Consider the following 57,553-nt stretch of genomic DNA (forward strand, 5'->3'; position numbering starts at 1 on the left):
ATTCTTGATGACCGTACGGCCAGCCAAATGATTCAGCGCTTGCTGCAACTGGAAGTCGTCGTCACCACCGAACTCAAACATCTTGAACTCTGGGCTCATGCCCAGGTCAGGCTGTTCTTCTTCCGTGTTTTCATCGACCTTGCTGTTAACCAGGTGACGCTTCAAGTCCACTTCGCGCGGCAGGCGGAACAAATTACCTTGGGCCGTATCATCCACCACCACATCAGGCTGTACACCCGTTACCTGGATGGAAGTGCCGCTAGGCGTGTAGTACAGCGCCGTCGTCAGTTTCAGGCCCGAGTCTTCAGACAGAGGCACCACGCTTTGAACCGAGCCTTTACCAAAGGTGCGGTTGCCGATAATGGTGGCGCGTTTGTGATCCTGCAAGGCACCGGCCACAATTTCCGAAGCCGAGGCCGAACCCACGTTCACCAGCACCACGATAGGCACCGTCTTGAGCCAATCCAGCTTCTTCAAGACGTCAGCGTCCGTATCCAGTTCGCCCAGAACGGACTGCATGGATTTGACGTAGTACTCGCGGTTGGACGAAGGAATACGGCCTTTGGTCGATACCACCAAAGCACCGGAATCCAGGAAGGCAGAAGACACACCAATCGCGCTTTCCAGCAAGCCACCGGGGTCATTACGCAGGTCAATCACCAAGCCTTTCGGTGCGCCTGGGCCTTTATTCACCTCGGACAATTGCTTGACCAGATCCGCAGCAGTGCGTTCCTGGAACTGAGCAATACGCACGTAGGCCACATTGTCGTTCAGCATCTTGGAGCGCACGCTGCGCACCTTGATGACATCGCGCACCAAGTTGAATTCCAATGGCTTGTCACGGCCTGCACGGCGGATAGTCAGCTTGATAGACGTTTTGGGCTCGCCACGCATTTGCTTGACGGCATCATTCAGGCTCAAATCCTTGGTCGGTTTGCCATTGATGTGCGTAATGATGTCGCCCGCCAGAATCCCGGCGCGCGCCGCAGGCGTATCTTCAATAGGCGAGATGACTTTGGGCATCCCGTCCTCGCTGCCGATTTCTATGCCCAGGCCACCGAAGCCACCTTGGGTCATGGCTTCCATTTCCTTGAAAGCGTCGGCATCCAGATAGGCGGAGTGCGGATCCAGATCGGTAAACAGACCTTTGATCGCGTTATTGACCAAAGCCTGATCGGTCAGGGGCTCCACATATGTGTTCTTGATGGCAGCGAACACATTGGCGAACTGTTGCAGTTCGCGCAAAGGCAATGGCTCGCCGCGTTGAGCGACCGCAGTAATGCCCAGGCTGATCAAAATACCGCCCACAGCACCTGCTGCCACTAGTCCTATGCTGCCAATCCTTCGAGTGCTCATGCACATTCCCATTATTTTCAGATTCAAGACGGGGCCACCTCCCGGAGCTGACCCGACCATGCATTATAAGAGTAGCGTAAAGCGTCGACCAGCGTGAACTGGGCTGGAGTCGCTACCCGGCGCTACAAATGCGAGCAAACGTAAGTGCGGGGTTCTGCACCTGGGGAAAAACGGGATCAGGAACCCAGCCAGACCTGCGGATTAATAGGCTTGCCCTGATGGCGCAGCTCGAAGTACAGACCCGGCTCAACCTGCCCACCGGTAGCACCCACCCGAGCAACGGCATCCCCGCGCCCTACAATATCGCCAACCTGCTTAAGCGTGCTCTGGTTATAGGCATAAACGCTTAAGTAATCGCGGCCATGATCAATGATCAGCAAGTTTCCAAACCCGGTCATCCAGCTTGCAAAGACCACACGACCTGGAGCTACGGCACGCACCGTTGTCCCCGCTTGCGCACGCAACACAATGCCGCGCCAAATACCGCCGTCGGGGCGCTCGGCACCAAATTTGCCTTGCACCTCGCCCCGTACCGGGTAAGGCAAGCCACGTTTCAGACCAGCAAATCCACCTTCTGGTTCCAAGGCTGGCCCGGAAGCCTGATCCACAGGCTCTTCAACCACCTGCACCTCACGTACCTTCGGTGCTATCGGTTTACTGATCGGCTCACTTGGTTCCGACGAGGCTTCCAAGCTGTCTGACAGCAAGCGCTCGTTGGAAGTTGGCGGCGTATACGTGAGCGGAGGACGCGGAATGAGTGGCTCTGGCTGCTGCGGGGCGGCAGGCTCCGGCTTGCTAGGTGGCAAGGCCGGTGGCAAAGGTGGCTGTGTAGCACGTGCCCGCTCCAGCAATTCCCGCTCGCGTTCCAGGCGCGCCTGTTCACGGGCAGCCTGCTCTTGCTTGGCTTTACGCTGCAATTCTTGCTGACGGGCCAATTCAGCTTTGCGCGCTTCTTCAGCACGGCGTGCGGCTTCGCGTCGGCGTTGTTCTTCGGCGCGACGGGCCAGCTCGGCCTGTCGGGCAATTTCAGTCTCCAGACCGGAGATCAAATCCCCCAGTCGTTTGTCATTGCTTTGCAGATTCGCAGCCTGACCGCGCTGTCGGTCCAGTTCAGCACTGATATCAGCCACCACCTTGCTTCGTTTTTCTTTTTGTTCTTCCAAGGCCACTTTTTGGGCGGCAGCGTCGGTGGCAAGCTGTTCCTGCTCTTTTTCACGCGCCGCGACCTGGGTCTGCAAACGGTCCAGCCGCTCGACAGTGCGGCGTACCTTATGAACCTGTTCGGTCTGCTGACGCGAGACATAGCCCAGATAATGCAGTTCACGGTTGATGGCGTTCGGGTCATCACCCGACAGCAAGGCGGACCATGGCGACACGCCATTGGCATATTGCGCCCGCAGTTGCTCGGCCAGCTCTTGCTGACGCTGCTCTTTGATGACTTGTTGTTCGCTGATCTGCTTGCCCAACGAACCCAACTGTTGGTGCAACTGCTCTTGCCGCTGCTCGATCTGAGCCAGCGTGCGATCTATATCGGAGATAGCCTGCTCGGATTCGCGCAAGGCATTGGCCGCATCCCGACGCGAGCCTTCACTGGTATCGATGGTTTTACGCAGCGATTCAATTTTCTGGCGCAGCTCTGCCTGCTGCTTTTGGGCCTGGGCCTGGCGTGCGGCCAAGTCAGGATCAGCAGCCAGGGCCGGAAAGGTCCAGGCTGCCAGCAACAGGCAAACGCTGTAGCGCCACATTTTTTACTGCGCCTTGCCCTGATTGGCGACGGCTTGCATCTGGGCCTCAATCGCTGCCTGGTCACCCAGGTAGTAATGGCGGATAGGACGCAGGTTTTCGTCCAGTTCGTACACCAGAGGCTGGCCGGTAGGAATGTTCAGGTGAACGATGTCCTCGTCGGAGATGCCATCCAGGTGCTTGATCAGTGCGCGCAGGCTGTTGCCGTGAGCAGTCACCAGCACACGACGGCCGGAGCGAATCGCAGGGGCGATAGACTCGTCCCAGAAAGGCACCACGCGGGCCACGGTGTCTTGCAGACACTCGGTGCGAGGCAGTTGATCGTCCGGCACGCGGGCGTAGCGGGCATCAAAGCGTGGGTTGCGTGGATCGTCCACGGCGACAGGATCGGGAGCGATCGCGTAGGCACGACGCCAGACCAGGACCTGGTCTTCACCATACTTTTGTGCGGTTTCGGCTTTATTTAAGCCTTGTAAAGCACCATAATGGCGTTCGTTCAGGCGCCAGCTCAAACCCACGGGGGTGTGCATGGCGTCCATCGAATCCAGGGCGATCCACAGAGTACGGATAGCGCGCTTGAGGACCGAGGCGAAAGCCAGGTCGAACTCAAAACCGTTTTCTTTCAGCAAGTCACCGGCTTGCTTTGCCTGTTGACGCCCGGTTTCGGTAAGATCGACATCGGTCCAGCCAGTAAACCGGTTCTCCAGGTTCCACTGGCTTTCGCCGTGCCGCATCAGTACAAGTTTATACATGGTAAAAACAGCCTCGAGGTTGAAAAATTGGCGCCACTCTATAATCGTGTGATCTTGCCCTTTTTTCTTGCTTTTCTTGGTAATCAACAGGATTTAACGTGGACTTCATCTTAAGTCAGAACAATCTTCTAATTTTAGCAATTGCGGTGCTTGCCGGCATTATGCTGTTAATACCCAGCTTTTTCAAAGGCCGTGCCGGGCGCGCAGTTTCAAGCGCTGAAGCGGTACAGATGGTAAACCAGAAAGACGCCATTTTGATTGATCTGCGCAGCGCCGATCAGTTCAAAGCCGGGGCAATTGCACAATCTCGCAACATTCCTGCTGCCGACCTTGACGCCAAGGCCAGCGCGCTGCCCAAAGACAAGCCTGTCATTCTGGTGTGTGACACCGGCCGCAGCGCCCCGCGCAGCGTGGCCGTTCTGCGCAAGCACGGCATCAACGAAGCCTACACACTGCAAGGCGGTATTCAGGGTTGGCTGCAATCGAGCCTGCCCGTCAAAAAATCGTAAGCTCCCCTTCTACGAGGCTCTCATGGCAAAAGTCACGATGTACTCCACAATGGTGTGCCCCTATTGTGTGCGCGCTGAAATGCTGCTCAAGCAACGCGGCGTAACTGAAATCAATAAAATCATGATTGATCGCGAACCCGAACAGCGCGCCCTCATGATGGAGCGCACCGGTCGGCGTACCGTTCCCCAAATCTACATTGGCGACACCCATGTAGGTGGCTACGATGATCTGGCCGCTTTGGACCGCGAAGGTGGCTTGCTGCCTCTGCTGGCCGCCTGATTTTTTTTCTAACAATTTTTTTATCCCATAGGATCACCCATGGCCGACCAGAACACCCCAGCCGCTGAACAAGAAGCTCAACAACCCAGCTTCAGCCTGCAGCGCACCTACATCAAAGACCTGTCCATCGAAATGCCCCACGCTCCCCAGATCTTTCTGGAGCAAGAGGCCCCTTCCGTGGAAGTGTCCATCAATGTGGGCGGCCAACGCCTGGCTGACACGGTCTACGAAAGCACCGTAACCGCCACTGTGACCACTCGCATTGGCGACAAGGTCATGTACCTGGTGGAAGCCACCCAGGCCGGTATTTTTGAAGCCGCCAACATCCCTGAAGAGCAACTTGAGCCTCTGCTGGGCATTGTGTGCCCCACCATGCTGTACCCCTACTTGCGTGCTGCCGTGGCTGATGCCATCAACCGCACATCCTTGCCTGCCTTGCACCTGACTGAAGTGAACTTCCAGTCTCTGTACGAGCAGCGCATGGCGCAGCAACAAGGTGCCGCACAAGCGGACGGCCAGCCTTTGCAGGCTTAATGATGTCAAACGCGCACACTCCCGTTCGTGTTGCAGTTCTGGGCGCTGGAAGCTGGGGCACGGCACTGGCCGCCCTGACCAGCACCCAGGCTCCCACGATGGTCTGGGCGCGCAAAGCATCAACGGCGCAAGCCATCGGGCAGGATCATCGCAACCCTGCGTACTTGCCCGATGTCTTGCTGCCCGAATCGCTACAGGCCAGCGACAGCCTGCAGCAAGTCATGGATTTCGCCCTGGGCGACGACACCGGCCCTGCCCTGCTGATTCTGGGTGTACCTGTGCGTGGTCTGGCGCAAACCTGTCTGGACCTGGCGCAGCATTTGCCTGCGACACGTCGTCATCCCGTCCTTCTGGTGTGGACCTGCAAAGGTTTTCATCAGGAAACCGGTTTATTGCCCCACCAGATTGTGCGTGAAAGCCTGCCCGACCATCCCTGGTTAGGCCGTGCCGTGCTCTCTGGCCCCTCGTTCGCCCTGGAAGTCGCCAAAGGCCTGCCTGTTGCGCTGACTCTGGCTTGCGAGCCTGCTGATATGGCCGGCATTGCCCTGGAGGCTCTGCATGGCAAACAAGCCCGTCTTTACACCAGCACCGACATGATCGGTGTGGAAGTGGGCGGTGCTGTCAAAAACATTATGGCTATTGCCTGTGGCATTGCCGATGCACTGGGCCTGGGCCACAACGCCCGTGCCGCCCTGATTACCCGAGGTTTGGCTGAAATGCAGCGCCTGGGCGTCGCATTAGGTGGTCAGGCAGAAACCTTCTCTGGTCTGGCAGGTTTGGGTGATCTGGTGCTGACAGCCACGGGCGAATTGTCCCGCAACCGCCAAGTGGGCCTGGCGCTGGGTGCAGGCGAAAGCCTGGACAGCATCCTGGCCACCGGCATTACCGCCGAAGGTGTGCGCTGTGCCCGTTCGGTTCTGGAAATGGGCCGGGCGCACCAGATTGAACTACCGATTACCGCAGCGGTCTGCCAGATCCTGTTTGAACAACTGGCCCCGCGCGAAGCTGTCCACGCCTTGTTAACCCGCGAGGCCAAGCAGGAAGGCCACTAATACCTTCGTCTGCCCGATCTGGCACCTGACCCGCGCTGCCAGACCTGCGGTCAACCGTCTCTTACTCAGAATCAAAACAATGTCATTGCTTGCTCGTTCTCGTGATCTTCTGATCCGCTCCGTTCTGGGGCTGGCCTGCACCGGTTTGCTGGCGCACTCGGCTCAAGCCCAATCCAGTTGGCCCGAGCGTCCCATTCAAATGGTGGTGCCCTTCCCGGCAGGCTCCTCGCCTGACGCCTTGGCCCGTGCCATTTCCGAGCCTCTGTCCCAAGCTCTGGGCCAGACCGTCATTGTTGATAACCGTCCCGGTGCTGGTGGCAATATCGGCACCCGCTTTGTGGCCCACGCCAAACCCGACGGCTACACCCTGCTGCTGACCATCAATGGCCCCATGGTGACTGCCCCTACCCTGTACAAGACTTCGCTGGGTTACGACCCGCTGAAGGACTTGCAGGCCATCTCCATGATTGGCACCAGCCCCAACGTACTGGTGGTACCGGCGAACTCGCCCGCCAACACCGTGGAAGAATTCATTGCCCTGGCCAAGTCTCGCCCCGGCGAATTGAACTACGGTTCGGTCGGCCCCGGCAGCTCGGCCCACCTGGCCATGGCCATGCTGGAGCACGCTGTCGATATCAAGCTGGAACAAATCCCTTACTCGGGCTTCCCGCAAATCCTGACCGCCATTATTGGTGGCGACATTGACGCGGCCTTTATGGTTCCCGGCATTGCCATGCCCCAGGTCGAAGCAGGCAAGGTTAAAGCCCTGGCGGTGACTTCCTTGCAGCCCAGCGAACTGCTTCCCGGCCTGAACACCATGGCCCAAGCTGGCCTGGAAAACTTCGAGGCAATTTCCTGGGACGCTTTCTTTGTGCCGCACAACACCTCGGATGATGTGGTCAAACGTCTGAACCAGGAAGTCACCACCATCCTGCAACGCGACGATATCAAGGCCAAGCTCAACGCTTTTTACTTCTCGGCCGAGCCATCAACGCCGCAAGAAATGACGGACAAGATCATTGCCGACAAAGCTCGTTGGGATGAGGTGATTGAACGATTGAACCTGTCGCTGGAATAAAACCAACAACTGGATTCCACAAGAACGGCCCTGCAAACTCTTCGTTTGTAGGGCCGTTTTCTTTGAGACTATCAACAGAAAATAAACACGTGTAAGTCAGCGTGTCCCGTAACAAGCTTCCGCTTCTTGAGTCTTGTTCCTGTGGTGTCAAAGCACAAAAAAGCTCTAACACAAGATTTCCCAGCCCTCATCACTTCAACAGAATTCGTCATACACGCTGCTAAATGACAAGTTTGACGTAGTGCCTCGATCCAAGACCCAAGCTTGCTACTTACCTCTGCCCGAGCTTAAACACCACCTTCGTAACCCGCTTGCCGCCAGGCATCAAACACACAAATCGCCACAGCGTTAGACAGGTTCAAGCTGCGTTGCCCCGTCAACATGGGCAGGCGAATCCGCTGCTCGTTGGGAAACAGCGCAAGTTGCTCAGCAGACAAACCGGCAGTTTCGCGGCCAAACACAAATACATCACCTGGCTGAAAACTTTGCTCAGCCAGCAAATGGCTGCCACGTGTAGTCAGGGCAAACGCGCGATCAGGCGCAGAGCCCGTAGCCTGCAAGGCTTCTTCCAGGCTGTCATGTACCTTCACCTGCGCCCACTCGTGATAATCCAGCCCGGCACGGCGCAGCTTGCTGTCTTCCAGCTCAAAGCCCAAGGGCCGCACCAAGTGCAGGACACACCCTGTATTAGCCGCCAGTCGAATGACGTTACCCGTGTTGGGAGGGATCTCGGGCGAAACCAGGACGATATGAAACATGAAGAACCTAAAAAATGCAGAAAAAATGCAAAGAAAAGCCGCGCGTCAGCGGCGAAGTATACAAGGCTAGCGTGCCTTCAATTTCCAGGGCGCCCGGGCAGCAACCAGGGCATACACAGCGCCCGCGCCCGCCGAACGGCAAGCCCGCGCCAAAGAGTCCAACGTGGCCCCTGTGGTCAACACATCATCAACCAGCAGTACAGACCGCCCCTCTAGTGGCTCCAGCACTGTAAAAGCCCCCCGCATAGCCTGTCTGCGCGCCTGACGTCCCAAAGACTTCTGGGCCTGATCATGCCGAGACTGCGACGCAACCAGATGCAAATGAGCCGACAAACCCAATAAGCGTGCCACACGCTTGGCCAGTACCGCTGCCGGATTAAAACCCCGACGATGCAAAGCGCGGCGGTGGGACGGCACCGGTATTACCCAGGTATCTGAATGCAAGGGTGGACCCTGACAGCGCCATTGCTGCACCATCAGCTCAGCCAGTACCGCCGCCATTTCCAGCCGACGTGAAATTTTAAACGCATGGATCAACATATCGCCAGGATGTTCATAATCGAATCCTGTGACCGTGACGTGCAAGCTTATCTGCCCCGCACCGCAATCCGGGCAAGCCAATAAAGCCAGCGGCGGCAAGGCCAAGGCACAACGCAGACAACGCAAACCTTGAGCCGCTGCGCCCAGCGCGTCCCGGCACAGAACGCACAGCGCGCCAGTTTGCGAGCGCAGACCACACAGTACACAGGGTCGCGCCAGCAGAGGAATCCCTACAAGACGGTTGGGCGACTCGCGCCGGAACAGGGGATGCGCCATAATAGATCATTACCTTTCAGAGCCAGGCTGACCTGATCACAGCACACGCCACTGATCCAGGCCAGCAACGTCCGCGCAACTATGTCCCAGTTACCTTCTTTGCCAATCAACTCCGCCCACGTCGAGCAGCAATTCAATCGCCGCGCTCCCCTGGATCATGCTCAGTTTCTTTATGGTGAAGTCGCACAGCGGATGTTGTCCCGACTGGCCCTGGTGCGTTTGCAGCCCACTCATATTCTGGACGCAGGTTGTGGTGCCAGCCACGCGCTGGAACCCTTGCGTTCCCGCTACCCGGACATGATTTACACCGGGCTGGATCGCAGTGAAAAACTGCTGGAAGTCGCTCGCGAGCGCTACCAGGCCAAGCCCAGTCTGTGGCAGAAACTACGCAATCAACCCACCCCGGCAGCCAGTTGGGTTCATGCCGATATGGCCGAAAGCGGCTTGCCTGCCGAAAGCCAGGAACTGGTCTGGTCAAATATGGCCCTGCACTGGCACCCTGAACCTCATCGGGTGCTGGCGGAATGGAACCGCTTGCTCAAACCCGAAACGCTGGTCATGTTCTCTTGCCTGGGCCCGGGCTCTTTGGCTGAACTGCGCAGCGCCATGGAGCAGGCCGATCTGGGCACCCAGACACTGGAATTCGTGGATATGCACGACTTTGGGGACTTGCTGCTGGAAAACGGCTTTGCAGACCCCGTCATGGACCAGGAAGTCGTAACCCTGACCTATCGTAGCGCTGAAAAACTGCTGGATGATTTACGTCTGCTGGGTGGCAACCCGCATCCCCAACGCAAAGCCAGTCTCAGTACCCTGCCGTGGCGTCAACGCCTGCTCAATGCTTTGGAAAAACAGCGCCATATGGATGGCACTTTGCATCTGAGCCTGGAAATTGCCTACGGACACGCCTGGCGTGCCCGTAGCCGTCGCAGCACCCTGGGTGAGGTCAGCGTGCCTATTTCCACCATCAGCCGCCGCCCCAAACCCCAGGAATAACACTCCCGCCTAGAAGCGGTACTCCCCCTGCAACCAGAAGCGTCGGCCATCTTCCGCGTAGGAGTAAGCGCCGTTTGTACCTGAATCACGACGACGGTCTGTCAGGTTATAGATGGCGGCACTCAAGCTCAGGGCTTTTCTGGCGCGCCAGCTTGCACCCAGATCAATGGTTGCAATCGTTCCCATGCTGTCGCTGACCGCCCCACCCTGCCCCCAGGAAATATTGGTTTCACGACCACGTACATTCAGGGTCGAGAAGGCGGACACGGCTTCATTCGGCGTCCAGTCCACCGTCAGGCTACCCATGCGAGGGGTCGCAACCAGGGGCTGACCTTCAGATTGTGGGTACCCGAAGCCCAGAATAGTGGCGCTTCCGTTACGCACTTTGGAGTCCGTGAAGGTATAGCTACCGCGCAATTTCCACTGATCGTTGAAGCGGTAGGCCAAACCCAGCTCCAGACCCTGCACACGCGCTTCAGTAATGTTGAAGTAGGTGCTGTACATGCTGTTGGTGTATGGGTCCGGTGGCACGGGACGGCCATCGGGGTAATACAACTGACGCGAACCCGTATTGGCAATCTTGTTCTTGTAACGCGTGTGGAACAAGGTCGCATTGCCGCTCAGTGGCCCGCCGTCATCAAAGTACAAGCCCAGCTCCACGTTGGTGCTGACTTCAGGTTCCAGATCCGGATTACCCCAGGTGTAGGCACCACCACGCTGCGGCAAACCGATCTGCGGATTGCTTTGCATAATCGTGGGCGACTTGAAGCCTTTGGCAATCCCGCCTTTCAGCGTCCAGGCATCCGTGGCACTCCACACGCCATATAGGCGTGGAGTCCAGTGGCGGCCATAGAACTCGTTATCATCCATGCGCACACCTGCCGTCAGCGCAAAGGACGGGGACAGACTCCATTCATCTTCCAGGAACAAGGAGTACTCACGCACCGAGGTATCCACGCCTGCGCCATTCGGATTGGCGTAATAGCCATCGGCCTTCAGCTCGCTTTTACGCCACTGAAACCCGCCGACCAGCATGTGATCAGCCAGAGGCATAGTGAGCTTGCCATCAATCACGGTGTTGCGTATATCGGGGCGTGCGCTCTGGGTGGGGCCATCGCGGTAAGCCTGCTCCCGGTTGATGCTCAATTCGGTATCAAAAGCGTCCCAACGCCCTGTGTGCGCCAGTGTGTAGGTGTCGCGCACATATTCATTTTCATTTGCCTTGCCGGTCAATGCCAAGGACTTGCCAGGAGTAGTCCAGAAGTGCTGAGTCGTACGCCCCGCTTCAAACATGAATTCGTGATTGGCATTCGGGGTGGCCCACAAACGCACGGTGCCGTTTTGGCGTTTAGCACGCGCAAAACCATTCAGAACCTGATCTTCCTGACGCTGCTTGTGATAACCCCAGAATTGCAAACCCAGGCGACCCGGCACGATAGGGCCGGACAGATACAAATCAGCCGAGCCACTATTTCCTGCCGAGCCACTGTCTTGCAAGGTATAGCCACCCGTCACCGAACCGTGCCATTTATCAGCCACTTTGCGCGTGACGATATTGATCACCCCGCCCAAGGCCTCCGAGCCGTACAGCGTGGACATGGGGCCACGCACCACTTCGATACGCTCAATGGCTTCCAGCGGGGGAATCCAGTTCATATCCAGTGCTTCAGACACCCCGCCCTTCATGGTGATCTGGCGCATATCCTGACGACGGCCATCAATCAGAACCAGCACGTGCTCGGACTCCATGCCACGGATCGAGATAGCTCCTTTGTCGCCCCCCAAAACGCTGACGCCCGGCACCTGCCGCAAGGCATCGGCCAAGGACTCGAAGCGCTTGCCCTCCAGCTCCTCACGCGGGATGACCGTGATGGAAGCCGGTGCCGTCACCACTTCCTGCGCAAACCCCGAGGCAGTCACAGAGATAGTACTTAACTGCTCGACTTCATTACGTTCCTGCGCCCAGGCAGACATGCATGCCAGGGACAAGGCAGCCAAGGGCCAGCAAAGGCCCGTTTTCATTTTCATCACGGCTTCTTCCATTATTTATAATACGAACCAAACTCATTTCTATTTGCTACTATCATGAGCCCGGTTTCTGACCGTAGTCTGATGAAAAACATTCTGATCATTGAAGACCACAGGCCTTTGCTGAGCCTGCTGGCGACCCATTTGCAAGGGCAGGGATACGCTATCCGCACGGCTACCACCGGCCGGATTGGCTTGGCCCTGCTCCAAGAGCACAGCTTTGACGCCCTGATTCTGGATCTGGGGCTGCCCGATATGGATGGCATGGAAATTCTGGCTCAGTTGCATCATCCAGACCGCAGCCAACGCCTGCCCTGCCTGATCCTGAGCGCCCGTGACGCGGTCCACAATCGCATTCAAGGACTACGTGGCGGTGCGGATGACTACCTGCTCAAACCATTTGATCTGGTTGAACTGGAAGCACGCCTTAGTGCGATCTTGCGGCGGGCTGCCCCCCATCGCTATCAGCAACTGATCATCGCCAATCTGCGATTCGAACCCGAAGTCCGACAAGCCTGGGTGAATGACCAGGCCTTGATGCTGCCGCGTCGGGAAAGTGTGCTGTTGCTGGAACTGATGCAGGCCAGCCCACGTTTGCTGGTCAAGGATTACTTGCTGGAGCAGCTCTACAACAGTCAGACCGAGATCAGCCTGAATGCCATCGAAGCCTTGATCTCCAAACTGCGCCGCAAGCTGCGTGATCACAATGCACTTGTGTGCATCGACACGGTTCGAGGTGTTGGCTACCGTTTGCGTGCCCTGTGAGCAAGCGCGCTTTCAGCCTGCGCAGGCGGCTCCTGATCAGCCTGCTACTGATGCTGGCCTTGGGTTTTTGTGCTTTGGCCGTCTCCCTGTTCGATACCCGGGACGAGCTGCGCCGCATCAGTCTTTTTCTGCAAGCCGAAGAAATTGCCCGGGACTTCAGGCCAGAAGAATCGCTGGATAGCTTGCCACGGCAGTACGCCGGTGGAGAAATGTCCTACTCGCTCTACAGTGCCCAGGGAGCCCTACTCCAGGCCTCCTCCAATCTGGAAATCCCACGACGCCTGCGCCCTGCCCAGCCCGAGGACGAACTGGCTCTATTCAAGCTGAAACACCGTAGCGGCTATGTCGTATCCGTTTCGGTGACGCTGCCCACTGGCGAGATCCTGATGGTCGCCAAACAGGATCAACGCGAGCGTGAACTGATCGGGGCTTTGCTGCAAACCCGCATGTGGCGCTCTCTGCTCTTATGGCTGCCAGTCTGTGCGGTGGGCCTGTTGCTGATTGCCTGGCTCATACACTGGACCTTGCGCCCGGTACGGCAAGCGGCAAGCCTGGCCGCTACACTGGGACCCGCACAACCCGAGCTGCGCTTGCCAGTCACGGAACTGCCCAAAGAAATCCGCCCTTTGGCGCAGGCGGTCAATCAAAGCTTGGACCGTCTGATGCAGGCCTATCGCCATGAACAACAATTGGTTGCAGATGCCGCTCATCAATTGCGTACGCCCTTGGCGGTCATGTCTTTACGGCTGCAAACGGCTCAACATCACGACGACAAAGACTGGGATTTACTGCGCGAAGACATTGCCCATTTGCAGCGTTTGGTCAGCCAATGGCTAAGCCTTGCGCGCAAACAGGAACAGCCCACAGAACTGGTCGATAAAACCGCATTAGCCCCGCTATGCCGACGTGTCATGGGAGAGCTATGGCCCCTGTTTGAGCAAGCCGGACGTGAACTTCAATTTCAGGATGACAGCCCACAAGACCTGGTGCTGGCCTGCGAGGCTGATTTGGCTGAGGCAATCGCCAATGCGCTGGACAATGCGCTGACCCACGGTAAAGACACTGTCACGCTACGCCTGCATCAGCCACAGGCGGATAGCTGCGCCATCGACATCAGTGATCAGGGCAGCGCCCTGGATGCGCAAACCGCCCACTTGGCTTTTGAACGCTTTCACAAGCAAGACAGTGCCAGCAAAGGGGCGGGATTGGGGCTGACGATTGTGCGCCAGATTCTGCTGCGTCATGGCGGCCAAGCCCAGTTTCTGCCTGGCCCCCACTGCACCCTTCGCTTGCTGCTGCCACTGGCAACCCAAGCTCCGGCCAGCTCTGACAAAAAAATGGTTTAGCGGTACACTCGCTCAGTTGGCCTCTCCGGCCAACTACGTTCTCAGGGCGGGGTGCAAGTCCCCACCGGCGGTAATGGCACTAGCCTAGCCCGCGAGCGCCTGACCTTAGGTCAGGGACAGCAGACCCGGTGTGATTCCGGGGCCGACGGTATAGTCCGGATAAAGAGAGAACGGGATATCCTCAACACCCTCGCCGGGAGTGATCCCGCTATGGGCTTGAGCTATCCTGCTTCCTGCATGCCCTGTTTTTGTTGTCATAAAACAGGAAATCAAGATGAACAGTATTACTCCAGCCAATCTTCTGGCTCCCCGCATCGCCTTTATTCAAGCTTGCTGGCACAAAGACATTGTTGATCAGGCCCGCCAGGGTTTTGTCGACGAGGTCAAAGCAATGGGCCACGACAGCAGCCTGATCGACTTCTTTGAAGTAGGCGGCGCATTTGAAATTCCACTGCATGCACAGCGTCTGGCCCAGTCCGGGCAATACGCCGCTATCGTCGCTGCGGGTCTGGTTGTTGATGGCGGTATCTATCGCCACGACTTTGTGGCTACCGCAGTGATTCAGGGCTTGATGCAAGTACAACTCAGCACCAACGTGCCTGTGTTCTCGGTCGTACTGACTCCGCACCATTTCCATGATGGCAAAGAGCACCACGACTACTTCCACCGTCACTTTGTGCTCAAGGGCCAGGAAGCGGCCCGTACCTGCCTGGATACCGTGACCAAGCTGCAGGCATTGCCTGTTGCGGCATCCGTGGCCGCTCTCTAAGCAGCCAGGCGGCCTGAAATGGCCGCCTCAATCCAAACATCCCTAAGGCTGCATTCACCCGCAGCGTTGGGGCAGGCCAGACTCCTTCCGGCCACGTATTTGGTAACTACTGTATCAGGACTGGTTACGCTTGCGCGAGGAGTCGATACCCAACTGCTTGAGCTTGCGGTACAAGTGGGTGCGCTCCAGTCCGGTGCGTTCCGAGACTCGCGTCATGCTGTGATTTTCGCGGCGCAGATGATATTCAAAATAAATGCGCTCGAACTCGTCACGCGCTTCACGCAAAGGCAGATCCAAAGAAATGCTGCCTAGCTGGGACTCATCCTGTTCGACCTCAGCCACCGCCATGGCAGGCGCCATGCCAGGAACCATTGTCGCGGCTTCAGGGCGACGATCACCACCTTGAACCACTGGGCGAGCAGCCGCTGCCAAAGCCTTGGGCGCAACCGTGCGCTCCAGACCTGAGGCCACTGTTTTCAGCAAACGCTGCATGGTGATGGGTTTTTCCAGGAAGTCCACCGCACCAATACGGGTTGCTTCCACCGCGGTGTCCACCGTGGCGTGGCCGCTCATCATGACCACAGGCATATCCAGCAAGCCTTGGGAGGCCCACTCTTTGAGCAGGCTGACACCGTCAGTGTCTGGCATCCAGATATCCAGCAAGACCAGATCGGGGCGGCCCCGCAAGCGTGCCTCGCGAGCCTGGGCGGCATTTTCTGCCAATTGCACGGTGTGCCCTTCGTCGTAAAGAATTTCCGACAAAAGTTCCCGAATGCCGATTTCGTCATCAACTACCAGAATTCTGGCCATAAAACGTCACCTACGCGATTTTTACGCATTATCGTTTGCTCGCCGCCCAGAGTCCAGACGAATATGCTGGCCAGCAAGCCGGGTAAAGAGGATGGAAATGCGAGCCCCCCCCTCACGACGATTGGAAACATCGATTCTGCCGCCGTGCTCCTCGATGATTTTCTTAACTATAGCAAGTCCCAGACCCGTGCCGGTGGGCTTGGTGGTGACATAAGGTTCAAAAACGCGCACCAACATCTGGGGATCAAAACCAGGCCCGTTATCTGACACCACAAAACTGACGGCACAAGAGTCGGAACCTTCTACGCCCGCAATCATGGTTTTAACAAATACATGCGCCTGGTCAAGTGATTGATCCTGGGCAGCCGCTTCACGAGCATTGGCCAGCAGATTATGAATAACCTGGCGTAACTGTGTGGGGTCCCCTTGCACCATGGGTAAATCGGGGTCCAGTTCCACATCAATCGCCACACTATACCCATCGTCCCGGACCATGCCCTCTTCCGGGTCCCAACCATATAACGTCAGTACTTCAGTGATCAGCTCGTTCAGATTCAGGGCTTGCATCTGCGTAGCGGGTTTACGGGCATATTCGCGGAAATCTTCCACCATCTTTTTCAGGGAGCTGACCTGATTGACGATGGTATTGGTATAGCGCAGCAGCATGGCCGCATGGACCTCGTCCAACTGCGACTCCAGTTTCATGGCCAGACGTTCAGCAGACAACTGAATCGGGGTAAGCGGGTTCTTGATCTCGTGTGCCAAGCGTCGGGCTACCTCGCTCCAGGCCACCAGACGGCTGGCGGAAATCACGTCGGTAATATCGTCAAACACCACCAGATAACCGGTTGGCTGACCATCCACACGCAGCAAAGTACCACGGGCTAAAACGGTGACGATAGTATCACGCGCTTCATTACCTTCTTTCATTTCCAATTCAAATTGCTGCTGCCAATATGGATGGTCCGAACCCATGGCCTGATGCGTGGAAAAAGCCTCACGAATCACGGACGCAAACGTCAGCGCCCCCTCCAGCGTTTCCAGCGGACGACCTTTAATAGAGCGCAAGTCCACCTGCAAGATACGCTGCGCCCCCTGGTTGAACATGGTGACGCGGAACATCTCGTCAAAGGCCAACACACCGCTGGACAAGTTACTGAGCACCGACTCCAGGTACATATTGGAGCGTTCCAGTTGCAGGCGGTTTTTCTCGACCATGCGCCGCGCTTCATCCAGTTGCCGGGTCATGGCATTGAAAGAGCGGGTCAGTTGGCCGACCTCATCCTTGGCGGGAGGCTCTGGCAAGGCACGATAATCCCCTACCCCCACGGCTTGCGTCCCCGCCGCCAGCGTCAGCAAAGGACGAGTCAGACGACGTGACAGCGCCAGCGCCGCCGCCACAGCAGTAAACACCGCCAGGATCAAAGCCAGTGTCAGCGTAATACCGTAGAGCTTGCGCAAACCCTGACGGGAGAGCGCCAGCTCCTGATAGTCCCGAAAGCCTTGCTGCACCTGATTAGCATTGCGGGCGATCTTGTCAGGCACAGGCTGAATCACCTGCAGCCAACGCGAATCTGCCGTACCGCTCAAGGTTGCCGTAAAGCGATTGGGGTCAGCCAAGGGCAAGACCGTACGCAAACGCAAACCCGTGGACTCAGTAGGCACGCCGCCCTCGTCCAGACCGTTATCGTGCACAGGGGCGTCATCATCCACTTCGGCTGCCGAAAAACGACCGGCGATACGCAACTGGTTCATTACGCTGGATGGCGGCATATCTGGCAGCAAGGTGTCGTAGCGTGCTGACGAGAAGGCAATCAAACGGCCATTGCCCGAAAACACCATGGCCTCGGTGACACCACTGTTTTCGCGCAAGGAAATCAACAGACTGCTGTACTGCGAGCTATCGGCCTTATTAAGCGCCGTCACCATTTCACTGGCGCGCCCTTCCAATTCATTGAGCTGCGAATCCAGCGCAGCGCGGCCCAAGGCCAAGCCCGATTCCAGCGCGGAATCCACCCGCACGTTGAACCAGGACTCGATCGAGCGCGACATGAACTGAACCGACAGCACATAAATCAGTGCGCCCGGAATAATGCCGATCAAAGTGAAATAAAAAGCGAAACGCGCTGTCATGCGAGCGCCAAACTGACGCCTGCGTATCTGCCTGAACAGACGAATGGTCAGCAACAGCACCCAGGAAATCAGCGTGGCCGCCAGCACCCCGTTAAGTACCAGCAGCAAGTCATATTGCTGCGCGTAGCGCGAGGCATTGCCAGTTGACCAGACAAGAAGCGAAAACAGCGCCAACGCGCTGACGCCCGCCCCGAACAGAGCGGTGCGCAAGATCCAACGGATCAAGGTTGGGGCTCGTCGACGGAGACGGAAAAGGAAAAGGTTTTCCATGGAGTAGCCAGTGTCCAGGCAGAACTATTGATGGCGTCCACTTGGAACGGACGGGCCAGCAAAGAGGTATCCAGGCGCAGACGCACACGACCTTGGTATTCCTGGTCGCGGTCCAGATCAGCCACATAAGCCACGGGCCAGCCGCGAATATGTCGCAGCATGGCCAATGCGTCATTCATGGAGGATTCGGGCAAAGACAGATCCCCGGTGCCCACGCGCCACTGACGAGTCAGCGCGTTGTACACGACCCGCCAAGTCTGTTGTTCCTTAACAACATTCTTGTCGAACCAGTACCAACGCGGCTGAGCCAATTCCACTTCAACCGTGAAATACAGTGGCACGCCTTTCTCGGCAGCGGTGCGTAATTCGGGACTGAGCTCGAACTCGACGTCGGCATCAATGTACAGTTTGTCGTCTCGAATACGGGGCTCGACCTTGACGACCCGCTCTCCCGACGTAGCGACCGGCACAATCGTATTAGCCGAGCTTAGCGCGCAGTTGAAAATCAGCAGAAAAGACAGAAAAACGCGCCACATCGTGATTAACCGCAAAAAGGACAAAGTCAGAGCCCTAATTGTGACAAGTCAAACCGGGCGCGTAAATAAGGCGTAGAAAAAACCGTCGCCATCTGCCAGCGATCGTCCGGCAACACCGGGCAAAATCTGGCCAGGAGAATCCAGAAGCTGGGCTTCCGGGTGACGGGCCAAAAACGCCTCGACCTGTTCCTGCCCTTCTGCAGGGAAAATCGAGCAGGTCGAATACAGGAAGTGCCCGCCGGGTCGCAATGTGGACCACAAGGCATCCAGTATAGAGCTTTGCAAACGCGCGGTATCGGCAATGTCCGACTCGCGGCGCAGCCAGCGAATATCAGGGTGGCGACGCACAATCCCCGAGGCGGTGCAAGGCACATCAGCCAGGATCGCATCGAAAGGCTGACCATCCCACCACTGCGCAGGACGAGCAGCATCACCACGCTTGAGCTGAACCTTATCGCTTTCCAGGCCTAGACGACGCAGGTTGTGGCCAACACGCTCCAGACGCTCAGCGTCCGAATCCAGCGCCAGCACAGACAAATCTGCCTGTTCCAGCAGATGAGCCGTCTTGCCACCCGGAGCGGCACACGCATCCAGAACGCGCATGCCATCTTTAACGGGCAACAGCAGCCCCGCTTGTTGAGCCGACCAATCCTGCACCGACCACCAACCCAGATCAAAGCCAGGAATCGCCTGCACAGGCATCGCTTTGTCCAAAGTGACCGCACCGGCTCCCGGGCTGCTGGACGCGATACCGGCCTCCGTCAGCACCGCCTGCAGACGCTCCACCGAGCAACGACGCTGGTTAACACGCAAGGTCAAAGGACCGGGGCGATTCGCAGCTTGCAGCAGCGCTTCCCAATCACGCGGGTACGCACGGCGCAATTCCTTGACCCACCAACCTGGGTGGTTCCAACGCGCTTCTGGGCGGCTTTCCACTTGGGACAAAATCATCTTGCGTTCGCGGGTAAAGCGACGCAGCACCCCGTTGACCAGGCCCTTGGACAAACGCAAGGCTGCCTGGCTATCTGCCGCCCGCACTGCCTGATCCACCACAGTATGCACGGCGTACACCGGCACATCCGGGCGATCCTCAAAGGCCTTGGCATCCTCTTGCACACGCATGGCGGTATCCAGCAAGGCCAGCGACACCATCAGCAAGGCATCCAGCCAGGTATTGCTGGGCTGACGGGGCACCAGCGTGATACGGATCTGACGAGCATGGCCCAGACGGCGCAAAACATGGAAGCTGATCGATTGCACCGCCCCACGGGCAGAGGCTGGCGTTGCCGCCAAACTTTCAGTCAGGGATTTGCCTGCCAACACGCCTTCAATATTGCGCGCGCTCAACAGCATGACTTCGGACAGGGGCAAGGAGGGGGAAAGATGTGTGTCGGACACAGGACAACCGCTAGAAAAGAAAAATATGACTGCGACTGTAGCACTATTTACCGCATAAACCGGGCCCAAACGCACAAGATCCGTACGCATCCGGGCATGGGACGGTAAAATCAAGCCTATTTCCCAATTTCGAGCCCTCAAGCTCCAGAAGGACCCTCTATGAGCGCCCCCAAAGTCGGATTCGTGAGCCTGGGTTGTCCCAAGGCCCTGGTCGATTCCGAACGAATTCTTACCCAACTGCGTACTGACGGCTATCAAATCACCCCCAGCTACGACAATGCTGACGTGGTCGTGGTCAATACCTGTGGTTTTATCGACAGCGCCAAGGCTGAATCGCTGGAAGCGATTGGCGAAGCGCTGGCTGAAAACGGCCGCGTTATCGTCACCGGCTGTATGGGTGTGGACGAAGGCCTGATCCGTGAGGTTCACCCTTCGGTGCTGTCCGTCAGTGGCCCCCAACAATACGAGCAAGTGCTGCGTGCGGTGCGCGAAGCCGCCCCGCCCTCGCTGGATCACAATCCTTATATTGATCTGGTGCCCCCACAAGGCATCAAGCTGACTCCGCGCCACTACGCTTACCTGAAGATTTCCGAAGGCTGTAACCACAGTTGCAGCTTCTGTATTATCCCGTCCATGCGCGGCAAGCTCGTCAGCCGCCCTGTAGGCGACGTTCTGGGCGAGGCCGAGCGTCTGGTCAAGGCCGGTGTCAAAGAGCTGCTGGTGATCTCTCAGGACACCAGCGCCTACGGCGTGGACATCCGCCAGCGTACCGGCTTCTGGAATGGCCGCCCCGTCAAGAGCAGCATGCTGGACTTGAGTGCTGCCCTATCCGAACTAGGTGCCTGGGTGCGTCTGCATTACGTCTACCCTTACCCTCACGTGGACAACATCATTCCGCTGATGGCCGAAGGCAAAGTGCTGCCTTACCTGGATATTCCGTTCCAGCACGCCAGCCCTTCCGTGCTGCGCGCCATGAAGCGCCCAGCCTTTGAAGACCGCACCCTGTCACGCGTTAAACAATGGCGCGAGGATTGCCCCGATCTGACCATCCGCTCTACCTTTATCGTCGGTTTCCCCGGCGAAACTGAAGACGACTTCAAATACCTGCTGGACTGGATGAGCGAAGCCCAACTGGATCGCGTCGGTTGCTTCCAGTACTCCCCCGTGGAAGGCGCCCCCGCCAACAAACTGGATGGCATCGTCCCCGACGAAGTCAAACAAGAGCGTTGGGAACGCTTCATGGAACATCAGCAAGCCATTTCCTCTGCCCGTCTGGCCGCCAAAGTAGGCCGGGAAGTCGACGTGCTGATTGATGAAATCGACGAAGACGGCGATGCCGTTGGCCGCTCCGCCGCCGATGCCCCGGAAATTGACGGCAACGTCTTCATCACCAGCGAACAAAAACTGGAACCCGGCCAAATGGTGCGTGTGCGCATTACAGATTCAAGTGAATATGACTTGTTCGGGGAAACAAGCTAAGCTCGAACCTTCCTGAATTTATTTAACAACAGCCCGGCTTTCAAGCCGGGCTGTTTGCTTACTACATGATAAGAACACGACTCATCGATTTGGCTGTTGTTATCGCGCTGGGATATTTCCAGTACTACCTTTTGCAATACCATCTGGATTTTCTATTTCTGGATTTCATGGAGAAACACCGCTGGCTAGCTGTGACCCTCTCCATAACCCCTCTTTTTGCACTCTATTTCTTTTCGAGAGTTTTACTGCCAAGCGTAGCGGCTGGCACACTCACGGCTGGTGCCACATTCCTACTCACGAAAGTCAGCAATACAAAACAAGCTCTGACAACTGCGCCGCTTTCATGGACGGACCTTTCCCAGACCGACAATTGGTCGATTATTCCTCACTACATCAGCTATCACCATGTCCTCTATGTTCTGCTGGCTATTGGAGTGATTTTCGTTTTAACTCGCATCGACCCGAGCAAACGCCTAAAAAAAAGCGGAATTATCCTGGGGGCCTTGTTTAGCGTCATTTCCTTGCACCCTTACCTGGACAAGCTCGACAATCACGTCAGTCGTGTTGCGCGCTTTGAGCTCATCCGCCAAGATGTTCAATACTACATGTGGGACTGGCCGCTCAATATCCGTAAAAATGGTTTACTAACTCACCTTATTCAAACCAGTCAACGTCGTATACCTTCGCCTCCCTCAGCCGAAGAGCGATCTGAGTTTGACCTCTTAACATCCTCGAAAACAACAACTGTTGAACAACCTGCAAACATCATCCTCATCCTATGTGAGGCCTGTTGGCACGACGAGCAACACTTCAAATCAGCCTTTACACCGTTAACAGATATAGGTTTTCAACCTTTCCGGGCGATTTCCCCTGTTTATGGTGGAGGCACTGTCAATTCCGCCTTTGAACTCTTAACGGGCCTTCCTGCCAATGGAGCTCTAAATGGTGTGATTTACCAGGAATACACCCAGCTACTATCATCCAAAGCATGGGCCTGGCCTCGTAACCTTCAGCTAGCTGGCTACACCACCACCTCGCTCCACAACTTCTCTCGCAACTTCTGGAATCGTCATATCATTAATCCAAAGCTGGGATTCCAACAGTTCATTTCTATTGAAGATATGAACTACGACGGTCCAACTTTGGCCAGAGACTACATTCTATTTGATGCGGCAGTAGAAGATTTTCAAAATAAAAATGGGTCACATTTTCAGTTTATGACGACCCTTTACACCCATGGGGGATATGAATCTCATGAAGGGGACGACGGGGAGCACGTTTACGGTGAAAGATTGACACAAAGCCTGCAGGAAACAGCCAATTTCGCCAGCAAGCTGATTGCAAGCCACCCGGATACTTTAATTCTTCTGGTCGGCGACCATAAGCCAGCCTTGACTCGTTTTTTTCATCAGGCCAATGTATTTCCGGACGATTTTTTTATTCGAACAGGGCTAACTGCTAACGACTACATGTTCGCCCCCTCTGCTCCCAAAGAGGTCTTAGGCGACGTCCCAGGCTATATCTACTATCGCAACCAAGATTTAACGGATCGCTTGAATCAGCAACCGTTTTTCTGCCTGACCCAAATTATCAACGATGCAACAGTAGGAACGGTACTACCTTCGTTTCAGTACTCTCAGCACCACTCGCTTTGCTCAAAAAACACCACGTTGCCCTATACCCAACTTAGCGAGTCCTATCCAAGCTGGTTGTACTCTGCATCCCTTTTCCAACCCTGATCTGAAGATAATCCCCATGCCTATTTATCAACTCGACAATCACTTTCCCCAGATCGACGACAACAGCTTTGTTGCCACAGAGGCCACCCTGATTGGCAAAGTCGTACTGAAAGAACAAAGCAGCGTCTGGCCCGGTGCAGTCATCCGTGGTGATAACGAAACCATCACCGTGGGCGTGGGCTCAAACGTCCAGGAAGGAGCAGTCCTGCATACCGACCCGGGCTACCCACTGAATATTGGCGACCACGTCACCATCGGCCATCAGGCCATGCTGCACGGCTGTACTGTGGGTGAGGGCTCCCTGATCGGCATTCAGGCTGTGGTCCTGAATGGCGCTGTCATCGGCCGCGACAGCCTGGTCGGTGCAGGTGCCCTGGTCACTGAAGGCAAGGTCTTCCCGGAGCGCAGTTTGATCATCGGCTCGCCAGCCAAAGCTGTACGCACGTTAAGCGACGAAGACATTGCCAAGCTGCGCCAAAACGCCAGTGTCTACGCAGAACGCGGTAGTCACTACAAAACAGCGTTGAAGCGCATCGACTAAAAACCAACCTGCATCAGTCCCCCTTTGAAAGGTGCCATGCAGCCAACAGCCGCTGATAAAAAGGCATCCAGGAAATGTGCGACGACGCCTGGCGCTGGCAATCCGGGCGCTCCTGATCACCCTGCTCTTGCCATCGCCGTTGGCGATGGCACGTTGACAGATGATTGATTTGCAAGGAAGAAAACGGGTCCTAGAATGAAGGCGTCAATCTAAAAACCACCTTCAGAGACAGATACTTATGAAAACCTACCGCATCGGTCAGATCGTTCCTAGTTCCAACACCACCATGGAAACCGAGATTCCTGCCATGTTGCAGGCTCGTTACGCTGAGTTTCCTGAAGAGCGCTTCACTTTCCACTCCTCGCGCATGCGCATGATGCACGTGAACCCCGAAGAGTTGAAAGCCATGGACATCGCCAGCGACCGCTGCGCGGTTGAACTGAGCGACGCCCGCATGAGCGTGATGGCCTACGCTTGCCTGGTCGCCATCATGGCCCAAGGCGACGGTTACCACCGCGTCTCGCAAGCCCGTCTGCAAAACACCGTTAAAGAAAACGGCGTGGAAATTCCTGTGTTGAGCTCGGCCGGTGCCCTGGTCGATACGCTGAAAGAATTCGGCTACAAGAAAGTCTCCATCATCACCCCTTACATGAAGCCGCTGACCAAGCGCGTGGCTGACTACATCGAAGCCGAAGGCATCGAAGTTCAAGACTCCATCAGCCTGGAAGTGTCGGACAACCTGGAAGTGGGTCTGCTAAACCCGGAAAATCTGCTGGAACACGTCAAGCGCCTGAACCACGACGGCGTGGACGCTGTCATCCTGTCCGCTTGCGTACAGATGCCTTCCCTGCCCGCTATCCAGCGCGCTCAAGATCAGATCGGCAAGCCCGTTCTGTCCGCCGCTGTTTGCACCGTGTACCAAATGCTCAAGACCCTGGGTCTGGAAACCCGCGTACCTAACGCTGGCCACATCCTGTCGGGTGCCAAGCCACAAGCCTAATCAAACAGGCTTAGCAGTACACAGCCCTGCCGACCCTATGTCGGCAGGGCTTTTTTTATGCCTGGGCCTCATCAAAGCTTAGGGTAAAAAATGCAGTTGTACCGGCTTATAAACAAATACCAAACCACGGATGGCTGTTCGTTCTCGATACAGGCTGATGACACCTTTTGCCATTACATCCATATGGGCATAAGAGTAGACGCGACACGAAGTAGCCATATAGCTTAGGACGACGACGCTCTTAGCTGTCACAGGCACCCCATGTGCAGATAAGCAAAAAAAAGCGATATGATGCCTGCATGAAATTGGACCTTCTGACCCTCAAACTGTTTGTCCGCATCCTGGAAGAAGGCACGATCAGCCAGGCGGCTGAGCGTGAGCACATTGCTGCCGCGGCAGTCAGCCGCCGGATTGCGGATCTGGAACAGTCTTTGAATACCACCTTGCTGCTACGTACGAACAAAGGTGTCAGCCCGACTGCAGCAGGCCTGGAACTGCTGTACCGCTCTCGTGCATTGCTCAATAGCGCGCAAGAGATCGAAACGCGCCTTCAAGCGTTCTCACAAGGTCAGCAAGGCCTGGTGCATATCCTGGCCAACACATCGGCTATTTCTCAGTTTCTGGCCGAGCCGCTGGGTGAGTTTGGGCGTTTGCACCCAGCCATTCCCCTGCAACTGGAAGAACAGACTAGCCTGGACATTATTCGTGCCCTGGCCGAGGGCAAAGCCGACCTGGGTGTCTTTACTCGCCTGCCCTATGCAGCGGACATCGAAGCCTACCCGTTTCGCAGTGACAAGCTGGTTGTGCTGGTGCCTCTCAATCATCCCTTGGCTCAACACGAGAAAGTCCATTTTGAGCAAACCCTGGAGCATGAGCAGATCACGCTACTCACAGGCACTCAGTTGCATTACCAGATCACCAAAATCGCCATGGAAGCCAACCGCTCCGTGCGCATCCGCACCGAAGTATCAGGCTACGACGCCATGTGTTTGTTGATTAATGCAGGCATGGGTATTGGCATCTTGCCGCGCAAGAGCGCCAGCATTTATCAGATTCCGAATACCCGCGTGATTGAGCTGGACGAAGAATGGAGCCAGCGAGAAATTCTGATCGGTGTGCGCCGCCGCAGCGACCTTCAACCGAGCGCAGAAAGCTTGCTGAGCTTTCTGCTCGATAGCGGCGCTTGAGAAAGCGGACCTTGGCCGTAGCACCGGCCAAGGTCATATCGTCTTATAAACAGGCCCGATCTTTACAAGACAGCAGAGGCAGAACAGCTACTCACAAAATGCCAAGCGATCAAACAAGCTTTAGTAAGCTGCGCCGGGCTGAGCAATTGGCACCTCAACCTCGTCCTTGAACTGACCCAGCAAAGCCGTTGCCGCCTGCCGCAACAACACTGCATCTACGCCTACGGCCACAAACAAGGCGCCTAAGGACTGATAGTGATGCGCTGCCTCGACATTCGACTGCAGGATTCCAGGGGCTTTACCCGCCTTGCTGATACGCACAATCGCATCCTCGATGGCTGACAAGACATCTGGATGCCCTGGTTCGGTCAAATACCCCATGCTGGCCGCCAAATCCGCCGGGCCAATGAAAACACCATCCACACCCTCCACCGCCAGAATTTCGTCCAGGTTATCCAGCGCCTCACGAGTTTCCACCTGGCAAATCACGCACATTTCCTGGTTAGCTCGCGCCACATAATCCGTGGTCGCTCCCCAACGAGCAGCACGAGCCAGAGCTGCACCTACCCCTCGAATACCCTGCGGAGGATAACGTGTCGCAGCAACAGCCGCTTTAGCCTGTTCAGCGTTTTGCACCATAGGAATCAACAGATTCTGAGCCCCCATATCCAGCAGCAGCTTGATCTGCACAGGGTCGTTCCAGCTAGGACGCACAATCGGCGCGATGGGATGAGCGGATACGGCCTGCAACTGCGCCAGCAAGGTCTGTACCGTATTGGGAACATGCTCGCCATCCAGCAAGATCCAGTCATAGCCCAGACCGGCACATAAATCAGCCACGTATGGGCTGGCCAAACCGTGCCACAAACCAATCTGAGACTTGCCCTGCCGCAAAGCCTGCTTGAACGCATTGACTGGATGATTCATGTCTTCCCCTCTTATGTGCTTAGGCGTCAAATGAACAGTGTAAAGCGATCCTGCTACTACACAAGGTGAACAGGGAACGCTTTACACTGGACGGCAAGCCTAAGCCACCCTCTTGCGCTGATGAAAGAGGAGAACGGCACTTAAGGAGAAGCCCGAGACCAAGAGGGCGGCCACAGGCAGCAAAGTCAATGACTGCGGCGGGAACACATAGGCAAGCAAAGGAAATGCATACACGGCGGGCATGCGCATCTTGAACACACGTAATAAGCCCCACATCAGCAGCATGTCGATTACGACTACCCAGATCCAATTCGAGATCAACAAAAATAACGTCACGCCGATTGCTGCAGACAAAGTCAGCACGACAGTTTGCTTAAGGACCATCCGCCAGGAATACATCTTCATATGCAAAGACTCGTACACCACTACGGCGACCGGTGGCAACACCGCCAACTGGATATAACCCAGGGCCGCAGCAATCCCCATACTGGCTAAAACAATCGCCCCATACACCCACAAGATCGACGTTTGAACGACACTGGTGCGATCCGCTGTACGGCGCAACTTTCCCAACACCACGGCCAGCATCAGCAAGAACGTGCTGAGCAGGATAGCAGCCACAAACGAGTACTCTATCGCATTGGTGACCACGGGCAAAAAACCCGTCGCCAGAGCCGGGGCCAGGCTGTAGCGAAACAAGGCAAAGAACAACAGCATCGCCACCAACACAAATGCCAACTTGAGCGCAAAGGGAATAGCCAGCAAGTTGATCCCAAAGCCCAGCAGGGCCGTGACCGTAGGCCAAAGAAAAATCTTCTCCGGGTGACGCATCCAGTTTTGCTCGCGATACGCCAACAAAGCTACGGCCATCGCCGCAATTTCTGGCAAGACTATTTCACGGTCATCCCAAAAGCTCGCCGCTGCCACCATCGTCACAATGAAGACAAACGCAACAAGGTACGAACCGCTTTCCTGGCGAGGCGTCAATTTCTCTGACTGCATGATTGAACCCTTTCAAAGCAACGAACTGCACGCTCGTTGCCAGACTGAAAACGCCAGTCTCAGGCTTCCCCTTACAGGAAGGTCAAGCAGTCTATTTTTTGTGCGCAAGACCCGGCCCCTGAGGCGCTCAGGCCAGAGGCAGCATATTTTTCTAAAGGGCTCTAAGGTCTGAGCTTGAAAAGAAGTCGCCAACGAGAGTGCTCAGGATCGAATCCACTCTCGATCAGGCTGAAATTACAAGGCTTGGCCGAGCTCTTTGACCAAGTCCCCGAAACGGGCAGTATTACGATCTCTGGGGCGTGGCAAATCGATCTCGATCCGGGCACTGACGCCAGCCGGACTCCCCCCTAATACGATGACGGTATCAGCCAAAAACACCGCTTCATCAATATCGTGTGTCACGAACAGCACTGCGGCCGAACTACGCTGCCAAACCTGAACCAGCTCATCCTGCAAGGCCTGACGTGTCAAAGCATCCACGGCAGAAAAGGGCTCGTCCATCAAAAGCAAATCCGGCTGCACGGCTAAGGCCCGGGCAATACCGACTCGCTGCACCTGACCACCCGACAACTGATGTGGCCAACGATCTTTCAAGTGCGCCAGGCCTACCTGATTCAGGGCCGCATCAACACGCTGATCCAGTTCCTGACGCGACAGACCCAAACCTTCCAGGCCATACGCCACGTTGGAGGCAATACGACGCCAGGGCAACAAGCGACTGTCCTGAAACACAAAGGCATTCGCCCGACGGCCAGGGCTATCTTGCAGGTTGGATCGCAAATGGCCGAAGCTGGGCTGGCTCAAACCGGCTGCCGCACGCAACAAGGTGCTCTTGCCTACCCCCGAGCCGCCCACAATGGCCACAAAATGCCCTGCCTGAACATCCAGATTCACATCACGGATCACAGGTGCAGGTGCACCGGGGTATTGAAAACCAAACCCCTGAAACTGAATCAAGGCTGCCACTGAAGTACCCATTTATTGAAAGTCAGAAAAAGCATGTCGCACACGGTATAAACCACCGAGATGATCAACATATAGACCACGACCGCGTCATAGGCGCCAACCCCGGCAGCCGCATTCATTTCCTGACCCATGCCAGGCACCCCCAAGAGCTCGGCGGCAATCAGGGTCATCCAGGCCTGCCCAATACCCGCACGTACGCCACTCAGCAAACCGGGGCTGATCGCAGGCAGAACCACAGTCCAGGCACGTGAGAAGTACGAGTTATGCCCAAAGGCTGCGGCCAACTCGTAATAACGTGGATCCACCGAACGCACAGCGCTATACGTTGCAAAGTAGTTCAACCAGAACACACCAATTGCAATCACAAAGGCCGCGCCGGTATGGCTAACCTTGAACCAGGCAATGGCAAACACCACCCACGCCAAAGGCGGGATAGGACGCAGCAAACGCACCAAATAGGCTTGCAGCAAATCAAAACGATGAATGGTTGCCGCGGCAAGACCAAAGACAATGCCCAGAATCGTCCCGATACCCAGGCCCCAGAAATAATGCACCAGACTGGATTGAGCGGCAGGCCAGAGACGACCAGCCTCGATTTCCTGAAACAAGGCAGACGGCAGACTTAAAGGATCTGGCAAGGTACCGCGCGGAGCCCAGCCATAGACATAAGCCAGTCGCCACACCAGGATAAACAAGGCCAGACCAGCCACACCATAAACAATCCGCTCCAGACCACGACGCCATAAGGCATCAACCAAGGCACCCGCAGGTGCAGGTGCTGCGGCGGGCAAACTTGCTTGTTTCGCAACGCTCATTACGGTGCTGCCTTCTCATAAAAGCGAACGTCAAACAGGCTTTGAACATCATCCAGCTTGGTCGCCAGCGTGCCTAAAGAAACCTGAAAGTCCTGCAACTGAACCGTGCCATCAATAATCTTGCGGGGGTCAGGCTGGAACTGATCACGTGAACGCTCGATAGCAGCCTGCACAATATCCTTGGGCAAGCGACCACCGCCTACGTACTTCTGTACATACGGCGTAGCCTTGGCAGGCTCATCGCGCAGCATAGCAGTGGCACGCAGGTGAGCATTCACCAAATGCTGAACCAGATCAGGATTGGATTTGATCAGACCTTCACGTACCAGCAGCACCGAGCCAGGCTCATTAGGAAACAGCTCACCACCATGCGCCACGATTTTGGCATCAGGCTGGCGTTGCAGAATCTGGCTAACCGTAGGTTCCAGAATAGCTGCAGCATCCACAGCATGGTTGCTCAAGGCCTGCTGAATCTGAGCCTCGCCCTGATAAATCACTTCGACCACGCCTGGGTCGACCTTCAACATATTGCGCAACCAGTATTGCAAGGCAGCCTCAGGCACCGCTCCTTTGGGGTAGCTGGCAACCTTGGGTTTATGCCCTTTTTCCTGAGTGAATTTAGCGACAGCAGCAGCGAAATCCGGCTTGTCTGCATCCAGGTAGCTGGACAGATCACCAATTGCCACCACGCTGACCTGCTCCACAATATTGGAGGCCACCACCTTGACGTCTGCTTCCTTGGCCTTGGCCACCAGAGCGGGGCCAATACCAACGTAAGCCACATCCAACTGACCAGCAATCAAGGCCTGGGTCAGCGCTGGGCCGCTTTGAAACTGAACCAGCTTGGGATCCGGCTGCCCTTCAGGCAGTAAGTCACCCGATCCTAAGCCCACGAACAATTGAGCAGCAGGCATGATGGGCAAATAGCCGATCTCCAGCGCTTGCTCGGCAGCCTGTGCGGAGAAGGAAACAGAGAGGGCAAGAAGGCTGGGGGCTAAATAACGGGAAAACATAAAGATCTCGTGAAACAGGCGAAAACTGAAGCTTAAACCTGTTGGAGAGACGCATCTTTATTTGCTTATAACTAAAAATAATAAAAATGGGATTCTTTAGAGCGTGGTGGTTAGCGCCTTGTACGCATACCTATACGCATTTCCCCTGTAGCTCTAGTAAATGGCAAGTACTTTTATTAGCGAGTAATAAAGTAGGTGCCAACCATCAAGAAGAGCACGCCCACCAGCTTATTAAAGGTAAGAAGTTCGCCGAAAAACAGCCAGGCCAATATCAAACCAACTAAATATCCTAGTGACAACAATGGATAGGCAACACCGACCTCTAGCTTGGAGAGCACAACAACCCATACCCCAAAGCTTAGAACATACAAAACCAACCCTCCAGTTATGAAGGGATTGAATATTGCCCGGAAAATAGAATAAACAACCCCTTTTTCAGGGAGAAATAAAATATGAAGAGAATTGGTCCCAGCCTTCAAAAGCATCTGCGCGAAGGTATTCAATAAAACAGCGGACAAAACCAAACCAATCTGAGCAACGCCCATTCTAAATTCCTAAAAGGTGTACTACCAAAGCCACTCCCGCACCAACCAGGCAGCCAGCCATAATCTCCGTTTTGCTATGACCAATTCTTTCTCTAAGGTTAAGTCCCCCTAGTTTGTTTAAAGCTATTGCATGTTTTTCGATCTGCTTGCGCAGACTATTAGCATCAAGCAAAACAATAAACATTAAGGCTATTGAAACACCTAGAGCTGGGCTTGAAAGCCCTTCTTTTAAATAAACAAGAACAGCCATGCTACTAACAATAGAGCTATGATTGCTAGGCATGCCACCATAACCAACCAAATCAAAAGCAAGACGCCTAGCTCGCAAACTATTTATAAGGAACTTTAAAACCCCTGCAACTAGCCATGCTAAAAATGGAGTTGATATATATGCGTAGGTCATAATTAAAAATAAAGCTGATAAACAACAACGGAAAGCCAAGAAATAACAATCATTAAAATAGGCTTATCATTTATAACAGCGTCGGTTGGCGACTCTCCTTGATCAGAAGAATCAATAATGTACCAATATCTGAAAATACCGAACAAGATAATTGGAACAGTTAAAACCAAATCAGGCTTAGACTCAAGAACAAACATACTATAAAAAACGATAGTACAAGTAGCCGCTGTTTCTACGTACTTACGCACCAAATCACTTGAATATTTTTTTAATGCCTCTCTGGTTACTCCGCCAGAATTCTTGAGCTCCTGCTCCCTCTTTACAGCAGCCAAATAAAGGGATAATGACAATACGGTAATCAACATCCAGTTTGAAACTGGAACCTGTATCGCCAGTGCACCAGCATACACTCTAAGAACAAATCCCAACGCAACGGTAAAAATATCAACAACGGGAATATGCTTTAGATATTTCGTATACGCGACATTAACAACAATGTAAAAAGAAAGAATAAAAAAAACCTGGTAATTCAGGAGCAAAGAAAAAGCGACTACAACATAGCAAAACAACAGCAAAAAAACAGACTGTAAAACAGAAACTTCACCACTGGCCAAGGGACGAAAACGTTTTTTTGGATGCAAGCGATCTTTCTCTACATCGCCGATATCATTAACAATATAAACGGACGAAGCAGCAAAAGAAAAAAAACAGAAAGCCAATAATGATTTTATTATTGAATCAGAAGATAGCATCATGCCGGAAAAAACCAACGGAGCAAAAACAAAAAAGTTCTTGACCCATTGCTTTGGCCGCATAAGGCGTAGAAGAGATAAACTATTCATCCGACCTCCAGCTCAATAAAATAGCTGAGACAGCAAACAACATAAATGGCATGATAGACAAAGCATATCTGGATTGAACTTCAAAAACAAAATAGAAGACAATCATTTGAAAAACATAAGCACAGGCAGAAAAATATAAAAATTCTCTTATATTATTTTTATTCCTTTTTTTGAAAAAATAAATCACTAAAGAAATAAAAAACAAAATAAGAAGAATGTAATATAAATGCGAATTTATTTTCTCGGACAAAGAAGCATATTCCTGACCAACCTTATGCTCTGGGTTATTATTGGCCCAAAAGAACACCCCGCCCGAAGGAACCCATAAAGTTTTAATTTTCTGCTTATATGAAAACTTTACGAATCCTGGAAAATCATCAAAAATCCGAGAATAAATCTCTTTCTTCACTGCCTCGCCAACCTTACCTTCATCCCCTAGCGAAGTCCGCAAGTCCTGCACAAACCCGACATCATCAGTGTTATATAGCCCGTTATGATTCTTATTAGTCCCGAACAAAAGCACATAACCACCCATGCCGTGATTTGAGTTGACACTAAAAAACCCCTGGTACGCACTATTCAAAAGAGCATGCGAAGAAAATACCAAGAACAAAGGGATCAAAAAACAAATAACGGACTTAATAGCCCTATCGGAATATAAAAAGACACCAACAAGAAAAGGGAAAATCAAAAAAACAGAGGTAGGCCTGGAGTAATAAGCAAAACCAATAAAAAAAGCACTAAAAACCAAGAAAAACAAGCTTTTTGTTTTTACAAATCGAAGAAAAACAAAAAGGGAAATGAATATATAAAGAAGATAGGTCGCCTCGCTGGAAACCACCGCTGTATAAACAAAAATCGACGGAAAAAGCGCATATAAAAAAGCTATAAAAGTAGATATTTTTCCACTTTGCCCCAGCTCCAGCATAATCGCTCTTACTACAACTGCCTGCAACGCCCAACACGCCGCCGCTGTTATAGAAGCAGCCAGATAACTGACACCCAACAACTTCATTCCAAATGCATAAACAATAGAACTCGACGGGTACTTAGAGCTTGTCCATACCTGAAAAAAATTTCCGTCTAAAAACCTGACAGCATCATTGTAATAAATTAAATAGTCGCTTTCTGGAATAGTTTGAACACTGAAAGCCCAGGCAACATAAGGGATAAATACAGAAAAAAACAATAAAACAGGCGAGAGATCAAAGAATCTCCGCGCCAAAAAAAAACCGATTAAAGAAACAGAGACAATAGAAAAAAAAGAAAAGTAATATTCACTCGTCAGATGGATAGTTCGAGAAAAATAAAATATCAAATACAAAAAAAACGGCAAAAAAACAAGTCGAAGAAAATTAAAACCTGAACCTAGATTAAAGAAAGACCTGACCATGTATTCCACCGCAAATTAATAAAAAATAAAAGCCAGCTTGCTTAAGACCTGTTTCCATTGGGAAACAAGGGAACCAACGTCTCGATTCTCGCCTTCCAATCATTCTCATCTGCCATCTGGCGTAACCTAGCTTGATAAGCTGGATCATCTTTCACATCAAAAGCCTGCTGGATTCTCTCAACATACTCATCAACGGAGCTGGCTGAAAAAACCTCTGGATAAATAGTGCACTCATCCATTGCTGAGGTCACAACCACTGGAACCTCCATCGCAAAATATTCAAATAGCTTTAGAGGGGAGGTAGTACGAGCTATCTCACCTGGCTCGAAAGGGATAATTGCCACATCAAAATGTTGTGAATAGGCAGGCAGGATAGAGTAATTAATCGGTCCTAGCCAAATAACATTATCCGTTTTCGGCAGCTTCTCACTTCCACCAAAATAATCCGGGCCTAAGTAAACAAAGCCACACGCTGGCATGCGAGTAGCAAGCTCTGCTAAAACCTCATACCACAACCAAGGAGCCAAGGCACCAAAATAGCCAACAATACGTTTATAACGTTTCAAAAATTTTGTATATTCATCAGGCAAAGCAATATGTGTCCAATCCTGCCGATAATGCTGACAGTCAACTCCATTGGCCACAAATAGAACCTTATCTTTCCCAACTGCAGTTATAGACTCATCGACCAAAGCCTTAGATGAGGCAACGATATAATCTGCATCGCCAGAAAAAGCATAGTTTTTAAGCTTCAATAAACTCTCAACTGTATTGCCAGATATAGCTGGGTCTATATGATCAATATACTCATAAATCATAGTATTTCCCTCCAATAGATGAGGGCCATACTCAGGCACAACAGCATAGGCTGTGCTATAGATTGATCGCAGCACACCTTTCAAATTTGCTGATTCAGGAGCATTCACCAACCATACGTTGTCTCCCATATAACGCACGCCCCGCAAATTATCCCGATCCAGGCTGCGCGTCTCATAGATAACCAGATAACCAGAACGCCCCATCGCCGAAGCAATATGTTGAGGTCGTTGAAATAATGGGACAGTCCAGTCAATAGCTACTGATTGTACAAAAACGCCTTTATATTTATCCCTATGCACGAGGACATTCGCCTCAAACTGATCCCAGCTTAAATCAGTCGCTCCAGGCACGGATGTTACCGCTGCCAAACCACCGAGAGAAACTGGCTCAGCACTTTGAATCAGACGACGTTTCCACGCTACGTAGTTACGAGCATCACCCCAGAACCTCAAAGGGTTCCGAACAAGGCGAGCGAGCACTCGCAAAGGACGGGTCAGTTTCCAGGAAGTCGACAGTCTAATGGCGTTGACCGCCTCGTCTTTCTGCCGCATTACATTCTGTAGATCTGCATTCCGCTCCTGCAAACGCTGATTCTTTGTTACCTGCTCCTGCAGTTCGGCCTTTGAGATACTAAGCTTCTTCAAACTCTCCGAAACCTGCTCCAGAGAATCCTTTAACACACGGGAAAACTCGTTCTCCATATGTGCGAGTACAACACCATGTCGAGATAAGGAATCACTTTCATAGCCTGATTCAATATGCATATTTCCCAAGGTCAAATTCATCTGATCAAACCATTTTTTATTGGCATAAACCAAAATAATCTGATCACCATCCCACATACTAGATGGCAAAATACTGCAATCTACCACCTTCGACCAAACCAGGTCGAATCCATTAACTGCAACCGGAACATTCTTATCTGTAAAAGTAAAAAAATGCTCATCAATGCGATCAAGCTCCCTATAAGGAAGAGCAAGAATCAAACCTAATTCAGCTTTCTCAGAAATACGAATCAAAACATCAAAAGGATTATGAAAATGCTCTAAAGTATTAGATGAAAAAATAAAATCATACGATTTAATATCATCTAAACCCTGATCATCCAGCCAGTTTTGATCTAGAAACTCCAATTCTGGATATTTGGACTTTGCCGTGGCGATAGATTCACTAGAAAAATCAATGCCTGTTAACTTTTTTGGGTTAAAAAAATTAGTTAGAACATTTAAACCATCGCCTTGAGCACATCCCCAGTCTGCAACAGCCAATCCATCCGACCGTATTACCTGAATAAGCCAGGACGGTAAATTATCCATAGCCACCGTTGCAAAAAACTTCGACTGCTCGGGCCCCAAATTATCCGCCCAATCTGTGGCAAACCTATTTTCCCAGTATTTTTTCGTATTAATATCGCTGTTCATTACAAGCTCACAGAATTAACTTCCACATCAGGACAAAAAACACCAAACATAGTTTCATCGCTGATACTTACAAAATAATGCGCACCTTCATAATATTCATAATAATGAACATCGCTGCCATTCCTCTTCTCTACAGTAGCAACCAGCAAATACTTACCCGGTGAAAGATAGTTCTTTAGAGAAAAATCGACACGGCGCTCAGAATACTCGCTACCATCATCAATAACCTGTTTCGAAACCGCAACTACAATATCATTACCTTTCAAGTCTTTTATAGAAAAAGCGACCGTTAAATTATCGTTCGCTATTTCCTCATTCAACTTGTATCTTATCGATATTTTTATATCCATTCCCCAGGAAATAAGGTCTGCTTTCTTTCCCTGTATATTCTGTACGGCAGCATATTTGATAGTCCCAGTATGAGAACCCCAATGCGAAGAAGGCCTTGTGTCCAACGACTCGACAAGGTCTATCTGCTCAGGCTCAGTCGACGGGTGATCTGAACTAGTCTGTAATCCATCACTATCCTTGAACATGTACTCCATGTATCGGCTTGTGATTGGAAACACGTCACCTACATCTATTTCTTTTCCACGGTCCAACCACAACACACGGTCGCAAAGAGTCCGAATACTAGAAATATCATGACTTACGAAAATGATAGTAGCACCTGACTCTTTAATATCATTGATACGGCGCATACACTTGGCCACAAACCGCGCATCTCCCACAGCAAGAGCCTCATCCACAATGAGTATTTCTGGCTCAACATGAATGGCTACTGAAAATGCCAGCCGTGCATACATCCCACTGGAATAAGTTTTAACTGGCTGATCTATAAACCCTTCGAGCTCAGAAAACTGGATAATCTCATCTATTTTTTTTTCGATCTTATTTTTTGGATAACCTAATATAGCGGCATTAAGAAATATATTCTCTCGCCCTGTAAACTCAGGGTTAAATCCAGCCCCTAATTCCAGCAGTGCTGCAATACGGCCGTGAACTTGAATACTCCCTGTTGTTGGCATTACAGTCCCGCATATCATTTGCAGCAATGTCGATTTCCCACTCCCATTCCTGCCCACAATACCAAAGGTCTCCCCGCGACGAACTCTCAAGCTCATCTTGTGCAGAGCCGAAAATTCTCTATAGTATTTTTTATTCTTGCTAAAATACTGCTTCAACCTATCGGAAGGCTTTTCATATATTTTATATATTTTAGAAACGTCTTCTACCACAATAAGATCAGAGCACATCCGCAAAACCCTTTTTCATTTTTTTAAAAAAAACAAATGAAAAAAATGCAAATAAAGAAGAACAAACAAAAGAGAGGAAAACAAATAAACCGCCAGGAACTCGACCCCAATAAACGATATCCCTAAAAGCCTCAATAAAGTAAGCCAAGGGATTTATATAAATAAAATTTCTAAAATCAGCGGGAAGAGCCTCGACAGGATAAAATATTGGGGACAAAAACATCATAACGGTTGTCAATATCCCAACAAACTGATTTATATCCCTCAAATAAACACCAAGCGCCGAAAGAAACCAAACACATCCAAGCACAAAAAAACACAATGGAATCAAGTAAACCGGAATAAGAACAATTGTCCATTTTGGCAACCCATAAAAAATAGAGTAAACCAAAACCCAGACTAGAAAACTAATAAAAAAATTAAAAAGGGCGGCACCAACAGTAACAACACCCAAGACCTCAACAGGAAAAACAACTTTCTTGACATAATTCACATTACTGAGAATTATAGTTGGCGCACGATTGATACACTCAGAAAAAAAATTAAAAACAATTAATCCGGAAAAAAGTATTAGCGCAAACTCTAATTTCCCACCATCAGAATGCCCCCAGCGCGCTTGAAAAATAACGCTAAAGACAAATGTATAAACAACCAGAAGCACCATAGGAACCAACAAGGACCAAAGCAGCCCAAGAACAGATCCTTTATATTTTGTTTGAATATCTCTATATATCAATATTCTTATTAGATATCGATTTTCAATCAAATCGGAAATTATCATATATTTAAGAATCAAATATTACTGATTAGCTTTAAAAAAAACTTGCCGAAAAAATGGACTCTCAACGATTCATAGGTAGCATAAAATTCTTTTTTGGAAACAGAGACTCCATACTTTTTGCTCTAGCCATCCAATCATTCTCATCGGCTAACTCACGCATACGCATCCTATAACGCTCATCATCTTTCACGGCAAATGCGCGTTCAATTTGCACAATAAACTCGGATAACGAGCCAGCCGAAAACACTTCTTCGTAGCATGTGCACTCATCCATTGCAGAACTAACCACCACAGGGATCTCTAGCGCAAAATATTCAAACAATTTCAAAGGAGAGGTTGTTTTAGCTATTTCACCAGGAGAAAAAGGTATTGTTGCTATGTCGAAGTGCTGAGCATACGCTGGCAATACAGCGTAATCTATTGGCCCAAGCCACAATACATTATCTAGCTCTGGGAGCCTTAGGCTTCCCCCAAAGTAATCAGGCCCAATATAAACGAACCCATAATCTGGAAGCTCCTGCGCCAGCTCTGCGATGACCTCGTACCATAGCCAAGGGGCTAACGCGCCAAAGTAGCCAATAATCCTGTCATATCGCCCCAAAAAACTGGAGTACTGTTCTGGCAAAACTACTTCGCTCCAGTCCTGACGATAGTGACGGGCATCTACCCCATTAGCTACAAACCTAACCTTTGACTCCCCGACTTCTGCAACCGACTCCTGAACCAGGGCCTTTGACGAGGCAACGATGTAATCAGCATCGCCCCCGAACGCCAGATTTTTTAGCTGATTCAGAACCTCGACATTGTCACCGGAAATGGCAGGGTCAATATGGTCAATGTATTCATATATAACCACATTACCCTCCAGCATGTGCAGGCCGTACTCCCTCAACACTCCATAAGCGGTGCTGTAAAAGGAGCGTAGAACCCCTTTCAGATGACGGGATTCTCTGGCATGCACCAACCAGACGTTGTCGCCCAAACACCGAGCGCCTGTCACATCATCACAGGCCCAACAATGGGTTTCATAGAGCACCAGATAACCAAGACGGCCAAAAGCTTTAGCCATATGCTGTGGGCGCTGGTACAACGGAACATTCCAATCGATAACAGCGGACTGAACAAAAACACCCTTGTACTGATCCCGGAACGCCAACACATTCGCTTCAAACTGCGACCAGCTCAGATCATTTTTGCCGTTACGGCGCTCCTCGTTACTACGACGGACCTGCTGCCCCAGAATTCTGCGCTTCAAAGGCAGTAATTTTTGTTGTACTCGCCACGGTAACCTGCGGTATATAGCCCCTAAAAAAGGTTTCAATTTACTAAGCATATTTCCCCAATCCATTGTCTCTTACAGAGTTAGACGTCATTTAAAGGCGCTTACACAGATAATCGACAATGCGCTTACAGGCAGCACCGTCACCATAAGGATTATGGGCGTAGCTCATGGCCTTATAAGCAGCAGAATCATTCAGCAAAACTGCCAGCTCATGGCAAATTAAGTCAGGATTTGTGCCAACTAGCCGCACCGTACCAGCAATCACTGCTTCTGGTCGTTCCGTTGTGTCGCGCATGACGAGCACAGGTTTGCCCAATGCGGGAGCCTCCTCCTGAATCCCACCCGAGTCGGTCAAGATGACACTTGAACGACTCATTAGATACACAAACGGTAGGTAATCCTGAGGCTCCAGCAGATACACGTTAGGAATTTTGCTCAACAAACGAGCAACAGGCTCTTGTACGTTCGGATTCATATGGACTGGATAAACAAAATCCACCTCGGGAAACGCCTGTGCGCTCCGACATATGCTTTGACAAATGCGCTCAAACCCATCGCCAAAGCTCTCACGCCTATGGCCAGTGACCAGAACCATTCGGCGCCGTTCGTCCAAAAAATCAAAACGTTGTGACATCTCTTTGGCTAAAGAAGGCTCAGCCTCCAGTTTCTGTACTACCGACAACAAAGCATCAATAACGGTATTACCTGTCACTACAATATCTTCAGCCCCTACACCTTCCCGCAACAAGTTCTGACGAGCCTGATCTGTGGGAGCAAAATGGATACAGGTCAAAACACCGGTCAAGCGCCTGTTTCCTTCCTCGGGCCATGGAGAGTAAATATTGCTCGTCCGTAATCCTGCCTCAACATGACCTACGGGTATCTGATGGTAGTAGGCGGCTAAAGTACTAGCGAAGGTAGTGGCTGTATCACCATGAACCAGTACCCAATCAGGCCTGAACTGATCAAAAACTCCTTTCAAACCTTGTAAAATTGCCCCTGTCACATCACTCAGGTCTTGACCTGGCTTCATGACATTCAGGTCAAAGTCTGGCTGAAGGTCAAAGAGACACAGCACTTGATCCAACATCTGGCGGTGCTGCGCAGTGACACATACCTTGGTCTCAAACTCCGTTCGCGCGGCTAACTCTCGAACCAAAGGAGCCATTTTTATAGCCTCTGGTCGAGTGCCAAAAACCGTTAAAACCTTCATGAAACACCTTCCCTTGAACAAACAAATGTGACCAACGCAGGATCCACCAAGAAGCACGCTCTGGATGCAACCAGACAGCTTACACGCTTAATAAACCAATCGTACAACCGCCCGAGACAAGACGTATCTATTACTTGTCACATGGAGCAGTTAAGAAACAGAACACTACATATACCCGGCAATATGGACTGATTATTTAGCTTTATCCCTGCATATACGGGATGGCCTAATTACCGGTTTTATAAAAAATCATGAAACTGAAATTCGGAACCCTATGTATTTATAAAACTAACCAGCTCATAAATTTGCCACCATTTTTAATCACTTGCGCCAAACTGATATTGGCATACCCAATGAACTCTGGGCGTTTTAGAACTCATATAAAATATCAGTTTGAACAACGCTTCCTATAACAAGTCTTAGTTCAGGATGGTACTACCCATCCCATTTTTCCATGAGCAATACTCAAGCAACTCTTGTCAGCATTGTTATGCCAGCGTTTAATGCTGTGAGCACGCTATCGGCTTCAGTAGCGTCAGTACAGCAACAGGACCACTCGTCCTGGGAGTTATTCATTATTGATGATGGCTCAACTGACAAGACCCTCGACCTTATTCTTGAGTACGAAGCTCAGGATCCTCGAATCAAGTTAATTCAACAACCATTTAACCAAGGGGTTGCAGCCGCACGTAACGCTGGCATTAAAGCCGCACAAGGTAGGTACCTGGCCTTTCTCGACTCCGACGATCTCTGGCTTCCTGAAAAACTGAGCAAACAGTTAAAAGCCATGCAAGAACACGAAGCCACCGTCTCGATGACGGCCTACTATCGTTTTCAGCACATATCGCAGTGGCAAAGCACCACTACACCACCGCTCTGGGTAGATTACAAAAGTCTGCTGAAAGGGAACTGTATTGGCAACCTGACCGGCATATACGACTGTCAGGCACTGGGTAAGGTCTATCAAAAGGCAGTTCGCCATGAAGACTATGTAATGTGGCTGGAAATTGTGCACAGAGCAGGAAAAGCCTATGGCTTACAAGAGGTACTCGCCGCCTATCGTGTCAGTGCAAGCAGCCTGTCCGGCAACAAAATCAAGTCCTTACAGTGGACATGGCAGATCTATCGACACCACTTGAAACTCTCCGTTGTACAATCGAGCTACCTAATATTTCACTACATAGTGAGAGCAATTCTGAAGCGGGCTTAGCTAACCATGAATAACGTCGTTCAGTCTGCACCTTGGGTCGACTTTATTCTGGTTAACTACAACGGTGGCAAAAAAATTGTTGATACCATCAACAGTATCAAGCAGTTCAGCACACAACACGCCTACAGCATCACCGTTGTCGACAATGACTCTACTGACCAAAGTTGCAGTCTGATCGCCCAACAGCACCCTGACACACAAATCATCAAGGCCCATGCCAATCACGGTTTTGGCAAGGCTTGCAATATCGGGGTTGCTCATACGCAGGCTCCGAATATCCTTCTGATCAATCCGGATGCCAAACTGCAGACAGATGTCCTTAGTATTTTTGAGCAGTTCCTGAGCACTTACCCGGACTCTCCCACCCCGATTCTGGGTGGTTCGGCTTTAGGCATAAAAGGACAACCGGATTTTGCCTTTGAGCGTTTCCCAAACTGCTTCACTCTACTGCTGAAAGCAGTGGGGCTAGGACGTCTGCTACGCAGCAAACACCCGCTGACCTCCCCCACACAAGTTGACCATGTGTCAGGCAGCTTGCTATTTATCAGCCGAGAACAATACGAGGCCTTGGGTGGTTTTGACGAGCAGTTCTTCCTGTACTTTGAAGAGACTGATCTACAGTTCCGCGCTCGTGAGATGGGAATCCTGTCCTACCATATTCCCGCCGCGCAATATTTCCATGAAGCTGGTGGCACCTTCACGGACAAGTCCTTCCGTGGCCGGTGTTATAGCGCGGGCATGAAAGTCTATTTGAAGAAGCGCTACGGTGCAGCCGGCAAGTTCATTTTTGCGGTCTACGATGTACTGGACAGGTTTACACGCCCCGCACGTCACCTGGTCAAATGCCTACTGCGTGAGCACAAGCCTAACGCGCCCCAAAGCCAGTAAGCATCGTTTTTACCGTCAAGAACACGATATACACATCCAGCAGCACCGAGCAGTGTTTGATGTAGTAAAAATCGTGTTCGATCTTGACGCGTGTCTCGTCCTCATTGGCCACATACCCCTGACGGACTTGCGCCCACCCGGTAATACCAGGCTTCACAACGTGACGGTAGCTATAGAACGGGATCTTCTCGTCGAACTCCCGCACAAAAGAAGGCTGCTCCGGGCGAGGACCAATCAAGCTCATTTCGCCTCGCAGCACGTTATAGAACTGCGGCAGCTCATCAATACGCAACTTGCGAATGATTTTGCCCACTCGGGTAATTCGCGGGTCATCTTCCCCTGCAAACTGCTCGACCACGCAATCCTGGTCAAAGCGCATGCTGCGCAGCTTGTAAATAGTGAACTCACGGTTTCCCAAACCAATCCGTTGCTGGGAGTAAATGACCTTACCGGGGCTTTCAAGGCGAATCGCCAACATGGCCAACAAGCAAACCGGCAGCACAACCACGGAACTGAGAATGACCATGACATAGTCAAAAATCAGTTTCAAAATCTCGTAGCCTCGTGACGGCAGCAAAGAGCCAATCGTATTTTCCGACATGCGGTCAATCTTGACCCGCCCCGTCAAAGACTCAAAAACCTGCCGAGAGTTATAGACCGCCACTCGGTCCAGCGCACAGCGTGTCAAAAACCGCTCCGCTTCAGGCTGTACACAGGAAAAGTCCGCTACCACCCCATCATAGCGATACCCAGCAAGATCATAGTCTTTCAACAAACGACCATCCAGGCCCGGCAGATCCAGCAAGGTCTCTGCCTCTCCACCAGGAACAATCGCTAATTTCAGTATCCGATAACGATTGGTAAACAGGCTCTCCAACAAGAACCAGCCCAATGCCAGGAAGCTGCTACTTAGCAACAAGGCTCGCGACGCGTCGTAACGAAACACAAAACTGGTGGTGTAAATAAGGGCATAAGTTACGCCTACCGTGGGAATAATCAGCCAGGCACTACGCGCTCCCGGATAGCCTTGCTGGCTTTTATCAATCAGCAGCTTGCAGGCTACAAATGCCACGACGACCAGAATCAGTGCGGTACGCTGCCCGTTATCCAGGTTCCACAAGCGCCCCCACCCCCACAACAGCAAAACAGGGACAAGCACCACCACGGCGAATCCAATCAACCACGAGCTTGGCCCGGATAATAGGAGTATCTCGTGCAAACGCTTAAACCGCCTGATTTTAATTTGATTCATCGAAGCACTAATAACCTAAAATAGACCATTTACGCGCCAATTATACGTCGCTCCCGTCTGGGTCCAACCAGACCTTGGTAGATTTACTTGACGTGCTGAATATATAAACTCGCCTTGCTGGCGAAGCCTGTTGATCCGCTATTGTTTCCGCAAATTTTTGGCATCCCCCCCTCTTATGTCCGAGCCCGTATCCAAGTCTCTTTTTTCATTTAATGCGGCTGCTCACCTGGGCGTAAGCCTGTTTTTCATCAGCCTGCTCTCTACCCGTAATGTTTATTCTGCAGGGGTGATTCTGCTTCTGCTCACGACCCTGTGCTGGTATCTGAACTCTTTGCGCTCTGGCCAGTCTTTGCAAAGCCAGAGCATCAGCCGCGGCCTGTACACGATACTGGCGCTGGTCTTTGCCAATGGGCTGCTGATTTGGTTTCTGCACCAGAACCCGAGCAATCAACTGGATCTGCTTAGCCGCTATCTATTACTGGCCCCCATTTTTTACATGCTCAGCTCCCTTCGTTTGCATAGCGGCGTGATCTGGGTGTGCTTTGCGCTGGCAAGCTTGTCTGCTCTCTGGATCATTCCCGCCCAGTATGGCGGCCCGCTGCATGATGGTCGGATCTATGGTTATACCGGAGCCATCCAGTTCGGCAATATTGCCCTAAGCCTGGCTTGCTTTTGTCTGGTGGCGCTCTTAAGCCAGCTTAGCCAGGCGCAGCGCTCTAGCCCTATTCTTCTTGTTTCACTCCTGGGCTGTCTGGCTGGCTTCTTGCTGTCATTACTCGCCGGTAGCCGTGGTGGCTGGATTGCTCTGCCTGCCGTATTCTTGATCCTTGCCTACGCCTACTTGCCCAAGCAGTATTTCCGACGCGGCATGATGATTCTTTCGCTGGCCGCCGCCCTAAGCGCCAGCATTCTCTGGCAAACCGAGACGATCCAATCACGCATCGCTCTGGCACAGCACGATATTGAGCAATTTGAGGCTGGCAACTCCAACACCTCCATTGGAGCCAGGTTTGCGATCTGGCAAGCCAACTGGAAGCTGATTCAGGAACGCCCCCTGTCGGGCTGGTCCTATCAACAACACGAACAGGCCCTCACCGAACTGGTCAGAACCGGGCAAGCCGATGCCGTGGTCCTGAACCTGGCGAACTCGCATAACAACTACATTGAAACTTGGGTAGACTTGGGGCTGGCAGGGCTGTTACTGCAGATACTGCTTCTGCTGTACTGCTTTTATGGCTTCATTCGACGTGTGCATGCTTCTGAGCCACATGTTCGCGCTTATGCCGCCTGTGGAAGCATCCTTATCGCCATCTACGCACTCGCAAACCTGACTCAAAACATGATGGAGCGCAACAATACGCTCTTGTTCCTCCTGATCAGCATCGCCTTGTTCTGGAGCCAGATTTACCCCAATCAAGCCAAACTGCGGTCTGAGCCTTAGGCCATGTCTGCCAAAAAACTATTAGGTAATTCGTTCTGGAACCTGAGCTCCTATATGGTGCTCATGTTCGCCTTCTTGCCCTCTATGGGCATGATGGCGCGCATTTTGGGCCTGGAACCTTTTGGTATTTACACCCTGCTCTTTGCCTTGATTGGCTATGCCAGCATGTTTGACTTGGGGATCAGCCGCGCCTTGATCCGAGCCATTGCCATGGCAGACAAGCAAACTCAGCAAATCCAATCCATTCTAGGCACCGCTACCTTGCTGATCCTGCTCAGCAGCGGTGTCGCTGCAGCCCTGGTTTTCCTATGCAGCCCCTTGCTGGTGCAGTGGCTTAACATCAGCCCTGATCTGCGCACCGACAGCCTGTTTGCCTTTCGACTGATGGCACTCAGCTTGCCATTCCTGCTTTTGCAAGCAGTCTGGTTGTCCTATCTAGAGGGCTTATCCGACTTCAAGCAAGTCAATATTCAGCGCACCATCAGCGGCCTGCTACTTGCGATACTGCCTTTGCTGGCCATCCTGTATCAAGCCAGCCTGAGCTTTGCGGTATTGGGCCTGTTCGTCGGACGGCTGATTACCTGCGTATTAGCTTATTTCTGGGCTCTGCCCACCTCTCTTCGCAAAGGCTTGTGGCACTGGGACAAGCAACAAGCTCATGGTTTGCTACGCTTTGGTGGCTGGCTGACAGTCAGCAACGTGATCAGCCCTTTAATGGTGTACTTTGATCGCTTCCTGCTGTCCAACCTGAACGGCGCCACCACCGTCAGCTTTTATACCGCTCCCGCAGAAGCCATTACACGCTTGTTGAACATTCCAGGTGCCGTGGTCCGAGTGATTTTCCCTTTGATCAGCGCACAGAAGGATGCTCGCCAAGAAACTCGTCTGACGTATCTCTTGCTGTTGGGAGTCTGCGGGCTGATCAGCCTGGTGGGCATCGTTGGAGCAAAGTGGATTATCCTGCTTTGGCTGGGTGAAGCCTACGTTGAGCAATCGGTACCCCTGCTACAGATTTTGCTGGTGGGCTTCTTTTTCAATGCCATCGCCCAGATCCCTTACACAGTTATTCAAGCCAAGGGGCACGCTCACATTACTGCCTATGTGCACTTGGCCGAGATCCTGCCATATATAGCTTTGCTCTATGTCTTGATTTCCCACTTTGGCTTGCTGGGCGCCGCAATTGCCTGGACCAGCCGGGTTATCGTAGACTGCCTTGCCCTTTTAATTCTGGCTAAGCGTTATCGCTAAGCCTTACGGAACGCTACTTTATCGTCATGCATATTCTCGTTACCGGTGGCGCCGGCTTTATTGGCTCAGCATTGGTCCGGCACCTGATCCAGGCTACAGAGCACCATGTCCTTAATGTCGACAAGCTGACGTACGCAGGCAATCTGGAATCCCTGGCAGCCGTTCAGAACGACCCGCGGTATCAATTCGCTCAGCATGACATTCAAGATGCTGCGGCTATCCAAACCCTGCTGCAGAAATTTCAGCCAGACGCCATCATGCATCTGGCCGCTGAGTCCCATGTTGATCGTTCTCTGGATGGCCCCGCCGCATTTATACAAACCAATATCGTTGGCACCAGCACCCTTTTGGAGTGCGCCCGCCACTATTGGAATGAACTGCCAGAACCGAAAAAATCGAGCTTCCGCTTTCACCACATCTCGACTGACGAGGTCTATGGCGATCTGCACAATACCGACGATCTGTTTGTAGAAACGACGCCCTACGCTCCCAGCTCGCCTTACTCCGCCAGCAAAGCCAGCTCGGACCATCTTGTCAGGGCCTGGCAACGTAGTTATGGCCTGCCTACCCTGATCAGTAACTGCTCCAATAACTACGGGCCATATCACTTCCCCGAGAAGCTGATTCCACACATGATCCTGAATGCACTTAAAGCACAGGCTCTGCCCGTCTACGGAGAAGGTAAACAGATCCGGGATTGGCTCTACGTGGAAGACCATGTCCGCGCTCTACTAACGGTGCTGGAAAAAGGCCAAGTAGGAGAAACCTACAATATCGGTGGCCATAACGAGCAAGAAAATATTTATGTGGTGCAGCAGATCTGCGCCTTGCTTGAAGAGTTAGCCCCGGAAAAGCCCAAGGGCCTGCAACACTACGCCGACTTGATCACCTTCGTCCAGGACCGACCTGGGCATGATCAACGCTACGCAATCGACGCCGGTAAAATCGAGCGGGAACTCGGCTGGAAACCGCAGGAAACCTTTGAGACAGGTTTACGCAAAACCGTCCAATGGTATTTAGAAAATTCAGGCTGGTGGGAGCGCATCCTGAACGGCCGCTATCAGCTCCATCGCTTAGGTCAGACAGAATCATGAAAGGCATTATCCTCGCCGGTGGGTCCGGAACCCGCTTGCACCCCATTACCCTGGGTGTGTCCAAACAGCTATTGCCGATCTACGACAAACCCATGATCTACTACCCCTTGTCCGTGCTGATGTTGGCGGGCATACGGGAAATCCTGATCATCTCGACTCCCACCGACCTACCCAGCTTCCGTACCTTGCTGGGTGATGGCAGCAAATTCGGTATCCAGCTTAGCTACGCAGAGCAACCCTCACCCGACGGTCTGGCTCAAGCCTTTCTGATTGGTGCCGACTTTATTGGGTCTGATCGCGTCAGCCTGATCCTGGGGGACAATATTTTTTATGGCTATGGTTTCAGCCAGATGCTGAAAGAAGCGGCCCAGCGTGAGCAGGGCGCCACTATTTTTGGCTACCAAGTCAGCGATCCCGAGCGTTTTGGAGTGGTCGAGTTCGACGCACAGGGCAAAGCAATTTCGATTGAAGAGAAACCCCTGCAACCCAAGTCGAACTTCGCGGTAACGGGTTTGTATTTTTACGATAACTCGGTTGTGGATATTGCACGGCAAGTACGCCCTTCTGCACGGGGCGAACTGGAAATCACGGACGTCAACAACGCCTACCTGCAACAGAACAGCCTGCATGTCAGCTTGTTAGGCCGAGGCTTTGCTTGGCTGGACACAGGTACGCACGAAAGTCTGCAAGAGGCGGGAAGTTTTGTTCGTACTATCGAACATCGCCAAGGCTTGAAAATCGCTTGTCTGGAAGAGATCGGTTTCAGGCAAGGGTGGCTGAGTCGCTCAGACCTGGAACAACAAGCCCAAGCCCTGGCAAAAACCGAATATGGCCAATACTTGCATAAGCTGCTGCAAGATGAGCCTGACACGGGAAAAGCAGCTTAAACCCGTCGCAAGGCTCGGACCGTTTGCAAATACTGACCAGCATAATGCTGGTCAAAATAATTTGTGTACTGGTCCAGCCATACTTGACGAGCACGAGCGGCTGCAGCCTGAATCTGCTGTATATCCAGCCCCTGCAACCACGTTGCAATCGCTTGCTGACCTTCCTCAACAGCCCAACCCGTCTGATGAGCACGAACTTTGTCTGCCGTTGGAATTCCCGCTGTGGTGAGCATGGCCCGACCCAGCATCAGATGCTCGTAGTACTTATTGGGTGCTGCAAATAAATGATTGGGCACTCGTTTGTAATACATACCCACCACAATCTGACAGGATTGCATTATCTGTAGCCCTTGCACCGAGCTTTGAGCCCCGTAGTAATGAATATGGGAGTGTTGTTGGGCCGACTGCGTAAACAAGTCAGCCAAAGGACCATATCCAGCCACATGCAGCTCACAGGCAGGAAATTGCTCACAGGCAGCCAGCAAGTCTTCCAGACCTCGATTTTTGGCCTCCAGCACACCAAAATAAGCAATTTTGACAGGCTGTTGGTCCGACACCAGAACGTACTCCTGCACCTCTGATTTTTGAGGCACGTTCTCCAGCACCATGACGGAAGGCAGCAAACTGGGGCTAAGTCCGTGTTGCTCAAACCGGCAGGGATCAGCCAAAATTCCCGCATTTGCAGTCTTCAACAAATAGTTCTCCAACTTGTCGACCCACCTGCCCAACACCCCAGGAAAGTAACGCAACGAACTGTACTTGTCGTAGACATCAAAAATCCACGGCTTGCGACATAAAGCGGCATAGACCTTTACAGCCATAGCTGTATCCAGATCAATCGCATGGACCAGATCTACGTTACGGTTGTTCTTGAGCAACCAACGCAATACAAACAGGTTCCAGAAAAAGATACCAATCAGACTGCGCCACCCGGCACCTAAAGCTGCCGGACGTGAATAATAGGTATCGTTGCTGTTTTTTTGAGCCGGGACCGTACCACGCTCCCACCCCACAAAGTGATAGGGAATTTGGGCCTCATCCAAGACCTTCAAGTACTTGGCGAGTTTGCCATCCACGTGGCGCAAGTATGAGCGAATAAAAACAACCATCCTGGTGTCGTCCAGTGTTTCAGCAAGCTATCCACGATAGCTAAAAAAAACCTAAATAGATACAATTTCCATCAGTCGCGCATACCAGCCACCAGCGAATTACAATCCCATGCTGGCCTTAGAAACACTTGCTTTGCGCACCTTTGCCCGGCCCTGTATTGACGCGGCAACTCAAACACCTCACCCCCACATCAACATGACCATTTATCCCACTCGCCTGGCAGGCGTTCTGATCATTGAACCCACTGTTTTTGGTGACGAGCGCGGGTTCTTCAAAGAAACCTATCACCAGCAACGCTATCAAGAGCAAGCGGGGATCAGTCTTCCCTTTGTACAAGACAACTTTTCACGGTCTGAAAAGGGTGTGTTACGGGGTCTGCATTTTCAGAAAACCCGGCCTCAAGGCAAGCTGGTTAGCGTCAGTCGGGGAGCAGTATACGATGTGGCCGTAGATATACAGCCCGACTCACCCACTTTTGGACAGTATGTCGGCGTTGAACTGAGCGAGTCCAATCATAAGCAGCTCTGGATCCCCCCAGGCTATGCCCACGGTTTTTGTGTCCTGTCGGACTTTGCCGACTTCAGCTACAAATGCACCGACTTTTACTTCCCACAGGATGAAGGCGGATTGGCCTGGAATTGCCCTGAAGTCGCAATAGATTGGCCAATCCAGAACCCGCAGTTGTCCGAAAAGGACAAACACTACCCCGTCCTTAGCCAGCTCGGCACCCAAGGCCAGGCCTAAACTCATGACACGTCCTGTCATCCTGATTACCGGGGCTCACGGTCAACTGGGTCAGTCCTTTGCAGACTTGGGTACGAACACCGATACAAGTGCCGAGCTTCTCATGCTTGGGCGTACTGAGCTGGACATTACTCAAGCCAACTCTATTGCGTTGACGTTGGAGCAGCGTCGTCCCGATATCGTCATCAATACCGCAGCCTACACCGCAGTCGACAAAGCGGAGTCCGAACCGGATACAGCGCATCTGATTAACGGTATCGCTCCAGGTCTTCTGGGCGCTGCTTGTGCCGAGCGTGGTATAGGGCTGGTACATGTTTCTACAGACTACGTTTTTGATGGTCTGGCAGAGCAACCCTATGCCGAAGATGCCCCTACGTCTCCTGTCAGCATCTATGGGCAAAGCAAACTGGTGGGTGAACAAGCCGTCATGGCTGCCCTGCCCTCCGCCCTCATTTTGCGTACTAGCTGGGTGTTCAGTCAGTTTGGAAGCAACTTCCTGAAAACCATGCTTCGCCTTGGTCGAGAGCGCGCTGAGCTAAGCATTGTGGATGATCAAATTGGTGGCCCCAGCTATGCACCGCATATTGCCCAGGTGCTGTTGCAGTTGGCAGAAAGGCTATATGAATCAAAGCAAAGCCACAGCCACAGCCACAGCCAGCAGCAAACGCTTTCAGGCCTTTATCATTTTGCTGGGCAACCTACTATAAGTTGGTATGGATTCGCACAGGAAATCTTTGCCCAGGCGGTCAAGCTGGGAATGTTATCCAAAGCGCCAGCATTAATCCCTATCCCTACCAGCCAATATCCAACACCTGCTAAGCGACCCGGACAGTCAGGTCTGCGACAAGACAGGCTGGATACTCTACTGGGAAAGGAAAACATAAAAAGAGATTGGCGCAAAGGCATAGCAAACAGCCTTTTATCTCTTAAAGAGTCATAACAGGCGGTAGAAACACTGCCTGCAAGCCATCGCAAGCAGACACAAGCAAAGCCATCGCCGTGCAGCATTGGCTAGGCACAACAGCCATCCCCCCTAATCTCTATCCCTGCCTTGACGCCACCAAAGCAAGCGTTGCCGTCGCCACTGTGGGGTATTGCTGTCTATAAGCACCAGCCTCTTTCTATAGTCTCCGATAAGCCCCAAACGCAAAAAAGCCACCCCTAAGGGTGGCTTTTTCACGGATGCTACCGGGCCTGGGATCAGTGCTTGCGCACGCTACGCAGGCGACGTGCTGCAGCAGCCTGGGCGGCCAGCATGGCCAGCTCGGCTTCCACAACAGCGATGTCGGCTTTGTCCTTGGTGTTGCGCAGGGCTTCTTCCGCATGTTTGCGGGCTTCAAGTGCCTTTGCTTCATCCAAGTCGTTAGCGCGAATCGCGGTATCCGACAATACAGTGACTTTCCCAGGCTGAACCTCGAGTATGCCGCCAGCGACAAAGATATGCTCTTCGCTGCCATCAGCCATAACGATCTTCAGCGTGCCGGGACGAATCCGCGAGATCAGTGGGGTGTGGCCGGGCAAAATACCCAGTTCCCCAGCCTCGCCGGGCAGCGCCACGAACTTTGCTTCACCAGCAAAGATCGATTCTTCGGCACTGACCACGTCAACATGAAGCTTAGCCATGAGCAATCCTTATTACTGAATAGTCTTGGCTTTCTCGAAAGCCTCGTCGATCGAACCGACCATGTAGAACGCCTGTTCTGGCAGAGCATCACACTCGCCGTCGACGATCATCTTGAAGCCGCGCAGGGTTTCAGCCAGTGGAACGTACTTACCAGGCGAGCCGGTAAACACTTCAGCCACGTGGAAAGGCTGGGACAGGAAGCGCTGGATCTTACGAGCACGAGCAACAGCCTGTTTGTCTTCTGGAGACAATTCGTCCATACCCAGAATGGCGATAATATCGCGCAATTCTTTGTAGCGCTGCAGTGTCTGCTGTACGCCACGAGCCACTTCGTAGTGCTCTTCACCCACAACTTGTGGATCAAGCTGACGGCTGGTGGAATCCAGAGGATCCACAGCGGGGTAAATACCCAGAGCAGCAATGTCACGCGACAACACAACGGTGGAGTCCAAGTGCAAGAAGGTCGTAGCAGGCGATGGGTCAGTCAAGTCATCGGCTGGAACGTAAACGGCCTGGATGGACGTAATCGAACCGGTCTTGGTGGAGGTAATACGCTCTTGCAGCTTACCCATTTCCTCGGCCAGCGTAGGCTGGTAACCCACTGCGGAAGGCATACGACCCAGCAGAGCGGACACTTCGGTACCGGCCAGCGTGTAGCGGTAGATGTTGTCCACAAAGAACAGGATGTCACGGCCTTCGTCACGGAACTTCTCGGCCATGGTCAGGCCGGACAGTGCCACACGCAGACGGTTGCCTGGAGGTTCGTTCATCTGACCGAACACCATGGCCACTTTGGACTCGCTCAGGTTGTCCATCTGGATAACGCCAGCATCTGCCATTTCGTGGTAGAAGTCGTTACCTTCACGGGTACGCTCACCCACACCAGCAAACACGGACAGACCGCTGTGTGCCTTGGCGATGTTGTTGATCAGTTCCAGCATGTTCACGGTCTTGCCCACACCGGCACCACCGAACAGACCAACCTTACCACCCTTGGCGAACGGGCAAACCAGGTCAATCACTTTAATACCGGTTTCCAGCAGCTCTACGGAAGGCGACAGTTCGTCGAAAGTAGGAGCGGCCTGGTGAATGGCGCGACGCTCGTCGGACTGGATAGGACCGACTTCGTCGATCGGGCGACCCAGAACGTCCATAATGCGGCCCAGGGTACCAACACCGACTGGCACGGAGATAGGAGCGCCGGAACCGGCCACTTCCATACCGCGGCGCAGGCCGTCGCTGGAGCCCATGGCGATGGTGCGAACTACACCGTCACCCAATTGTTGCTGTACTTCAAAGGTCAGGCCTTTTTCTGCGAAAGCCGAACTTTCGTCAACGAGCGTCAAGGCTTCGTAGACTTTAGGGATGCTGTCGCGGGGGAACTGAATATCCACCACGGCGCCGATGCACTGAACGATGGTACCGTTGCTCATGTTGAGTCCTTGCAATATAACTTTGATGGTGTGCCTTACTGTGATTACACAGCAGCGGCACCCCCCACGATTTCAGAGATTTCTTTCGTAATCGCTGCCTGGCGGGTCTTGTTATAGACCAGCTGAAGATCACCGATAACGGTCTTGGCGTTGTCCGAAGCGGCTTTCATGGCCACCATACGGGCAGACTGCTCAGAGGCCATGTTCTCGGCAACGGCCTGATACACCAGACCCTCTACGTAACGCAGCAACAAGTCATCAATAACCGACTTGGCATCGGGTTCGTAGATGTAATCCCAACCGTATTCGGAAGAATTAGCGCTTTCTTGAGCTTCTACCTGTTCACCAGCCTGGAAAGGATCTTTCAGACCGGAAGGCAGAGGCAGCAAGCGAATAAATGTCGGGTCCTGCTTCATCGTATTGACAAAGCGGCTGGTCGCCAGATACACCGCATCAATGCGGCCTTCCACGAAGTCGTCGATCTGCACTTTGATAGCGCCGATCAGACGTTCCAGGTTAGGCGCATCGCCCAAGCCCACTTCCTGAGAAACCAGATTGGCACCAACACGCGCCAATGTTCCAGCAGCTTTACTACCCAAAGCCGTTGTCTGAACCGAAATCCCTTTGTCTTCAAACTCGCGCACACGCGCAAGTACCAAACGCAGGATGTTGGTGTTCAAGCCGCCACACAGACCTTTGTCCGTGCTGACAACCACGATACCAACCGATTTGACTTCGGCAGGCTCAACCATGTAAGGGTGAGTGTAGTCGGGGTGCGCCTGCATCAGATGCGAAGCAATCTCGCGCACCTTGTCTGCATAGGGACGGCCAGCACGCATCCGCTCTTGCGCCTTGCGCATCTTGGATGCCGCCACCATCTCCATGGCTTTGGTGATCTTGGACGTGTTTTGCACGCTCTTGATCTTAGTACGAATTTCCTTGATTCCGGCCATCACACTTTCCTGTAAGGGCATTATCGGGAGCCAGACTAGGCTGTCGACTCCCGCTAATCATGGCGCCGGGGTTTCCGGCGCCTGCCAACAATGATTAGAAAGCGCCGTGCTTTTTGAAGTCCTGGATGGCTGCAACCAGCTCAGCCTCGTCTTCTTTAACCAGTTCCTTCTTGCTTTCGACACGCTCAACCAGAGCAGCGAACTTGCTGCGCAGGTGATCTTTCAGACCTTTCTCGAAAGGCAGAATCTGAGCGACTTCCAGATCGTCGAAGTAACCGTTGTTCACAGCGTACAGGCTCACGGCCAGTTCCCACACAGCCAAAGGCTGATACTGGGGCTGCTTGAGCAGTTCGACCACGCGCTTGCCACGTTCCAACTGGCGACGGGTTGCGTCATCCAGGTCGGAGGCGAACTGAGCAAACGCAGCCAATTCACGATACTGAGCCAAGTCGGTACGAATACCGCCGGACAGTTTCTTGATGACCTTGGTTTGAGCAGCGCCACCCACGCGGGACACCGAAATACCGGCGTTAATAGCGGGACGAACACCTGCGTTGAACAAGTCCGATTCCAGGAAGATCTGGCCGTCGGTAATCGAAATCACGTTGGTTGGAACGAAGGCGGAAACGTCACCGGCTTGCGTTTCAATGATAGGCAGTGCGGTCAACGAACCGGTCTTGCCTTTCACTTCACCGTTAGTGAATTTTTCTACGTACTCGGCGTTCACACGAGCAGCGCGCTCGAGCAGACGGGAGTGCAGGTAGAACACGTCACCGGGGTAGGCTTCACGGCCTGGTGGGCGACGCAGCAACAGGGATACTTGACGGTAGGCCCAAGCTTGCTTGGTCAAGTCGTCATAAATGATCAGGGCGTCTTCGCCACGATCACGGAAGTATTCACCCATGGTGCAACCGGAGTAAGGAGCCAGATATTGCATGGCAGCGGACTCGGAAGCCGAGGCGGCCACAATAATCGTGTACTCCAGAGCACCGTGCTCTTCGAGCTTGCGCACCACGTTGCTGATCGTGGAAGCTTTTTGGCCCACGGCAACATAAATACATTTAACGCCATTGCCCTTTTGAGCAATGATGGTGTCCACAGCCACGGCAGTTTTACCGGTCTGACGGTCACCAATGATCAGCTCGCGCTGACCACGGCCAATTGGCACCATGGAGTCCACGGCTTTTGTGCCGGTCTGCATGGGCTGAGAGACGGACTCACGGGCGATAACGCCAGGAGCCACTTTCTCGATGACGTCTGTCATCTTGGCGTTGATCGGGCCTTTGCCGTCGATAGGCATACCCAGCGTATCCACCACACGACCCAACAATTCCGGGCCGACGGGTACTTCCAGAATACGGCCAGTTGTTTTAACTGAGTCGCCTTCGGAAACACCGGTGTATTCACCCAGAATCACGGCGCCGACAGAGTCGCGCTCGAGGTTAAGGGCCAGACCGAACGTGTTGTTCGGAAATTCGAGCATTTCGCCCTGCATCACATCGGACAAACCGTGGATGCGCGTAATACCGTCGGTCACGGATACGACCGTACCTTGTGTACGAACGTCAGTCGACGCACCCAGGCCTTCGATGCGGCTCTTGAGCAGTTCGCTGATCTCGGACGGATTAAGTTGCATGTTCAGACTCCTGAAATCCTGTTTACTGACTCGCGCTATGCGGTCAGCGTATCGCGCATGCTGGCCAGCCGGGCCTGCACGGAAGTGTCGAGCACCTGGTCACCAACAATCACCCGAATACCGCCGATAAGGTCAGTGTCGACGGTCACAGTCGGTTTTAGCTTCAGGCCAAACTTTTTCTCCAGCCCAGCGGTCAGCTCAGCAACCTGAGCCTCAGCCATCGGGAAAGCACTGATAATTTGTGCCTGCGCCGTGCCTTCGAGTTGGTGTTTCAATAGTTCAAACTGTTCTGCAATCTGTGGCAGCAGCAAGATGCGCTGGTTGTCCACCAACAATTGAAGAAAGTTGCGAGCCTTTTCGGTGACCTGTGACTTAACCAGGCCCGTAAAGAGTTCGAGTCGCTGCCCATTATTCAGGCGCGGATCGTTCAGTGCCTCGCGCACATCGTGGAGACCGGCCACCTGAGCCATTTCGGACAACAGGGCCGACCACGATTCGAGGCCCTGGCGCTCGTCGCTTACCGCGGCGAACAGGGCTTCGGCGTAAGGTCTGGCAATAGTCGATAGTTCAGCCATGGCCTGCCTTGATGTTAAAGTTCTGCCTTGAGCTGCTCGAGCAGCTGGGCGTGCGCATTCGCGTCAACTTCGCGTCGCAAGATTTGCTCGGCACCCTTGACAGCCAACGCAGCCACTTCGCTACGCAGACCTTCACGTACGCGTTGTACTTCCTGACTGGCGTCTTGCTGGGCCTGCGCAATAATGCGGGCTTTTTCGGCTTCGGCTTCACGACGAGCTTGCTCCAGCAGAGCAGTCGCCTGTTTTTCAGCGTCGACAATGCGTTGATGGTTGTCGGACTTGGCCGAGGCATCCATCAGGCTGATACGCGCTTGGGCCTGGGCCAGATCGGCTTTGCCTTTATCAGCAGCAGCCAAACCATCAGCGATTTTCTGACGACGATCATCGATTGCTTTCGTCAGTGGCGGCCATACGAATTTCATCGTAAACCAGGCCAAAACGAAAAACACGATCATCTGAAAAAAGAGAGTCGCGTTTAAATTCACGGTCGTATCCCTTCAATACCACGTGTGTAGGAGGCGGTATGCGTCCTGACACATGTATGTTCAAGTCGACAAGCGGTGCATGATCAAATCGAGCAACACACCGCTAACGACGACTGCCTGCCCGTCTGCCAAAAGCGGCAACGGACTCGCCTTATTACCCAACAAATGGGTTGGCGAATGCAAACAACATGGCGATACCGACACCGATCAGGAAAGCAGCATCGATCAGACCGGCCAGCAGGAACATCTTGGTTTGCAGAGCGTTCATCAGTTCTGGCTGACGAGCGGATGCTTCCAGATATTTACCACCCATCAGGGCGATACCAATGCAAGCGCCAAATGCGCCCAGACCGATGATGATACCGCAAGCAAGAGCAACGAAAGCTACGTTGGTCATGACAACTCCTTGGTTAAAAATCA

Annotated in this window: 55 protein-coding genes and 1 riboswitch (1 of these 56 running past the window's edge); of the genes, 22 read left to right on the top strand and 33 right to left on the bottom strand. The window is 52.7% G+C overall.

What is annotated here, in order from left to right:
* From JYG33_RS11120 to gpmA, 3 genes are all read right to left on the bottom strand, one after another.
* A protein-coding gene (locus JYG33_RS11120) for a S41 family peptidase (protein ID WP_207872319.1) crosses the window boundary here: on the bottom strand, positions 1-1,356 show its 5' portion. Its footprint begins 156 nt before the window's first position; 1,356 of the gene's 1,512 nt are visible here — the first part of the coding sequence; its start codon is at positions 1,354-1,356; its stop codon lies beyond the left edge, outside the window.
* Between the two features lie 176 nt (positions 1,357-1,532).
* The gene (locus tag JYG33_RS11125; RefSeq protein WP_207872320.1) at positions 1,533-3,101 is read right to left on the bottom strand and encodes a peptidoglycan DD-metalloendopeptidase family protein; all 1,569 of its coding nucleotides are present in this window, start codon (positions 3,099-3,101) and stop codon (positions 1,533-1,535) included.
* A gap of 3 nt (positions 3,102-3,104) precedes the next feature.
* Entirely contained in the window at positions 3,105-3,851 is a 747-nt protein-coding gene (gpmA, locus tag JYG33_RS11130) for a 2,3-diphosphoglycerate-dependent phosphoglycerate mutase (RefSeq protein WP_207872321.1), read from the bottom strand.
* A gap of 98 nt (positions 3,852-3,949) precedes the next feature.
* Here gpmA and JYG33_RS11135 point away from each other — a divergent pair, with 98 nt between their 5' ends.
* From JYG33_RS11135 to JYG33_RS11155, 5 genes are all read left to right on the top strand, one after another.
* Positions 3,950-4,360 (top strand): rhodanese-like domain-containing protein, encoded by a 411-nt coding sequence (locus tag JYG33_RS11135; protein WP_207872322.1) that lies wholly within the window; start codon positions 3,950-3,952, stop codon positions 4,358-4,360.
* A 22-nt stretch (positions 4,361-4,382) separates the two neighbouring features.
* A complete protein-coding gene (gene grxC / locus JYG33_RS11140; protein ID WP_009458616.1) occupies positions 4,383-4,640 on the top strand; it encodes a glutaredoxin 3 in 258 nt (85 codons plus the stop codon).
* A 39-nt stretch (positions 4,641-4,679) separates the two neighbouring features.
* On the top strand, positions 4,680-5,174 hold the full coding sequence (gene secB, locus JYG33_RS11145; protein WP_207872323.1) for a protein-export chaperone SecB: 495 nt from the start codon (positions 4,680-4,682) through the stop codon (positions 5,172-5,174).
* 2 nt (positions 5,175-5,176) lie between these two features.
* On the top strand, positions 5,177-6,226 hold the full coding sequence (locus JYG33_RS11150; RefSeq protein ID WP_207875821.1) for an NAD(P)H-dependent glycerol-3-phosphate dehydrogenase: 1,050 nt from the start codon (positions 5,177-5,179) through the stop codon (positions 6,224-6,226).
* 79 nt (positions 6,227-6,305) lie between these two features.
* Entirely contained in the window at positions 6,306-7,304 is a 999-nt protein-coding gene (locus JYG33_RS11155; RefSeq protein WP_207872324.1) for a tripartite tricarboxylate transporter substrate binding protein, read from the top strand.
* 287 nt (positions 7,305-7,591) lie between these two features.
* Here the strand turns inward: JYG33_RS11155 and JYG33_RS11160 are convergent, their stop codons facing one another.
* Both JYG33_RS11160 and JYG33_RS11165 read right to left on the bottom strand, forming a co-directional pair.
* Positions 7,592-8,062 carry a tRNA (cytidine(34)-2'-O)-methyltransferase gene (locus JYG33_RS11160; RefSeq protein ID WP_042486775.1) on the bottom strand — a complete coding sequence of 157 codons (471 nt, stop codon included), beginning with the start codon at positions 8,060-8,062 and terminating at the stop codon, positions 7,592-7,594.
* A 66-nt stretch (positions 8,063-8,128) separates the two neighbouring features.
* Complete coding sequence (locus JYG33_RS11165) at positions 8,129-8,878, bottom strand: phosphoribosyltransferase family protein (protein WP_207872325.1); 750 nt, start codon at positions 8,876-8,878, stop codon at positions 8,129-8,131.
* A gap of 81 nt (positions 8,879-8,959) precedes the next feature.
* On the opposite strand from JYG33_RS11165, the gene JYG33_RS11170 reads away from it, so the two are divergent.
* Positions 8,960-9,874: a methyltransferase domain-containing protein gene (locus tag JYG33_RS11170; protein WP_207872326.1), complete on the top strand. Its 915-nt coding sequence runs from the start codon at positions 8,960-8,962 to the stop codon at positions 9,872-9,874.
* 9 nt (positions 9,875-9,883) lie between these two features.
* Here JYG33_RS11170 and JYG33_RS11175 read toward each other — a convergent pair whose 3' ends face one another.
* Positions 9,884-11,902: a TonB-dependent receptor gene (locus JYG33_RS11175; protein WP_207875822.1), complete on the bottom strand. Its 2,019-nt coding sequence runs from the start codon at positions 11,900-11,902 to the stop codon at positions 9,884-9,886.
* Positions 11,903-11,959: 57 nt separating this feature from the next.
* Between JYG33_RS11175 and JYG33_RS11180 the strand changes: the two genes are divergently transcribed.
* The 3 genes from JYG33_RS11180 (at position 11,960) to JYG33_RS11190 (ending at position 14,782) form a co-directional block, all read left to right on the top strand.
* On the top strand, positions 11,960-12,667 hold the full coding sequence (locus JYG33_RS11180; RefSeq protein ID WP_243430153.1) for a response regulator transcription factor: 708 nt from the start codon (positions 11,960-11,962) through the stop codon (positions 12,665-12,667).
* Positions 12,664-14,013, top strand: coding sequence for a HAMP domain-containing sensor histidine kinase (locus tag JYG33_RS11185; RefSeq protein WP_207872327.1), 1,350 nt, complete (start codon positions 12,664-12,666; stop codon positions 14,011-14,013). Before JYG33_RS11180 ends, JYG33_RS11185 begins: the two co-directional genes overlap by 4 nt.
* 33 nt (positions 14,014-14,046) lie before the next feature.
* Positions 14,047-14,189: riboswitch (FMN riboswitch) on the top strand.
* 98 nt (positions 14,190-14,287) lie between these two features.
* Positions 14,288-14,782, top strand: a complete 495-nt coding sequence (locus tag JYG33_RS11190; RefSeq protein WP_207872328.1) for a 6,7-dimethyl-8-ribityllumazine synthase — start codon at positions 14,288-14,290, stop codon at positions 14,780-14,782.
* Between the two features lie 114 nt (positions 14,783-14,896).
* Here the strand turns inward: JYG33_RS11190 and JYG33_RS11195 are convergent, their stop codons facing one another.
* The 4 genes from JYG33_RS11195 to rsmB are packed head-to-tail and all read right to left on the bottom strand — an operon-like array spanning position 14,897 to position 19,884.
* Complete coding sequence (locus tag JYG33_RS11195; RefSeq protein ID WP_207872329.1) at positions 14,897-15,592, bottom strand: response regulator; 696 nt, start codon at positions 15,590-15,592, stop codon at positions 14,897-14,899.
* A gap of 21 nt (positions 15,593-15,613) precedes the next feature.
* Positions 15,614-17,947, bottom strand: coding sequence for an ATP-binding protein (locus tag JYG33_RS11200; RefSeq protein ID WP_207875824.1), 2,334 nt, complete (start codon positions 17,945-17,947; stop codon positions 15,614-15,616).
* On the bottom strand, positions 17,947-18,531 hold the full coding sequence (locus JYG33_RS11205; RefSeq protein ID WP_207872330.1) for a DUF4390 domain-containing protein: 585 nt from the start codon (positions 18,529-18,531) through the stop codon (positions 17,947-17,949). The genes JYG33_RS11200 and JYG33_RS11205 overlap by 1 nt, the downstream gene beginning before the upstream one ends.
* A 48-nt stretch (positions 18,532-18,579) precedes the next feature.
* A complete protein-coding gene (gene rsmB, locus JYG33_RS11210) occupies positions 18,580-19,884 on the bottom strand; it encodes a 16S rRNA (cytosine(967)-C(5))-methyltransferase RsmB (protein WP_207875825.1) in 1,305 nt (434 codons plus the stop codon).
* Between the two features lie 204 nt (positions 19,885-20,088).
* Between rsmB and rimO the strand changes: the two genes are divergently transcribed.
* The 5 genes from rimO (at position 20,089) to JYG33_RS11235 (ending at position 25,875) form a co-directional block, all read left to right on the top strand.
* Positions 20,089-21,408, top strand: a complete 1,320-nt coding sequence (rimO, locus tag JYG33_RS11215) for a 30S ribosomal protein S12 methylthiotransferase RimO (RefSeq protein WP_207872331.1) — start codon at positions 20,089-20,091, stop codon at positions 21,406-21,408.
* 89 nt (positions 21,409-21,497) lie between these two features.
* Positions 21,498-23,147 carry a sulfatase-like hydrolase/transferase gene (locus JYG33_RS11220; protein ID WP_207872332.1) on the top strand — a complete coding sequence of 550 codons (1,650 nt, stop codon included), beginning with the start codon at positions 21,498-21,500 and terminating at the stop codon, positions 23,145-23,147.
* A gap of 16 nt (positions 23,148-23,163) precedes the next feature.
* Complete coding sequence (locus JYG33_RS11225) at positions 23,164-23,688, top strand: gamma carbonic anhydrase family protein (protein ID WP_207872333.1); 525 nt, start codon at positions 23,164-23,166, stop codon at positions 23,686-23,688.
* Between the two features lie 238 nt (positions 23,689-23,926).
* Positions 23,927-24,688, top strand: a complete 762-nt coding sequence (locus JYG33_RS11230) for an aspartate/glutamate racemase family protein (protein ID WP_042486802.1) — start codon at positions 23,927-23,929, stop codon at positions 24,686-24,688.
* Positions 24,689-24,987: 299 nt separating this feature from the next.
* The gene (locus JYG33_RS11235) at positions 24,988-25,875 is read left to right on the top strand and encodes a LysR substrate-binding domain-containing protein (RefSeq protein ID WP_207872334.1); all 888 of its coding nucleotides are present in this window, start codon (positions 24,988-24,990) and stop codon (positions 25,873-25,875) included.
* Positions 25,876-25,995: 120 nt separating this feature from the next.
* On the opposite strand, the gene hpaI is transcribed toward JYG33_RS11235, so the two are convergent.
* From hpaI to wecB, 14 genes are all read right to left on the bottom strand, one after another.
* The gene (gene hpaI / locus JYG33_RS11240) at positions 25,996-26,802 is read right to left on the bottom strand and encodes a 4-hydroxy-2-oxoheptanedioate aldolase (protein WP_207872335.1); all 807 of its coding nucleotides are present in this window, start codon (positions 26,800-26,802) and stop codon (positions 25,996-25,998) included.
* A gap of 99 nt (positions 26,803-26,901) precedes the next feature.
* Positions 26,902-27,804 carry a hypothetical protein gene (locus tag JYG33_RS11245; protein ID WP_207872336.1) on the bottom strand — a complete coding sequence of 301 codons (903 nt, stop codon included), beginning with the start codon at positions 27,802-27,804 and terminating at the stop codon, positions 26,902-26,904.
* A gap of 234 nt (positions 27,805-28,038) precedes the next feature.
* Positions 28,039-28,782: an ABC transporter ATP-binding protein gene (locus JYG33_RS11250; protein ID WP_243430154.1), complete on the bottom strand. Its 744-nt coding sequence runs from the start codon at positions 28,780-28,782 to the stop codon at positions 28,039-28,041.
* On the bottom strand, positions 28,758-29,585 hold the full coding sequence (locus JYG33_RS11255; protein ID WP_243430155.1) for an ABC transporter permease subunit: 828 nt from the start codon (positions 29,583-29,585) through the stop codon (positions 28,758-28,760). The genes JYG33_RS11250 and JYG33_RS11255 overlap by 25 nt, the downstream gene beginning before the upstream one ends.
* The gene (locus JYG33_RS11260) at positions 29,585-30,598 is read right to left on the bottom strand and encodes an ABC transporter substrate-binding protein (RefSeq protein ID WP_207872337.1); all 1,014 of its coding nucleotides are present in this window, start codon (positions 30,596-30,598) and stop codon (positions 29,585-29,587) included. Before JYG33_RS11260 ends, JYG33_RS11255 begins: the two co-directional genes overlap by 1 nt.
* 176 nt (positions 30,599-30,774) lie before the next feature.
* Positions 30,775-31,143: a 4-amino-4-deoxy-L-arabinose transferase gene (locus JYG33_RS11265; RefSeq protein WP_207872338.1), complete on the bottom strand. Its 369-nt coding sequence runs from the start codon at positions 31,141-31,143 to the stop codon at positions 30,775-30,777.
* A 1-nt stretch (position 31,144) separates the two neighbouring features.
* A complete protein-coding gene (locus JYG33_RS11270; protein WP_243430156.1) occupies positions 31,145-31,585 on the bottom strand; it encodes a divergent PAP2 family protein in 441 nt (146 codons plus the stop codon).
* Entirely contained in the window at positions 31,549-32,388 is an 840-nt protein-coding gene (locus JYG33_RS11275) for a decaprenyl-phosphate phosphoribosyltransferase (protein ID WP_207872339.1), read from the bottom strand. Before JYG33_RS11275 ends, JYG33_RS11270 begins: the two co-directional genes overlap by 37 nt.
* Positions 32,381-33,781 (bottom strand): glycosyltransferase family 39 protein, encoded by a 1,401-nt coding sequence (locus tag JYG33_RS11280; RefSeq protein WP_207872340.1) that lies wholly within the window; start codon positions 33,779-33,781, stop codon positions 32,381-32,383. The genes JYG33_RS11275 and JYG33_RS11280 overlap by 8 nt, the downstream gene beginning before the upstream one ends.
* A 41-nt stretch (positions 33,782-33,822) precedes the next feature.
* A complete protein-coding gene (locus JYG33_RS11285) occupies positions 33,823-36,021 on the bottom strand; it encodes a methyltransferase (protein WP_207872341.1) in 2,199 nt (732 codons plus the stop codon).
* Positions 36,021-37,259, bottom strand: coding sequence for an ABC transporter ATP-binding protein (locus JYG33_RS11290; protein ID WP_243430157.1), 1,239 nt, complete (start codon positions 37,257-37,259; stop codon positions 36,021-36,023). Before JYG33_RS11290 ends, JYG33_RS11285 begins: the two co-directional genes overlap by 1 nt.
* A gap of 7 nt (positions 37,260-37,266) precedes the next feature.
* Positions 37,267-38,058 (bottom strand): ABC transporter permease, encoded by a 792-nt coding sequence (locus tag JYG33_RS11295; RefSeq protein ID WP_207872343.1) that lies wholly within the window; start codon positions 38,056-38,058, stop codon positions 37,267-37,269.
* 61 nt (positions 38,059-38,119) lie between these two features.
* A complete protein-coding gene (locus JYG33_RS11300) occupies positions 38,120-39,391 on the bottom strand; it encodes a glycosyltransferase (RefSeq protein ID WP_207872344.1) in 1,272 nt (423 codons plus the stop codon).
* 40 nt (positions 39,392-39,431) lie between these two features.
* Positions 39,432-40,553: a UDP-N-acetylglucosamine 2-epimerase (non-hydrolyzing) gene (gene wecB, locus JYG33_RS11305; protein ID WP_207872345.1), complete on the bottom strand. Its 1,122-nt coding sequence runs from the start codon at positions 40,551-40,553 to the stop codon at positions 39,432-39,434.
* Between the two features lie 454 nt (positions 40,554-41,007).
* Between wecB and JYG33_RS11310 the strand changes: the two genes are divergently transcribed.
* A complete protein-coding gene (locus JYG33_RS11310) occupies positions 41,008-41,763 on the top strand; it encodes a glycosyltransferase family 2 protein (protein WP_207872346.1) in 756 nt (251 codons plus the stop codon).
* A gap of 6 nt (positions 41,764-41,769) precedes the next feature.
* Entirely contained in the window at positions 41,770-42,651 is an 882-nt protein-coding gene (locus tag JYG33_RS11315) for a glycosyltransferase family 2 protein (RefSeq protein WP_207872347.1), read from the top strand.
* Here JYG33_RS11315 and JYG33_RS11320 read toward each other — a convergent pair.
* Positions 42,629-43,816 (bottom strand): exopolysaccharide biosynthesis polyprenyl glycosylphosphotransferase, encoded by a 1,188-nt coding sequence (locus JYG33_RS11320; RefSeq protein ID WP_207872348.1) that lies wholly within the window; start codon positions 43,814-43,816, stop codon positions 42,629-42,631. The two genes, JYG33_RS11315 and JYG33_RS11320, sit on opposite strands and share 23 nt — an antisense overlap.
* A 262-nt stretch (positions 43,817-44,078) precedes the next feature.
* Between JYG33_RS11320 and JYG33_RS11325 the strand changes: the two genes are divergently transcribed.
* The 4 genes from JYG33_RS11325 to rfbA are packed head-to-tail and all read left to right on the top strand — an operon-like array spanning position 44,079 to position 48,573.
* Positions 44,079-45,344, top strand: a complete 1,266-nt coding sequence (locus JYG33_RS11325) for an O-antigen ligase family protein (RefSeq protein WP_207872349.1) — start codon at positions 44,079-44,081, stop codon at positions 45,342-45,344.
* 3 nt (positions 45,345-45,347) lie between these two features.
* Entirely contained in the window at positions 45,348-46,592 is a 1,245-nt protein-coding gene (locus tag JYG33_RS11330; protein ID WP_207872350.1) for a flippase, read from the top strand.
* A gap of 26 nt (positions 46,593-46,618) precedes the next feature.
* Entirely contained in the window at positions 46,619-47,686 is a 1,068-nt protein-coding gene (gene rfbB, locus JYG33_RS11335; RefSeq protein ID WP_207872351.1) for a dTDP-glucose 4,6-dehydratase, read from the top strand.
* Entirely contained in the window at positions 47,683-48,573 is an 891-nt protein-coding gene (gene rfbA, locus JYG33_RS11340) for a glucose-1-phosphate thymidylyltransferase RfbA (protein WP_207872352.1), read from the top strand. Before rfbB ends, rfbA begins: the two co-directional genes overlap by 4 nt.
* Here the strand turns inward: rfbA and JYG33_RS11345 are convergent.
* Complete coding sequence (locus tag JYG33_RS11345; RefSeq protein WP_207872353.1) at positions 48,570-49,682, bottom strand: hypothetical protein; 1,113 nt, start codon at positions 49,680-49,682, stop codon at positions 48,570-48,572. The two genes, rfbA and JYG33_RS11345, sit on opposite strands and share 4 nt — an antisense overlap.
* 196 nt (positions 49,683-49,878) lie before the next feature.
* On the opposite strand from JYG33_RS11345, the gene rfbC reads away from it, so the two are divergent.
* On the top strand, positions 49,879-50,427 hold the full coding sequence (rfbC, locus tag JYG33_RS11350) for a dTDP-4-dehydrorhamnose 3,5-epimerase (protein ID WP_207872354.1): 549 nt from the start codon (positions 49,879-49,881) through the stop codon (positions 50,425-50,427).
* A 4-nt stretch (positions 50,428-50,431) separates the two neighbouring features.
* Positions 50,432-51,367 carry a dTDP-4-dehydrorhamnose reductase gene (gene rfbD / locus JYG33_RS11355; RefSeq protein WP_207872355.1) on the top strand — a complete coding sequence of 312 codons (936 nt, stop codon included), beginning with the start codon at positions 50,432-50,434 and terminating at the stop codon, positions 51,365-51,367.
* A gap of 260 nt (positions 51,368-51,627) precedes the next feature.
* Here rfbD and JYG33_RS11360 read toward each other — a convergent pair whose 3' ends face one another.
* From JYG33_RS11360 to atpE, 7 genes are all read right to left on the bottom strand, one after another.
* A complete protein-coding gene (locus JYG33_RS11360) occupies positions 51,628-52,050 on the bottom strand; it encodes a F0F1 ATP synthase subunit epsilon (RefSeq protein WP_207872356.1) in 423 nt (140 codons plus the stop codon).
* Positions 52,051-52,062: 12 nt separating this feature from the next.
* A complete protein-coding gene (gene atpD / locus JYG33_RS11365; protein WP_207872357.1) occupies positions 52,063-53,484 on the bottom strand; it encodes a F0F1 ATP synthase subunit beta in 1,422 nt (473 codons plus the stop codon).
* A gap of 44 nt (positions 53,485-53,528) precedes the next feature.
* Positions 53,529-54,437, bottom strand: a complete 909-nt coding sequence (atpG, locus tag JYG33_RS11370) for a F0F1 ATP synthase subunit gamma (RefSeq protein WP_207872358.1) — start codon at positions 54,435-54,437, stop codon at positions 53,529-53,531.
* A gap of 94 nt (positions 54,438-54,531) precedes the next feature.
* Complete coding sequence (gene atpA, locus JYG33_RS11375; RefSeq protein ID WP_207872359.1) at positions 54,532-56,073, bottom strand: F0F1 ATP synthase subunit alpha; 1,542 nt, start codon at positions 56,071-56,073, stop codon at positions 54,532-54,534.
* A gap of 35 nt (positions 56,074-56,108) precedes the next feature.
* Positions 56,109-56,648: a F0F1 ATP synthase subunit delta gene (locus JYG33_RS11380; protein ID WP_207872360.1), complete on the bottom strand. Its 540-nt coding sequence runs from the start codon at positions 56,646-56,648 to the stop codon at positions 56,109-56,111.
* A 14-nt stretch (positions 56,649-56,662) separates the two neighbouring features.
* Positions 56,663-57,133, bottom strand: a complete 471-nt coding sequence (locus JYG33_RS11385) for a F0F1 ATP synthase subunit B (RefSeq protein ID WP_207872361.1) — start codon at positions 57,131-57,133, stop codon at positions 56,663-56,665.
* Between the two features lie 154 nt (positions 57,134-57,287).
* Positions 57,288-57,530: a F0F1 ATP synthase subunit C gene (atpE, locus tag JYG33_RS11390; protein ID WP_003805001.1), complete on the bottom strand. Its 243-nt coding sequence runs from the start codon at positions 57,528-57,530 to the stop codon at positions 57,288-57,290.
* Positions 57,531-57,553 lie beyond the last annotated feature (23 nt).

It is taken from the genome of Alcaligenes sp. SORT26, assembly GCF_017377875.1.
GTDB classification, from domain to species: domain Bacteria; phylum Pseudomonadota; class Gammaproteobacteria; order Burkholderiales; family Burkholderiaceae_B; genus Alcaligenes; species Alcaligenes parafaecalis.

Bases quoted from the DNA above. Each gene is read 5' to 3' on its own strand.
- wecB (WP_207872345.1), bottom strand. From the start codon at position 40,553: ATGAAGGTTTTAACGGTTTTTGGCACTCGACCAGAGGCTATAAAAATG.
- atpD (WP_207872357.1), bottom strand. From the start codon at position 53,484: ATGAGCAACGGTACCATCGTTCAGTGCATCGGCGCCGTGGTGGATATT.
- JYG33_RS11150 (WP_207875821.1), top strand. From the start codon at position 5,177: ATGTCAAACGCGCACACTCCCGTTCGTGTTGCAGTTCTGGGCGCTGGA.
- JYG33_RS11310 (WP_207872346.1), top strand. From the start codon at position 41,008: ATGAGCAATACTCAAGCAACTCTTGTCAGCATTGTTATGCCAGCGTTT.
- JYG33_RS11330 (WP_207872350.1), top strand. From the start codon at position 45,348: ATGTCTGCCAAAAAACTATTAGGTAATTCGTTCTGGAACCTGAGCTCC.
- rfbC (WP_207872354.1), top strand. From the start codon at position 49,879: ATGACCATTTATCCCACTCGCCTGGCAGGCGTTCTGATCATTGAACCC.
- JYG33_RS11190 (WP_207872328.1), top strand. From the start codon at position 14,288: ATGAACAGTATTACTCCAGCCAATCTTCTGGCTCCCCGCATCGCCTTT.
- JYG33_RS11275 (WP_207872339.1), bottom strand. From the start codon at position 32,388: ATGAATAGTTTATCTCTTCTACGCCTTATGCGGCCAAAGCAATGGGTC.
- JYG33_RS11170 (WP_207872326.1), top strand. From the start codon at position 8,960: ATGTCCCAGTTACCTTCTTTGCCAATCAACTCCGCCCACGTCGAGCAG.
- JYG33_RS11175 (WP_207875822.1), bottom strand. From the start codon at position 11,902: ATGAAAATGAAAACGGGCCTTTGCTGGCCCTTGGCTGCCTTGTCCCTG.
- JYG33_RS11315 (WP_207872347.1), top strand. From the start codon at position 41,770: ATGAATAACGTCGTTCAGTCTGCACCTTGGGTCGACTTTATTCTGGTT.
- hpaI (WP_207872335.1), bottom strand. From the start codon at position 26,802: ATGAATCATCCAGTCAATGCGTTCAAGCAGGCTTTGCGGCAGGGCAAG.
- rfbB (WP_207872351.1), top strand. From the start codon at position 46,619: ATGCATATTCTCGTTACCGGTGGCGCCGGCTTTATTGGCTCAGCATTG.
- rfbD (WP_207872355.1), top strand. From the start codon at position 50,432: ATGACACGTCCTGTCATCCTGATTACCGGGGCTCACGGTCAACTGGGT.
- JYG33_RS11345 (WP_207872353.1), bottom strand. From the start codon at position 49,682: ATGGTTGTTTTTATTCGCTCATACTTGCGCCACGTGGATGGCAAACTC.
- grxC (WP_009458616.1), top strand. From the start codon at position 4,383: ATGGCAAAAGTCACGATGTACTCCACAATGGTGTGCCCCTATTGTGTG.
- atpA (WP_207872359.1), bottom strand. From the start codon at position 56,073: ATGCAACTTAATCCGTCCGAGATCAGCGAACTGCTCAAGAGCCGCATC.
- rsmB (WP_207875825.1), bottom strand. From the start codon at position 19,884: ATGCTGTTGAGCGCGCGCAATATTGAAGGCGTGTTGGCAGGCAAATCC.
- atpE (WP_003805001.1), bottom strand. From the start codon at position 57,530: ATGACCAACGTAGCTTTCGTTGCTCTTGCTTGCGGTATCATCATCGGT.
- gpmA (WP_207872321.1), bottom strand. From the start codon at position 3,851: ATGTATAAACTTGTACTGATGCGGCACGGCGAAAGCCAGTGGAACCTG.
- JYG33_RS11255 (WP_243430155.1), bottom strand. From the start codon at position 29,585: ATGAGCGTTGCGAAACAAGCAAGTTTGCCCGCCGCAGCACCTGCACCT.
- JYG33_RS11360 (WP_207872356.1), bottom strand. From the start codon at position 52,050: ATGGCTAAGCTTCATGTTGACGTGGTCAGTGCCGAAGAATCGATCTTT.
- JYG33_RS11155 (WP_207872324.1), top strand. From the start codon at position 6,306: ATGTCATTGCTTGCTCGTTCTCGTGATCTTCTGATCCGCTCCGTTCTG.
- JYG33_RS11280 (WP_207872340.1), bottom strand. From the start codon at position 33,781: ATGGTCAGGTCTTTCTTTAATCTAGGTTCAGGTTTTAATTTTCTTCGA.
- JYG33_RS11225 (WP_207872333.1), top strand. From the start codon at position 23,164: ATGCCTATTTATCAACTCGACAATCACTTTCCCCAGATCGACGACAAC.
- JYG33_RS11125 (WP_207872320.1), bottom strand. From the start codon at position 3,101: ATGTGGCGCTACAGCGTTTGCCTGTTGCTGGCAGCCTGGACCTTTCCG.
- JYG33_RS11165 (WP_207872325.1), bottom strand. From the start codon at position 8,878: ATGGCGCATCCCCTGTTCCGGCGCGAGTCGCCCAACCGTCTTGTAGGG.
- JYG33_RS11245 (WP_207872336.1), bottom strand. From the start codon at position 27,804: ATGCAGTCAGAGAAATTGACGCCTCGCCAGGAAAGCGGTTCGTACCTT.
- JYG33_RS11285 (WP_207872341.1), bottom strand. From the start codon at position 36,021: ATGAACAGCGATATTAATACGAAAAAATACTGGGAAAATAGGTTTGCC.
- JYG33_RS11300 (WP_207872344.1), bottom strand. From the start codon at position 39,391: ATGCTTAGTAAATTGAAACCTTTTTTAGGGGCTATATACCGCAGGTTA.
- atpG (WP_207872358.1), bottom strand. From the start codon at position 54,437: ATGGCCGGAATCAAGGAAATTCGTACTAAGATCAAGAGCGTGCAAAAC.
- JYG33_RS11265 (WP_207872338.1), bottom strand. From the start codon at position 31,143: ATGGGCGTTGCTCAGATTGGTTTGGTTTTGTCCGCTGTTTTATTGAAT.
- JYG33_RS11230 (WP_042486802.1), top strand. From the start codon at position 23,927: ATGAAAACCTACCGCATCGGTCAGATCGTTCCTAGTTCCAACACCACC.
- JYG33_RS11195 (WP_207872329.1), bottom strand. From the start codon at position 15,592: ATGGCCAGAATTCTGGTAGTTGATGACGAAATCGGCATTCGGGAACTT.
- JYG33_RS11260 (WP_207872337.1), bottom strand. From the start codon at position 30,598: ATGTTTTCCCGTTATTTAGCCCCCAGCCTTCTTGCCCTCTCTGTTTCC.
- JYG33_RS11295 (WP_207872343.1), bottom strand. From the start codon at position 38,058: ATGATAATTTCCGATTTGATTGAAAATCGATATCTAATAAGAATATTG.
- JYG33_RS11235 (WP_207872334.1), top strand. From the start codon at position 24,988: ATGAAATTGGACCTTCTGACCCTCAAACTGTTTGTCCGCATCCTGGAA.
- JYG33_RS11250 (WP_243430154.1), bottom strand. From the start codon at position 28,782: ATGGGTACTTCAGTGGCAGCCTTGATTCAGTTTCAGGGGTTTGGTTTT.
- JYG33_RS11180 (WP_243430153.1), top strand. From the start codon at position 11,960: ATGAGCCCGGTTTCTGACCGTAGTCTGATGAAAAACATTCTGATCATT.
- rfbA (WP_207872352.1), top strand. From the start codon at position 47,683: ATGAAAGGCATTATCCTCGCCGGTGGGTCCGGAACCCGCTTGCACCCC.
- JYG33_RS11380 (WP_207872360.1), bottom strand. From the start codon at position 56,648: ATGGCTGAACTATCGACTATTGCCAGACCTTACGCCGAAGCCCTGTTC.
- rimO (WP_207872331.1), top strand. From the start codon at position 20,089: ATGAGCGCCCCCAAAGTCGGATTCGTGAGCCTGGGTTGTCCCAAGGCC.
- JYG33_RS11325 (WP_207872349.1), top strand. From the start codon at position 44,079: ATGTCCGAGCCCGTATCCAAGTCTCTTTTTTCATTTAATGCGGCTGCT.
- secB (WP_207872323.1), top strand. From the start codon at position 4,680: ATGGCCGACCAGAACACCCCAGCCGCTGAACAAGAAGCTCAACAACCC.
- JYG33_RS11205 (WP_207872330.1), bottom strand. From the start codon at position 18,531: ATGTGGCGCGTTTTTCTGTCTTTTCTGCTGATTTTCAACTGCGCGCTA.
- JYG33_RS11160 (WP_042486775.1), bottom strand. From the start codon at position 8,062: ATGTTTCATATCGTCCTGGTTTCGCCCGAGATCCCTCCCAACACGGGT.